General features: G+C 48.4%; 53 protein-coding genes and 1 riboswitch (1 of these 54 running past the window's edge). Of the genes, 36 read left to right on the top strand and 17 right to left on the bottom strand.

The genetic code is table 11. From position 1 onward, the window contains the following. The 16 genes from AC58P7_RS27675 to AC58P7_RS27600 all read left to right on the top strand — a co-directional run. Window positions 1–2,883 carry the 3' portion of an MMPL family transporter gene (locus AC58P7_RS27675; RefSeq protein ID WP_497348771.1) on the top strand. 228 nt of this gene lie to the left of the window's left edge, so the window shows 2,883 of its 3,111 coding nt (coding positions 229–3,111); its start codon lies beyond the left edge, outside the window; the stop codon is at window positions 2,881–2,883. A 414-nt stretch (window positions 2,884–3,297) separates the two neighbouring features. After that, window positions 3,298–3,528: a hypothetical protein gene (locus AC58P7_RS27670; protein ID WP_497348769.1), complete on the top strand. Its 231-nt coding sequence runs from the start codon at window positions 3,298–3,300 to the stop codon at window positions 3,526–3,528. A gap of 266 nt (window positions 3,529–3,794) precedes the next feature. Next, window positions 3,795–5,138: an extracellular solute-binding protein gene (locus AC58P7_RS27665; RefSeq protein ID WP_497348767.1), complete on the top strand. Its 1,344-nt coding sequence runs from the start codon at window positions 3,795–3,797 to the stop codon at window positions 5,136–5,138. A 123-nt stretch (window positions 5,139–5,261) separates the two neighbouring features. After that, complete coding sequence (locus AC58P7_RS27660) at window positions 5,262–6,152, top strand: carbohydrate ABC transporter permease (protein WP_497348765.1); 891 nt, start codon at window positions 5,262–5,264, stop codon at window positions 6,150–6,152. 17 nt (window positions 6,153–6,169) lie between these two features. Then, window positions 6,170–7,051, top strand: coding sequence for a carbohydrate ABC transporter permease (locus AC58P7_RS27655; protein ID WP_497348763.1), 882 nt, complete (start codon window positions 6,170–6,172; stop codon window positions 7,049–7,051). Between the two features lie 121 nt (window positions 7,052–7,172). Beyond that, on the top strand, window positions 7,173–8,972 hold the full coding sequence (locus AC58P7_RS27650) for a sensor histidine kinase (protein ID WP_497348761.1): 1,800 nt from the start codon (window positions 7,173–7,175) through the stop codon (window positions 8,970–8,972). Window positions 8,973–8,977: 5 nt separating this feature from the next. After that, window positions 8,978–10,174, top strand: coding sequence for a response regulator (locus tag AC58P7_RS27645; protein ID WP_497348759.1), 1,197 nt, complete (start codon window positions 8,978–8,980; stop codon window positions 10,172–10,174). Between the two features lie 157 nt (window positions 10,175–10,331). Next, window positions 10,332–10,874 (top strand): C40 family peptidase, encoded by a 543-nt coding sequence (locus tag AC58P7_RS27640; protein ID WP_497348757.1) that lies wholly within the window; start codon window positions 10,332–10,334, stop codon window positions 10,872–10,874. Between the two features lie 80 nt (window positions 10,875–10,954). Continuing rightward, window positions 10,955–11,353 (top strand): pyrophosphohydrolase domain-containing protein, encoded by a 399-nt coding sequence (locus AC58P7_RS27635; RefSeq protein ID WP_497348755.1) that lies wholly within the window; start codon window positions 10,955–10,957, stop codon window positions 11,351–11,353. 12 nt (window positions 11,354–11,365) lie between these two features. After that, complete coding sequence (locus AC58P7_RS27630; RefSeq protein WP_497348753.1) at window positions 11,366–11,584, top strand: helix-turn-helix domain-containing protein; 219 nt, start codon at window positions 11,366–11,368, stop codon at window positions 11,582–11,584. A gap of 169 nt (window positions 11,585–11,753) precedes the next feature. Next, the gene (locus tag AC58P7_RS27625) at window positions 11,754–11,954 is read left to right on the top strand and encodes a cold-shock protein (protein ID WP_028555213.1); all 201 of its coding nucleotides are present in this window, start codon (window positions 11,754–11,756) and stop codon (window positions 11,952–11,954) included. A 193-nt stretch (window positions 11,955–12,147) separates the two neighbouring features. Then, on the top strand, window positions 12,148–12,291 hold the full coding sequence (locus tag AC58P7_RS27620; protein WP_497348751.1) for a hypothetical protein: 144 nt from the start codon (window positions 12,148–12,150) through the stop codon (window positions 12,289–12,291). After that, window positions 12,278–12,628, top strand: a complete 351-nt coding sequence (locus AC58P7_RS27615) for a cyclic nucleotide-binding domain-containing protein (RefSeq protein WP_497348749.1) — start codon at window positions 12,278–12,280, stop codon at window positions 12,626–12,628. The genes AC58P7_RS27620 and AC58P7_RS27615 overlap by 14 nt, the downstream gene beginning before the upstream one ends. A gap of 56 nt (window positions 12,629–12,684) precedes the next feature. Next, the gene (locus AC58P7_RS27610; RefSeq protein ID WP_497348747.1) at window positions 12,685–12,963 is read left to right on the top strand and encodes a hypothetical protein; all 279 of its coding nucleotides are present in this window, start codon (window positions 12,685–12,687) and stop codon (window positions 12,961–12,963) included. 9 nt (window positions 12,964–12,972) lie between these two features. After that, the gene (locus AC58P7_RS27605) at window positions 12,973–13,326 is read left to right on the top strand and encodes an SLC13 family permease (protein ID WP_497348795.1); all 354 of its coding nucleotides are present in this window, start codon (window positions 12,973–12,975) and stop codon (window positions 13,324–13,326) included. After that, window positions 13,269–13,463, top strand: coding sequence for a hypothetical protein (locus tag AC58P7_RS27600; protein ID WP_497348746.1), 195 nt, complete (start codon window positions 13,269–13,271; stop codon window positions 13,461–13,463). Before AC58P7_RS27605 ends, AC58P7_RS27600 begins: the two co-directional genes overlap by 58 nt. 566 nt (window positions 13,464–14,029) lie before the next feature. Here AC58P7_RS27600 and AC58P7_RS27595 read toward each other — a convergent pair. Both AC58P7_RS27595 and AC58P7_RS27590 read right to left on the bottom strand, forming a co-directional pair. Further along, window positions 14,030–15,364, bottom strand: a complete 1,335-nt coding sequence (locus AC58P7_RS27595) for a 5'-deoxyadenosine deaminase (protein ID WP_497348744.1) — start codon at window positions 15,362–15,364, stop codon at window positions 14,030–14,032. A 71-nt stretch (window positions 15,365–15,435) separates the two neighbouring features. Further along, a riboswitch (purine riboswitch) is annotated at window positions 15,436–15,535 on the bottom strand. Window positions 15,536–15,664: 129 nt separating this feature from the next. Continuing rightward, on the bottom strand, window positions 15,665–17,827 hold the full coding sequence (locus tag AC58P7_RS27590; RefSeq protein ID WP_497348742.1) for a multicopper oxidase family protein: 2,163 nt from the start codon (window positions 17,825–17,827) through the stop codon (window positions 15,665–15,667). A gap of 306 nt (window positions 17,828–18,133) precedes the next feature. On the opposite strand from AC58P7_RS27590, the gene AC58P7_RS27585 reads away from it, so the two are divergent. The 4 genes from AC58P7_RS27585 (at window position 18,134) to AC58P7_RS27570 (ending at window position 22,774) form a co-directional block, all read left to right on the top strand. After that, window positions 18,134–18,334: a cold-shock protein gene (locus AC58P7_RS27585; RefSeq protein WP_090822383.1), complete on the top strand. Its 201-nt coding sequence runs from the start codon at window positions 18,134–18,136 to the stop codon at window positions 18,332–18,334. Window positions 18,335–18,424: 90 nt separating this feature from the next. Further along, complete coding sequence (locus AC58P7_RS27580) at window positions 18,425–18,652, top strand: cold-shock protein (protein WP_056622331.1); 228 nt, start codon at window positions 18,425–18,427, stop codon at window positions 18,650–18,652. Window positions 18,653–18,780: 128 nt separating this feature from the next. Then, entirely contained in the window at window positions 18,781–20,292 is a 1,512-nt protein-coding gene (locus AC58P7_RS27575; protein WP_497348740.1) for a M23 family metallopeptidase, read from the top strand. A 136-nt stretch (window positions 20,293–20,428) separates the two neighbouring features. After that, the gene (locus AC58P7_RS27570) at window positions 20,429–22,774 is read left to right on the top strand and encodes an ATP-dependent DNA helicase (protein ID WP_497348738.1); all 2,346 of its coding nucleotides are present in this window, start codon (window positions 20,429–20,431) and stop codon (window positions 22,772–22,774) included. 95 nt (window positions 22,775–22,869) lie between these two features. On the opposite strand, the gene AC58P7_RS27565 is transcribed toward AC58P7_RS27570, so the two are convergent. After that, complete coding sequence (locus AC58P7_RS27565) at window positions 22,870–24,033, bottom strand: iron-containing alcohol dehydrogenase (protein WP_497348736.1); 1,164 nt, start codon at window positions 24,031–24,033, stop codon at window positions 22,870–22,872. Between the two features lie 174 nt (window positions 24,034–24,207). Here AC58P7_RS27565 and AC58P7_RS27560 point away from each other — a divergent pair, with 174 nt between their 5' ends. From AC58P7_RS27560 to AC58P7_RS27550, 3 genes are all read left to right on the top strand, one after another. Beyond that, on the top strand, window positions 24,208–25,257 hold the full coding sequence (locus AC58P7_RS27560) for a GGDEF domain-containing protein (RefSeq protein ID WP_497348734.1): 1,050 nt from the start codon (window positions 24,208–24,210) through the stop codon (window positions 25,255–25,257). Between the two features lie 2 nt (window positions 25,258–25,259). Then, window positions 25,260–25,655, top strand: a complete 396-nt coding sequence (locus tag AC58P7_RS27555) for a VOC family protein (RefSeq protein WP_497348733.1) — start codon at window positions 25,260–25,262, stop codon at window positions 25,653–25,655. A gap of 344 nt (window positions 25,656–25,999) precedes the next feature. Beyond that, complete coding sequence (locus AC58P7_RS27550) at window positions 26,000–27,820, top strand: ABC transporter ATP-binding protein (RefSeq protein ID WP_497348731.1); 1,821 nt, start codon at window positions 26,000–26,002, stop codon at window positions 27,818–27,820. A 58-nt stretch (window positions 27,821–27,878) separates the two neighbouring features. Here the strand turns inward: AC58P7_RS27550 and AC58P7_RS27545 are convergent, their stop codons facing one another. After that, on the bottom strand, window positions 27,879–28,490 hold the full coding sequence (locus AC58P7_RS27545; RefSeq protein WP_497348729.1) for an FMN-binding negative transcriptional regulator: 612 nt from the start codon (window positions 28,488–28,490) through the stop codon (window positions 27,879–27,881). Between the two features lie 204 nt (window positions 28,491–28,694). Here AC58P7_RS27545 and AC58P7_RS27540 point away from each other — a divergent pair, with 204 nt between their 5' ends. Next, window positions 28,695–29,672, top strand: a complete 978-nt coding sequence (locus AC58P7_RS27540; RefSeq protein WP_497348727.1) for a Gfo/Idh/MocA family protein — start codon at window positions 28,695–28,697, stop codon at window positions 29,670–29,672. A 59-nt stretch (window positions 29,673–29,731) separates the two neighbouring features. On the opposite strand, the gene AC58P7_RS27535 is transcribed toward AC58P7_RS27540, so the two are convergent. Next, complete coding sequence (locus AC58P7_RS27535; protein WP_497348725.1) at window positions 29,732–31,219, bottom strand: MDR family MFS transporter; 1,488 nt, start codon at window positions 31,217–31,219, stop codon at window positions 29,732–29,734. Window positions 31,220–31,336: 117 nt separating this feature from the next. Between AC58P7_RS27535 and AC58P7_RS27530 the strand changes: the two genes are divergently transcribed. Further along, window positions 31,337–31,876 carry a PadR family transcriptional regulator gene (locus AC58P7_RS27530; RefSeq protein ID WP_497348723.1) on the top strand — a complete coding sequence of 180 codons (540 nt, stop codon included), beginning with the start codon at window positions 31,337–31,339 and terminating at the stop codon, window positions 31,874–31,876. A 10-nt stretch (window positions 31,877–31,886) separates the two neighbouring features. Here the strand turns inward: AC58P7_RS27530 and AC58P7_RS27525 are convergent, their stop codons facing one another. Further along, window positions 31,887–32,372 carry a hypothetical protein gene (locus tag AC58P7_RS27525; protein ID WP_497348721.1) on the bottom strand — a complete coding sequence of 162 codons (486 nt, stop codon included), beginning with the start codon at window positions 32,370–32,372 and terminating at the stop codon, window positions 31,887–31,889. Between the two features lie 171 nt (window positions 32,373–32,543). Here AC58P7_RS27525 and AC58P7_RS27520 point away from each other — a divergent pair, with 171 nt between their 5' ends. From AC58P7_RS27520 to AC58P7_RS27510, 3 genes are all read left to right on the top strand, one after another. Further along, window positions 32,544–34,136 (top strand): MDR family MFS transporter, encoded by a 1,593-nt coding sequence (locus tag AC58P7_RS27520; RefSeq protein ID WP_497348719.1) that lies wholly within the window; start codon window positions 32,544–32,546, stop codon window positions 34,134–34,136. Window positions 34,137–34,174: 38 nt separating this feature from the next. Continuing rightward, window positions 34,175–34,849, top strand: a complete 675-nt coding sequence (locus AC58P7_RS27515; RefSeq protein WP_497348717.1) for a response regulator transcription factor — start codon at window positions 34,175–34,177, stop codon at window positions 34,847–34,849. 62 nt (window positions 34,850–34,911) lie between these two features. Then, the gene (locus AC58P7_RS27510; protein ID WP_497348715.1) at window positions 34,912–35,979 is read left to right on the top strand and encodes a HAMP domain-containing sensor histidine kinase; all 1,068 of its coding nucleotides are present in this window, start codon (window positions 34,912–34,914) and stop codon (window positions 35,977–35,979) included. A 780-nt stretch (window positions 35,980–36,759) separates the two neighbouring features. On the opposite strand, the gene AC58P7_RS27505 is transcribed toward AC58P7_RS27510, so the two are convergent. The 3 genes from AC58P7_RS27505 to AC58P7_RS27495 all read right to left on the bottom strand — a co-directional run bounded on the left by AC58P7_RS27505 (window position 36,760) and on the right by AC58P7_RS27495 (window position 38,895). Then, on the bottom strand, window positions 36,760–37,131 hold the full coding sequence (locus AC58P7_RS27505) for a DUF2500 domain-containing protein (protein ID WP_497348713.1): 372 nt from the start codon (window positions 37,129–37,131) through the stop codon (window positions 36,760–36,762). A 57-nt stretch (window positions 37,132–37,188) separates the two neighbouring features. Further along, window positions 37,189–37,632: a GNAT family N-acetyltransferase gene (locus tag AC58P7_RS27500; RefSeq protein ID WP_497348711.1), complete on the bottom strand. Its 444-nt coding sequence runs from the start codon at window positions 37,630–37,632 to the stop codon at window positions 37,189–37,191. Between the two features lie 186 nt (window positions 37,633–37,818). Further along, window positions 37,819–38,895 (bottom strand): M42 family metallopeptidase, encoded by a 1,077-nt coding sequence (locus AC58P7_RS27495; protein WP_497348709.1) that lies wholly within the window; start codon window positions 38,893–38,895, stop codon window positions 37,819–37,821. Window positions 38,896–39,085: 190 nt separating this feature from the next. On the opposite strand from AC58P7_RS27495, the gene AC58P7_RS27490 reads away from it, so the two are divergent. Further along, window positions 39,086–39,811 (top strand): MBL fold metallo-hydrolase, encoded by a 726-nt coding sequence (locus AC58P7_RS27490; RefSeq protein ID WP_497348707.1) that lies wholly within the window; start codon window positions 39,086–39,088, stop codon window positions 39,809–39,811. Window positions 39,812–39,826: 15 nt separating this feature from the next. After that, window positions 39,827–40,393: a TetR/AcrR family transcriptional regulator gene (locus tag AC58P7_RS27485; RefSeq protein ID WP_497348705.1), complete on the top strand. Its 567-nt coding sequence runs from the start codon at window positions 39,827–39,829 to the stop codon at window positions 40,391–40,393. Between the two features lie 506 nt (window positions 40,394–40,899). Here AC58P7_RS27485 and AC58P7_RS27480 read toward each other — a convergent pair. Beyond that, window positions 40,900–41,580, bottom strand: coding sequence for a DNA-3-methyladenine glycosylase family protein (locus tag AC58P7_RS27480; RefSeq protein WP_497348703.1), 681 nt, complete (start codon window positions 41,578–41,580; stop codon window positions 40,900–40,902). Between the two features lie 99 nt (window positions 41,581–41,679). On the opposite strand from AC58P7_RS27480, the gene AC58P7_RS27475 reads away from it, so the two are divergent. The 5 genes from AC58P7_RS27475 to AC58P7_RS27455 all read left to right on the top strand — a co-directional run bounded on the left by AC58P7_RS27475 (window position 41,680) and on the right by AC58P7_RS27455 (window position 47,981). Next, entirely contained in the window at window positions 41,680–43,683 is a 2,004-nt protein-coding gene (locus AC58P7_RS27475; protein ID WP_497348701.1) for a GTP-binding protein, read from the top strand. A gap of 190 nt (window positions 43,684–43,873) precedes the next feature. Beyond that, window positions 43,874–44,455, top strand: a complete 582-nt coding sequence (locus tag AC58P7_RS27470) for a glycerol-3-phosphate responsive antiterminator (RefSeq protein WP_497348699.1) — start codon at window positions 43,874–43,876, stop codon at window positions 44,453–44,455. After that, window positions 44,452–45,960 carry a glycerol kinase GlpK gene (gene glpK, locus AC58P7_RS27465; RefSeq protein ID WP_497348697.1) on the top strand — a complete coding sequence of 503 codons (1,509 nt, stop codon included), beginning with the start codon at window positions 44,452–44,454 and terminating at the stop codon, window positions 45,958–45,960. Before AC58P7_RS27470 ends, glpK begins: the two co-directional genes overlap by 4 nt. 136 nt (window positions 45,961–46,096) lie before the next feature. Next, a complete protein-coding gene (locus AC58P7_RS27460) occupies window positions 46,097–47,818 on the top strand; it encodes a glycerol-3-phosphate dehydrogenase/oxidase (protein ID WP_497348695.1) in 1,722 nt (573 codons plus the stop codon). Then, window positions 47,790–47,981: a hypothetical protein gene (locus AC58P7_RS27455; RefSeq protein ID WP_497348693.1), complete on the top strand. Its 192-nt coding sequence runs from the start codon at window positions 47,790–47,792 to the stop codon at window positions 47,979–47,981. The genes AC58P7_RS27460 and AC58P7_RS27455 overlap by 29 nt, the downstream gene beginning before the upstream one ends. A gap of 88 nt (window positions 47,982–48,069) precedes the next feature. On the opposite strand, the gene dgoD is transcribed toward AC58P7_RS27455, so the two are convergent. From dgoD to AC58P7_RS27420, 7 genes are all read right to left on the bottom strand, one after another. Then, complete coding sequence (gene dgoD, locus AC58P7_RS27450; protein ID WP_497348691.1) at window positions 48,070–49,218, bottom strand: galactonate dehydratase; 1,149 nt, start codon at window positions 49,216–49,218, stop codon at window positions 48,070–48,072. 23 nt (window positions 49,219–49,241) lie between these two features. Then, window positions 49,242–49,889: a bifunctional 4-hydroxy-2-oxoglutarate aldolase/2-dehydro-3-deoxy-phosphogluconate aldolase gene (locus AC58P7_RS27445; protein WP_497348690.1), complete on the bottom strand. Its 648-nt coding sequence runs from the start codon at window positions 49,887–49,889 to the stop codon at window positions 49,242–49,244. Between the two features lie 24 nt (window positions 49,890–49,913). After that, the gene (locus tag AC58P7_RS27440; RefSeq protein ID WP_497348688.1) at window positions 49,914–51,530 is read right to left on the bottom strand and encodes a response regulator transcription factor; all 1,617 of its coding nucleotides are present in this window, start codon (window positions 51,528–51,530) and stop codon (window positions 49,914–49,916) included. Next, the gene (locus AC58P7_RS27435; protein WP_497348686.1) at window positions 51,527–53,284 is read right to left on the bottom strand and encodes a sensor histidine kinase; all 1,758 of its coding nucleotides are present in this window, start codon (window positions 53,282–53,284) and stop codon (window positions 51,527–51,529) included. Before AC58P7_RS27435 ends, AC58P7_RS27440 begins: the two co-directional genes overlap by 4 nt. Before the next feature lie 108 nt (window positions 53,285–53,392). Further along, complete coding sequence (locus AC58P7_RS27430) at window positions 53,393–54,208, bottom strand: carbohydrate ABC transporter permease (protein WP_497348684.1); 816 nt, start codon at window positions 54,206–54,208, stop codon at window positions 53,393–53,395. Then, entirely contained in the window at window positions 54,205–55,089 is an 885-nt protein-coding gene (locus tag AC58P7_RS27425; protein WP_497348682.1) for a carbohydrate ABC transporter permease, read from the bottom strand. Before AC58P7_RS27425 ends, AC58P7_RS27430 begins: the two co-directional genes overlap by 4 nt. 88 nt (window positions 55,090–55,177) lie before the next feature. After that, complete coding sequence (locus tag AC58P7_RS27420; protein WP_497348680.1) at window positions 55,178–56,524, bottom strand: ABC transporter substrate-binding protein; 1,347 nt, start codon at window positions 56,522–56,524, stop codon at window positions 55,178–55,180. Window positions 56,525–56,886: 362 nt separating this feature from the next. On the opposite strand from AC58P7_RS27420, the gene AC58P7_RS27415 reads away from it, so the two are divergent. Then, window positions 56,887–57,522 (top strand): FMN-dependent NADH-azoreductase, encoded by a 636-nt coding sequence (locus AC58P7_RS27415; RefSeq protein ID WP_497348678.1) that lies wholly within the window; start codon window positions 56,887–56,889, stop codon window positions 57,520–57,522. The last annotated feature ends 149 nt before the right edge of the window (window positions 57,523–57,671 follow it).

The following is a 57,671-nucleotide window of genomic DNA, read 5'->3' as shown; positions in this document are numbered from 1 at the left end:
GATGCGGATATGAAGGCAATTGAGGCAGGCATTTCGAATATGAAAAGCCACCAATCTGAGCTTGGCTTCGATCAACTGCTTGATCCGTTTTCCATACCGGACGCGAAGTCTTCGCTTGTGTCCGAGGATGGCACGACCTTAATGGCGAGCTTCTCCTTGGACAAAAGAGGTCGGCACGTCGATGACATTCAGCAGGAGTTTGACGCTGTTTTGAAGGACGTGAAGGTCGATTATTACCTCTCTGGGGAGGATTTCATCCAGAATGATTACATCAAGGCTTCCGAGTCAGGCGTTGAGAAAAGCGCCGCGTTAACGGTCATTTTCATCTTAGCTGTGCTGGTGATTATGTTCCGTTCCGTGATCATTCCTGTAGTTTCATTGCTGGCGGTAGGTATTTCATACCTTGTTTCGATGGGGATTGCCGCACAGCTTATTGATAAGTTCAACTTTCCGGTGACGAGTGTCACGCAGATGCTGTTGATTTTGATTCTTTTCGGCATCGGTACGGATTATAACATTCTCTTATTTAATCGATTCAAAGAGGAATTATCCCATGGCTTATCCGTGGATGAAGCGATCAGTGTGACGTACCGCACAGCGGGTAAGACGATTTTCTACAGTATTTTGACTGTGTTTATTGCATTTGCCGCTTTGACGTTCTCGGATTTCGGAATTTATAAATCAGGGAATGTTGTTGCGATTGGAACCGCAGTACTCTTGCTCCAAATCGTGACGGTGACGCCATTTTTCATGAAAATGCTGGGGAATAAGCTCTATTGGCCCTCTAAGGGTGCAACGGGGCATAAGGAAAGTAAGTTCTGGGCGGGCTTAACGAAGATTGCGGTAAAAAGACCTGTGATCACGACGGTGATTATTTTGATTGTGACAATTCCGCTTGCGCTTTCTAATCATCAGAAGCTGTCTTTTGACCAGTTGAAGGAGCTAGGAAATGATCATCAATCCACGAAAGGCTTCAGCCTTGTGGCGGATCATTTCAGCCGCGGTCAGGCGCTTCCAACCATGGTTGTCGTCCAGAATGACCAACCGCTCAACACGAACGATGGCTTGGCCGCGATTGATAAGGTAACGGAGAAGCTGAAAAGTGTGCCAGGCGTTGCCAAGATATCCAGCGTGACGCAGCCGCAAGCTAAACCGATTGATGATTTTTATATCTCAAGTCAGACCAAGACAGTTGCAGATGGCATTACCGCTTCTCAAAAGGGTGTAAACCAAATTCGTGACGGACTTACGCTGATGCAAAGTAAGCTTGCTGCACCAGATACGTCTAACGTTGGCCAACTCGTGGATGGCACAAGTCAGGTACAGGATGGCTACAGCAAGCTGACAACTGCGCTTAATCAGGTATCGAGCGGCATTGCGCAAGGTGCCGGCGGTGCGGGAGAACTAAGCGCGGGTATTGCTGCGCTGAAGGATGGCATGACGCAAGTCGAGAGCAATACCGCGAAGATTCATGAAGGGCTTACGCAGCTGGGGCAAGGCTATAGCGCGATGACCGATGGCTACAGCCAGATTGAGAATCAACTTACTGGCATTCAGCAAGGTCTAGCCGGTATGAATGGGCTGATTGGCGGACTTGGCAGCAAGTACAGCCAGCTTACGACTGATACGGATTACATCAAGTTGAAGCAAACGGGCGAGGGGCTTGCCTCCGGTCTGACGCAGATGAGCGGCGGGCTTGCGGAGCTTGGCAAGAACGCAGCCAAGCTGAATGGCGCTTTCGCGGACACGACGAAAGGGTTAGCACAAGTGAACGGCGCGCAGGCGCAGCTTGCCGCGGGATTGGCGCAGCTAGCGAGCGGAGCGGATGAGCTCGCGAAAGGGCTGAAGCAAGGCAGCGCGGGCAGCCGCGAGATCGCTGCGAACATGGCGAAGCTGAACGCTGCGCTAGGCAGCGTCAAGGACGGTCAGCAGAAGCTGAGCGAGGGCTTGTCGGGACTCAGCGGCGGCATGGGCCAGCTGAAGGACGGTCTTGGCCAGAGCGGCAACGGACTCGGTGACGTGTCCGAGGGGCTCGGCAAAACGAGCCAGTTCCTGACGCAGCTAAACGGTTCGAAGACGTTCTTTATCCCGAAAGAAGCGCTGTCGAGCGCTGATTTCGGAAAGTCCTTGGACAATTTCATGTCCAAGGATCGGACGATGACGAAGATGATCGTCATCTTGAAGGATGATCCGTATTCATCGGCCGCGATGGATACGATTGAAGGTATTAATGCGGAGCTCGCTGCTAGCGTAAAGGGCACCGTGCTCGAGAATGCGAAGGTGGGCGCGGCGGGACCGAGCTCAACGACGTATGACACGAACAAAGCGCAGGTGAAATCGTTCAACAGTACTGCGATTATCGTCATCATCGGCGTGTTCATCGTCTTGTTGTTCGTGATCCGCAGTTTCTGGCCAGCTGTCTACATCATTCTTTCTTTAGTGATATCCTACTACGTAGCGATGACGGCAACCAATGTCGTTACGGATAAAATCATCGGTGCCGACGGGATTTCCTCCTTCGTACCGTTCTTCTCCTTCATCATTATTATTGCGGTCGGCGTTGACTACAGCATTTTCCTGATGATGCGCTACAAAGAGCTTGGCGAGTTATCGCCAGCGAAGGCGATTGTGCAAGCCGCTAAGCACATCGGCGGCGTGGTCATTTCGGCCATGGTCATCCTCGGCGGAACCTTCGCCACGCTCGTGCCATCCGGCCTCGTCTTGCTGATCGAGCTTGCCGTGGCTGTCATCGTCGGCCTCATCGTGCTCTGCTTCATCTTGCTGCCGATGCTGCTGCCGGCCTTGTTGGCCATGCCAGAAGCACTACGGGCGAAGCGCGGTGTTGCGGCGCATAAAGTGTCGACGGAGAGTCGTACGGCGTAACGAGTGATCCGCCAATTGAAAAGAGAGAAATGGAAGTGCCTTCCCACTTGTGTGTGGGAGGGCACTTTTTTGCGTATAGCGCTGTAGTCACAGAGCCCTATCTCTGTCTCCGCTTCTCTGGATTCACAACCGCCACTAGACCCCGCCACCGAACTCGACGTCGAATATGACCCCAACCCCAACCCCAAGCCCCCCATGCTCAGAAATCCTGCTCGATCACTAGTGACGGCTTTCCATCACCTAACGGACATGGATGCCGTTATTTCGTACAGCAGGGGTCTTTTCTGGATTTAACGGACACAACAGCCGTTAATTGGGCATGATGACTCCAAATATGCCTGAATTTTGGTAAATAGCGGCGTCTGTGTCCGTTAGATTTTCGAAACCCCTGAATCCGAGCAAATAACGTCGCTAGTGTCCGTTAGCGAGGTTGGAAAGGGAGGGACACCCATCCCCTCAATCCCCCCGCCTCGCTATAGTGATGAAAAGGCTCGTACCCACCGAATCGCAACACTTCTTGTTCCGATCAAGCACGGCGAACCGAAATACGTGTCCTATTTCATGGATGATCAAGGCTTTGACGTTCATATCTACTTCACCGAAGACGGTATCACGAACCGCGTAGAAGTTCCAAAGGCTTACTAACATACCTGTTTAAACAGAGCGACCTCAACTCAGTACGAGCTGCCAAGAGGTCGCTTTTCCTATCTATTTTCCCCCTGCAAATCGCACCAAATTCCAGTTCGCCTATGAGGTTTTTTTATAATAAATTCCCCGTGCGGGAAAGTTACGTGAGAAATAAATCTATAGAAATCAAACATGATACCTAAAGTTATCGCATTGTAAGGGTTGCCAATTACACGGCATAATAAGGACATAAAAACATTCACTCAAAACGAGGGGGATTTACATTGGTGAAAAAGTATAAATCACTACAAGTCATTGCGGCAAGCTTGCTAGCCATTAGTTTAACAGCATGTGGTTCAGGTGGAAGCAGCACGAGCACGACTTCACCAGCGGCAGGAGCAACAACGACGCCAGCTACGGATAAGAAAGAAAACATCACAATCACGTTCCAAAACATATATCCGGATCCAACAGATCCGAAAAATGGTATGTTGAAGAAAATCGTAACCGACTACCAAACGAAAAACCCAAACATCAAAATCGAGCTTGATTCCCTGAACACGGATCAACAAAAGCTCAAATTGAAAACACAAGCAGCTTCCAAAGAAGTTCCTGACATCACTGTCGTGAACCCAGCTGCACAAATGCAACCTTTCGTTGAAGCAGGCCTATTTGCTCCATTGAATGACATGGTTGAGCAAAACGGACTTAAAGCAACGTTCCAAGAAGGTATCTTGAACTGGTACACGTTCAAAAATAACATTTACGCATTGCCAGATGGTAACAACATCGCAGTTGTTTACTACAACAAAGACTTGTTCAAACAAGCTGGCGTTGAAGTACCGAAAACATTCGAAGAAATGGTTACAGCTGTAAAAACACTAAAAGGCAAAGGCATTCAGCCAATGGCGATCGGTGAAAAAGATTCCTGGACGGGTTCCTTCTTGTTCATGAACGTCTTGCTTCGCACGAACGGCGGTCCTGGATTCTTGCAAGCTGTTGTTGATGGCAAGAAAACGTTCAATGACCCAGCATTCACAGACGCAGTTAGCTCTTTCGAAGATTTGATCCAAGCTGGCGCATTCCAAGAAGGCGCAACGTCCTTTGATTACAACGCAGGTGAAAACTTGTTCAAAACAGGTAAAGCAGCTATGTACTTCATGGGAAGCTGGGCAACTGGTGGTATCGAAACTTCCTCCGTTAACGGTAAAGTAGGCGTATTCCAATTCCCTACTGTAAAAGGTAAAGGTAACCCAGACGAGTTCATGTTAGCGCCAGGTAGTGCGTTCGCCGTATCTGCAAACAGCAAACACTTGAAAGAAACAAAAGATTTCTTGAACTACTTCATGTTGAACTTCCCTAAAGAAGCTTTTGCAGTTAAAGGCGCTGTAGGTATCGCACAAAAAGTTGACGGTGACTTCAAAGCTGCTGGATACTCCGATATGGCAATGGACGTTCTTGCACTGTTCAAAAAAGTTAAAGGCGGCGACCTGGCATTCGATAACACAATGAACCCAGGAACAGCTCAAGGCCACTTAACAAGCATTCAAAACCTCTTCGTACAAAAAGTAGATCCTGCTACTGTAGCGAAAGAGCACCAAACCGCTTACGACACGAACAAAAAATAAATTAAAGTTCTAAGCCCAATCGGGACTTACCTTGAGTGCCAACCCTGGTGCCCCAAGGTAAGTTCACATTGAAATATAAGAATTTATATGTTTCACATGATTCCCATGAAGGAGGCGAGCCAAGTGAATGTGTTAAGAGTCTCCAAGTGGACGATTGCCATGTTTGTACTGCCCTGTTTAATCATCTATGTCGGTCTTGTATTTGTACCTATTCTCGTGTCCATGTATAGTGGATTGCTGGAGTGGAACGGGATTGGCACTTCGAAATTCATTGGACTTGAAAATTTTCGTACGATGCTTTTCCATGATCCTGTATTTTGGCCATCTGTGAAACGCACGCTTATGTTTGCTGTATTTTCCATGATTGAAATCCCAATTGCTTTGGGTGTAGCTATTTTGCTTAATCGTTTTGTCAAAAAACCGAACTTCTTAGTTTCTAGTTACTTTTTGCCTGTTATTTTATCCGTTGTTATCGTAGGTCAATTGTGGAAAACGATCTATAACCCAGCGTCGATGGGCGGTATGCTCAATCAAGTATTAGATATGCTTCATTTACATAGCTGGACGAGATCGTGGCTAACCGATCCTAAAATTGCTATGTACTCTCTCTATTTTGTGGCCCTTTGGCAGTATTTGGGGTATCACACCTTGATCCAGTTTACCGGTATCCAGAACATCCCAGCTGATATTTATGAGGCTGCACGGATCGATGGAGCGGATGGGCTTAAAGCCGACTGGTATATTACATTCCCTATGAATATTCCGATTTTCAAAATATCGATCGTCCTTGCTTTTATTGGTTCCTTACAAGCGTTTGACATGATTATGGTCATGACAGGCGGCGGCCCGGCCCATGCAACAGATGTCATTTCTACCTTGATGTATAACAATTCATTCCTTTCCCTGAAATATGGGTATGGAAGTGCGATTGCAGCCTTCTTGGTTGTGGTATGTCTCGTAGCGACAGTCATTATTAACACGGTATTTAACCGCCTAGAGAGAAAATTTTCGTGAGGAAGGGGAGTGTCACCATGCAGAACGCCATGGAAGCAGTTTCGGCTAAACCTGCCATCATCCGGAGACGCAAAAGCTTCTCTATCCTTAAAGTTCTCGTCATTGCATTGTTGTCACTACTTGTAGTCACTCAGGTGTATCCACTGCTTTGGCTATTCATCTATTCGTTAAAAACTAATGAGGAAATTCTCTCAGGTCGGTTTTTCTCCTTGCCGCACGTGCTTCAATGGAAGAACTTCACCGATGCCATTAAAGCTGGTCATTACTTCCAATATTTAAAGAACAGCCTCTTTGTTACCTTAATAACGATGGTATGCGTGCTATTCTTAAGTTCATTGACGGCCTTTGCGATTACGCGGTTCAAATGGAAATACGGTCAATTGGTCATGGTGATCTTCCTCATTGGAATGATGGTTCCGATGCAGGCAACGTTATTGCCGCTCATGATCATTTTCAAAAATATGCACATCTTGAACACGCATCTTTCCATCATTCTGCCTTATATTGCGTTTCAGACGCCGGTTGCCGTCTTTATCCTTAGCGGCTTCATGAAATCCATCCCGGCAGAAATTGAAGAGTCAGCGGTTGTGGATGGTGCAGGGATCTTCAAGATTTTCAGCGGTATCATTATTCCAATCTCCGTTCCACCGATGATGACGGTGTGTATTCTAACCTTCATTAACATCTGGAATGAGTACATTCTCGCGGCGACGTTTATATCGTCCGAGCGACTTAAGACGCTTCCTTTCGGGGTGAACAGCTTCGTGAGTCAATATTCCGTTAACTATGGAGCCATCGGCGCTTTCCTCGTACTCGGTGCGTTGCCGGTTATTCTCGTGTATTTCTTATTAGCGGATAAAATTACAAAAGGTATGGTAGCGGGAGCGGTGAAGGGTTAACTTCACCCCTCTCTTTTTTCTGTTTGTGGGCAGCTATGGTAAAATAGCGAATACTATGTAACGAAAGGGGATGACAAATCGCGTGAGACGGGGCCTTAATTCCATTCATAATCGGCTATTCATGCTATTTATTACGTCTATGCTCGTGCTCGTACTGCTTGTCAGTGTCTTGTATTATCAGAAGACCACCCAAATTATACATAGTAAAATTAACGATCTGGCGCAAAAAAATATTTCACAAACCGTTGGTTTATTTGATTTGCTGTTACAAGGTTATGATAGTATAACGAAATCATTAAATAGTAACTATGAGATGCTCCGGTTAATTGAAGATCGCGACTTCAATACCGATATGACAGCTAACATTTTAAATGAACGTACGATTACGAATATTTTGGGAGCGATCTACTATTCGCGTGATGATATTATCGGGATTCATGTCATAACGAATGCAGGTAAAAACTACAATTATGAGCGCGGCTTCGATAGCGTCATTGATACCAATTATGCCTCTGCGGACTGGTATCAGAAGCTGCAGGATTCCTCCGGGGAAATGGTCTGGTTGGGGCTGGTGCAAGGGTCGATGATCAATCAGTTTCAACGAAATCCTCTCTTTGTTTTTGGAAGGAAACTCTTTGACCTTACTGACCATCGCGTGATTGGTGTCATGCTGATCGAAACCAATCCACAACCGATTCTCGCAGCCTTATCGAACGTAACGATTAGTCCCAATAGCCGCGTATACATTGTTGATCAAGAGAACCGAATGATTGCAACGACGGCAGAAGATAAGAAGAACTCTCCATCTTTCACTGGCTTACCTCGCCCGCGAACAAGTGAGGTTATTATTGATGATCGGACGGATCAGTTGATTGTGGCCGCGAAAGCGAAAATGTCGGATTGGACGGTTTTTGGCTTAACACCAAAAGGTGATATCAATGCCGAAGTTGTGAAAACGAGGGAGTACTTATACGTTGTTATTGTGGTTCTCATCATCCTGTCAACGGCCTTGGCGAGTCTGATTTCGCAGAATATTGCCTCTCCGCTGAAGCTGCTAATTCGTGAGATGAAGCAGGTGGAAATGGGGAATTTTAAAGGCTCAGTAACCGTCAAATCATTTGAGGAAATTAACTCCCTCGTATCCTCCTTTAATCGCATGGTGAATCGGATGGATGAGCTGATCGAACGGATTACGTTGGCCTCCATGAGTGAGAAAAATGCCGAATTGCAGGCGCTGCAGTCTCAGGTGAACCCTCATTTCCTTTATAACACCTTGGATATGATCTATTGGATGCTAGACGAACGCGAGAATGATCGATTAGGTAGAGTTATTCTGGCCTTGTCTCATATGTTTAGATACAGCAGTGACTGGCAGGAAGCATCGAAAACGACGCTGCAGCAAGAACTAGATCAGATGCGCCATTATATGACGATTATCGAGAACCGTTTGGAGGGCAGGGTACGTACGGAGATCCATATTGAACCGGAGTGGTTGGACGTTATTCTGCCGAAAATGACCTTGCAACCCATCATCGAGAATGCGGTTAAGTATGGGCTAGAGCCGCTGCGAGAGCTTGGCGTGCTTCGCGTGTTCACGCAGGTGCATGAGCAGGAGCTGCATATCGTTGTTTCCGATAATGGTGTGGGGATTGAGGAAAGCCTTCTTCGCCAGATGCAGGAAAGACTTGAAGGGGATGCACGTATGATAGGTGATCCTTATACCTATAAAGAGGCCAATAAGACGGACGATTTGCCTTTTATTGAAGGTAGCAAGATGACACGACGAGGCATCGGTCTGACCAATGTTCATCGACGAATTGCTTTAATGTTCGGAGAGACTTACGGACTTCGAATACAGAGTAAACAAGAGGTAGGAACTACGGTTATCATTGCGATGCCGCTTCCACGTAAGGGGGTATAACAATCATGGATATTCTTATCGTTGATGACGAAACGATTATTCTGCAAGGCATTCAACGTACGCTTCAGAACCGGTTCCCTGAATATACAATTTACTTGGCTTCAAATGCAGAGCAAGCGATTGCACTACTGCGCAGCCATACCATTCATATCGTACTAACGGACATTTTAATGCCAGGGATGACCGGTCTAGAGCTGATGAATATGTCGCGGAGTCGCCACCCGCACGTGAAGTGGGTCGTTATCTCTGCTTATTCGGAGTTTTCTTATGCGCAAGAGGCTGTTCGCCTTGGGGCGAAGGATTATTTGCTCAAACCGATCGGCAAAGAAGTGCTGAGCGAAATGATTCGGAAACTGAGCGAGGAAATCGCCCATGACACAGAGCTGATTGAGGAAGCGGAGCTGCTCAAGACGAATCGGAAATTTTTGCAGGAAGCTGTTTTCCAACGTTGGGTGCAGGGTATGGATACCGGACGTATTGATATGGGACCTTTCGTGGAGCAACATCCGTATTTTTACTTAATCATGGTCAAAATGGAGACCGACAAAGCGGTCTTTCTCGAAAATTTCATTATCGAAAACGTCTTGCTAGAGCTGATCGAACGATTCGGCAAGGGCTTCGTGACGGTTCACGACAGCAAGAGCCTGTTAGGGCTCGTCACGCCGCCCGAAGGAACAAGCATAGCCCATCTCGTTGAAGAACTTCGCAGCCATCTTATTAAATATTTGAAGGTACCCTTCCAAATCATGAGCACAGAACGGATTGAGCAATTCCAATCCGTACCTGCGGAGGTTCAGCGGATGCGGCAGGCCTCAACGACACAGGTCTATGAGCATCACGCCAGCGGCAGTGATCGTTCTGTTGAGGTTGCTCTCCAATATATGCGCACCCATTATCATGACGATCTTTCGCTGGAGAAAGTGGCGTCCATTGTGTATTTGAACCCTGTCTATTTCAGCCAGCTGTTCAAGCAAAAGACCGGTCAGGGATTCAAGGAGTTCGTCATTAACCTGCGCCTAGAGCAGGCGAAGCAGCTGCTGATGAATCCGAAAATGAAGCTGGCGGATGTGGCTGAACGCATTGGCTACCAAGATATGAGGCACTTTTCCCAGGTGTTCAAGAAGAAATATGGGGTTACACCATCGGAGTTCCGTCAGGAGCATACAGGCGATAAAGCGGATTCATTACTGTCAAGAGATTGATTCTCATGGAATTCTCATACAATTCTCAGAATAGTCGATAAATTAAGATCTGATGCGACTTTCCTCCTTCGTTGTTAAATATTAGGGCATTTGGCATGTGCTATGGTAGTAGCAGGTCAAACAAACTCATATTTAATTCCAAAGGAGGAAATCAATCATGATAGTTATGAAAAAGAACCGCCTTACACAATCCATCGCAGGTATTAGCCTTAGTCTTTCCTTGTTGGTTGCTGGAACGGCTTTGGTGCATCCGCAATCGACTTATGCAGCCTCTGCTACCACAATTGAAGCGAGCGCCGCTGCGACGTCCCTGAGCACTTCCCGCGTAAATAGCATTCTGCGAACAGCGAACTCGTATATCGGTAAGGTGAAGTATCGTTTCGGCACGCGAGACACGAACCGTCTCATCTTAGACTGCTCCGCATTTACGCAGCTTGTTTTTAGCAAGAACGGTATTACGATTCCGTGGGGCTCTAAAGCTCAAGCGAAACTAGGAACGCTGGTTTCCAAGAAGACAAGCCTAAGTAGAGGCGATCTAGTGATGTTCAGTACAACAACACCGGGACGTATTAACCATGTCGGCATTTATATCGGAAATGGGCAGTTTATTAGCAATACAACCAGCTCTGGCGTCGTTGTACGTGATATGAACTCAGGCTATTGGAAAGACCGTTTTATTATGGGGCGTCATTTTAAATAGAAGAGCTGATATTGACCACACCTCTCTCTAAATGGTATATAGTAGAAAACTAAAAACCATGTTAAGGGAGCTAAAATAAAATGACATTAAAGCTAGCGTTTGAAGCTGTGAAGAAGTTTCATGAAACGTTTGAGCATCCGGTGGGCGCATCACCACAGCGCCTATCTGCTCAGCGTAAAGCCGCGCGTCTGGCGTGGATGCAAGAAGAGTTGAACGAGTTTGAGGAAGCAGCGACCTTAGAGGATGAAGTCGATGCGATGATTGATGAATTGTATTTTGTACTAGGGACACTTGTTGAAATGGGTGTGGAACCTGGACCGATCTTCGATATCGTTCAACACGCGAACATGTCTAAGGTTTGGCCGGATGGCAAGGTTCACAAGAATGAAATGGGTAAAACCATCAAGCCGCCAGCCTGGGAAGACCCATTCGACAAAATTAGAACTGAAATTCATAGACAAAAAAATATGGAAAGTTGAGGTGAGGCGATCATGGCCTTCCATATCCGGCTCAAAGAGCTGCGGCAACAGCAAAATCTAACACTTCGTAAGCTCGGCGAGAAGGCGGGGATCTCTTACTCCATCTTGAATTCCATCGAAAACGGTCGAATCCTCCCGTCGAAAGATGTCGCATTAGCACTAGCTGTGGCACTTCGAATTGACGACAGAGAATCCTTCGTAGCTTTAGCAATAAATCCCTCTCAGCTATAATTGCAATACCTAATATTGTGTGGTACAGTATTAATAGTCTTAAAGGGAAAACCTGAATTGCGTATTGCAAAGGGTTATCATTTAAGTAAATGAAACCTTTTCCAATGTGTAATTTTTTTGTTCGAAACAAGAAAAAAGACATGTTAATAAAACTTTGGAGGTATTACCCATGGCAGTAGGAACAGTTAAATGGTTTAACGCAGAAAAAGGATTTGGATTTATCGAAGTTGAAGGTGGAAACGATGTATTCGTACATTTCTCCGCAATCACTGGCGAAGGTTTCAAATCTTTGGACGAAGGCCAACGCGTTGAGTTCAACGTAGTTCAAGGCAACCGCGGACCACAAGCTGAGAACGTTGTAAAACTGTAAGCTTCAGCTTGCAAATATAGCATTCTCCAGAAAGGCCCTTAACTTTTAGTTAAGGGTCTTTCTTTTTTTGCGTTAGAGGAAGAGTGTGAGTAAATTATATAGACAAAATTTGTCATATCAAGCGTACATTATTCTTGGAGTCGATAGTTTCGGTAGTGCTACATACATATCGCGCAAGGAGAGTAGAGGATTCGTGGCGATTAAAAATATGGAGATGTTTAAGGACTTCTCCAACATAGAGCTGGCTAAGCTTTTGGGGAAATTAGAGAAGTTGAAGCGGCGGGCAGGAGACACACTGTTCGAGCAGGGCGATCCTGGCGAAAATGTATGTGATTGAGAATGGCAGGATTGAACTGTTCTCTCAGACAGGGGAGGGCGTGCGTCAGTCGCTAGCGATCTTACAAGAAGGCGATGCATTGGGCGAAATGGCGCTATTAGCGAACGAGCCTAGATCGGCAACGGCTGTAGTGGCTGTAGATAGCGTTCTCTACTATATTGATCGAGAAACCTTTGATCGGTTGGTCCTAGAGCAGCCGCAGATCTCTTCCTATTTCATTCGATTGTTGTCGTGGAGGAGGCAGAATCGATTTATCCTTCGCTGGGCAGATTTATTCAGTGGGATCCAGAGGCAAAGATCGTTCAGATGCGCGCCGAAATTACACGCGTCATGCTAGACATCCTGCCACAGCGGTATGGCCAGAGCCAGCAGCAGCTGTGGGCGGATCAAGCTTTGGCTTTCTACCGAGCTGAAGAGAACAGGGCAGCGATGGTTGAGATCTATGCTGCACGAAAGGAATGGGAGCAGGCATTGGATGTGGCGAGCATAGCCGCAGGAGAAGCGAATGCAGCAGAAGCTGCTCTAGCCGAATCAGAGCGGCAGCAACAGGCGATCGGTCATGCGCTTCAGCGCTGCCCGGATGAGCTGCTTGTCGCGCGCTACGCGGTCCTGTGGGCCCATGTCCGCTACTGTGCGGAACGCGCTGCCCGAAGCGGGCTTGTCTATCGTTGAGGCGGCGTACTGGATCGCAAAACGATTTCAACCGGCATCGACTGGACGTTCCTTCTGTTTCTTGGCGTAACCTTCAGCTTCTCGGCTGCGGCTAATGAGCTTGGGCTTGTCGAAGCGCTGTCTTCGTTCCTTGGTCAGCACATGGGGATATTGGTGACGTCGCCGTTCTTCTTCCTGGCAGCAGTAATCGTGCTCTCGTTCATCGTCACATTGATCGTCAGGGATGATCCGGCGGTTATCCTGTTGGTCACGGCACTGTTGCCGCTTGCTGACCAAGCAGCGTGCACCCATGGATACTCGTATTCGTGGTACTATTATCTACGGATCCGTTCTTCTTCGCATATCAATCGCCGACATATCTGACGGCTTACTATAGCTCGGAAGGAAAAGCGTTCAGCCATCGACAACGCCAGAAGGTTGCATTTGCTTACGGATTAGCCGTCTTACTGCTTGCTCTTCTGTGTGTACCTTATTGGAAATGGTTGGGTCTGATCGGCTAGTGATGAAGAACACACTGTACGATAGCACAAAATGATCATGAACAGCAGCAACCTGGAGAAAATGCTGAGCGTGAGGCTTATATGATTCGTTTGCTATTAGAAGGCATGTGTCATGTGGATGCACAGCAAGAGCAATACGAGCGGTTAGGGCTTATTCCGTAGCTTCTTAATAAGAAAATAAGCGGCTGTCCCGGAGGTCGCCTACGAGGGAACGAGAATGCGCTATTTGCGGCTAAATGGGCGAAATGAACATCGGAAGGGAACTACAGTGCCTTATTTGGCCTAAAAACGCCATAAACGCCGAAAATCGAACAAATAGCGCACTCAGGTTCCCTTTGGAGACAATTCTGACCGATTTCTGCGAAATAGTGTATCTACGTTCCCTTTCGGTGCTTTGTCATGACCATGTAATCAAAATATTGGAAGGTGCTCCCCTGTAATAGGTGAACTAAAAGGCTATCCTGAAGTTGAACTGCACCTCAATGGTTAGACACAACTAACAATTGGAGGTGCAGTCTAACTTTATAGGACAGCCTTTTCTTGTTTGAGCTGCGCTTGGGTGGACACTAGCGCAGATTAGCCCTCTTCAGTAACCGCTGAATCGAGCGGTTCGCTTCCGGCAGGACGATGTCCTTATCAACCGTCCGCAGAATGCGGTTTTCCATGACGATCCGACCATTGATGATGGTCGTCTCCACATCAGCGCGCGTCGCCGAGTAGACGATGCGCGAGATCGGATCCACGTCGTAGGACGGATACGTGTGGAAGTTGTTGAGATCGAGGATCGCTAAGTCGGCCTTCTTGCCGACTTCGAGCGAACCGATCTCATCGGCCATCCCGACCGCGCGAGCGCCGCCGATGGTCGCCATGCGGAAGACCGTCTGCGCGTTCATTGCAGTCGGTCCGTGGATGGGCTTCTGGATGAGCGCAGCGAGCCGCATCTCGTTGAACATATCGAGATTGTTGTTGCACGGCGCGCCATCCGCTCCTAAGCTGACAGAGATGTCCAGCTTCAGCATCTCTGGGGTCTCTGCGATCCCTGAAGCCAGCTTCAGGTTGGAGCCCGGGCAGTGACTAACATGCACGCCACGCTCGTGAATGATGCGTTTCTCCTCATCATCGAGCCAGATGCAGTGCGCGAGGATCAGTCGTTCATTGGCTAATCCGAGATGATCGAGGTAGACGACGTTGCGCATGCCCGTTTCTGCTTGAACGATCTCGATTTCTCCGCGATTTTCGGACGCATGCGTGTGTACTTTCACTTTGTACTGTTCCGACAAATTTCGAACCTCACGCAGAAGCTCTTCCGTACAAGAGATGACGAAACGCGGGGAAAACGCGTATTGGATACGTCCGTCGTCATGGCCATTCCATTTTTCCAGCAAATCAACGCTTTGTTGAAGGGAGTCCGTCGTATTTTCCTGCAAGGCGAAAGGAACCTCGTCCCCTTTGTCCATCATCACCTTACCAGATAAGGCTCGAATGCCGCTCTCGGCAATGGCCTGAAAAGCAAAATCGGTGTGATGCACCGTCTCCATATCCACGATCGTTGTGGTTCCGCTTTGGATCAGTTCACCAATCCCGAGCATCGCCGAGTAGTAGATCGACTCCTCATCATGAGAGGCTTCAAGCGGCCAGATCCGCTTTTTCAACCAATCCATGAGTTCCAGATCGTCCCCTTTACCCCGGAACAGCGTTTGACATAGGTGAATATGCGTTTGAATAAAGCCAGGAATGACAGTGCGATTCTTAGCGTTAATGATTTTATCTGCATGTGTAGGGTCCAAATCGGGTCCGATCGCGGTAATGCGGTCATTTTCGATCCATATATCCCCAGTTATAATGTCTCCGCCTCGGTTCATGGTCACGATCTGTGCATCTTTAATTAATATCGTTGTCATCGTTCGAAAACCTCCTACTTCCCTAATATATGAACATGTAGGCATAAAAAAACTAGCCATGAAAAATATGCCTGTCAGCGCACATTTTTCGTAGCTAGAAATTTACGGTTTCTAAGTAGAGACCCTTAATCCAATTATTAAGGTTATACGAAAGAAGTCATATGCAATTATGTCGTGCCTGCTTTTCTTATAGAGTAAACCGCGGAAGTCTATTTTGTCAACTGTATGTAAGTTAACATGACATCCCCTCCCTCTTTTTTGAAAAAACGGTTTTCATTCATGGCGAATTCGTGAATACCCTCACTCAGGATGATTCAACGTACCACTACCCACTGAAAATGGCGTTGTCACACCTTCGTACATCAGATGCATCGACATTCCAGCAGCAGCATGCACGAGGTTGTGGCAATGATCCATCCATAAACCAGGATTATTAGCAACGAAAGCGACCTCATATGTTTCACCAGGCTGAACATCTAGCGTATCCGACCACCATGGACTGCCTGTGGAAGGCTTTCCGTTCCGTGAAAGAACAAGAACGTGATGACCATGCAAATGCATCGGGTGCTCCACATTACCGCGATTAATGAACGTCGTTTTGACCACATCCCCTTCCTTTACCATAAACATCGGCGCATCCGGGAACACTTTTCCATTCAATGTATAGAGGAAATCGAAATTTCGATTATAGAAGCCTAATTTATTATCTAAAATAAGTGTAAAATCTCGATCGAATCGGCTATTCGCATCAAAAGGCGTTGTCTTAGGGCTTCCATACACAAGGGGATCGAAAGCCACGGTTGGCGGCATATCAGGGATGTTCCCTTGGCCGTCAGAGGACAAAAGAATACCTCCCTTTTTATTACCTCCTACATTTAAATAAACAGGATGCTCCGGCATGATGAAAGTAAGATCATAACGGCCGCCAGTTGGCACGATAACACGTGTATTCGTTAGGATATCCGGCTTATTTAGGTCCGTTCCATCGATAGCAGCTACTTCAAAATGAGTACCCACTAATGTGTACGTTTGATCGACCCAGTCATCTGTGTTGATGAGTCGCATGCGAACAGGTGTCCCAGGCGCGACGGTTTGACGATCTAATTCATCATTTGCACCAATTGCGAATGCGTCTTTCCAACGATGAGTCAAAACGGTGATATCTTTCAACGGCGGTGCAGATGTTGTTGTAGTGCCAGCCGTACTTGAACTAGTAATTGTACTTATTTCAGTTGTGGTGCTAGCTTGGGAAGCATCCTTCGGTTCTACGATTAGTGCCCCGAAGAGTCCTTTGCTTACCGCTTCTTGTGAATCCTGATGCGAATGGTACCAGAAGCTGCCCACCTGCTCAGTCCGGAAACGGTACGTATAGGTTTCGCCCGGCATAACCGCATTTTGCGTGGCGCCAGCAACCCCATCCTCGGCATTCGGTACATCCAGACCGTGCCAATGGGCCGTAACGCCCTCATCAATATCTTGGTTCGTTAAAGTGACTTCAACGAGTTCCCCTTCTTTTATACGAAGCTCAGGCCCCGGAATCTGACCATTATAGCTCCAAGCATCCACGGTTTTGCCAGAGCTGAGTGAGACTGTTTTTTTCTGTGCTACGAGTGTAAAACGCCGATCCGGCGTCCCCTCTTTCGGACCCGTAAGATCGGCGACAGATACCATACCTGGCATAGTGGACATCGCGGTCATGTCATGACTGGCATGCTCACCAGCAGCACCGCCACCGTAATCATGTGTTCCGCTTGCCATATCAATCTCGGTGGGGAGTACACTTTTGTCCATTGCGAACGTAATTAAATAGAATCCAATACCTGCGATCACAACGAGAACACCTGTCATCGTGCCGATGCGCGTCCATAGACGTGGTGCTTGATAGCTCTCCACTTTACTTACTTGCTTGGAGCGAAGCTGATGTCTCCACCAAAGTCCCACTGCAAGAAATACAAGCACTGCAAGCGGAATAGATATCTCTAACCATTGGAAAGGAACAGGCGGAACGAATGTGAAATAAAGTGCAGCTACTGCGCTAAGGGCGGTTAATTGATAAGGGAAAATGAGGCCGGGACTAGCAGCTCTTTGGAACATCGGGGGCTCGATTGTGGTGCCACTCTCGGCTAATCTTTGATTCGTTAAGGAGCGAATCTTCAGTAATTTAGGAACGGCCACGAACCATACGGTCAAAAGAGGAATAATGACCAGCGGCGCCTGCAAGTACACGCGGTCCCTCCAAAAAATCGGATCCATGTTCATCTGCAGCCAGGCGATGGCAGCTACAATGGCAGCTGCGGGTATGGCGGGAAACCACGCCCAGAATAGCATCTTGCGCGTTTTGCGGTGAAGCTTCTCTAAGCTCCCGCTATACAATAATCGGGACGCTTTGACGCCGCCGATCCATGTAAATATGACGAATAACACACTTACGGCTAAAATCGTTTGAATACTTACGTTATACATGATCAAAACCCTCCTAAACTCAGTACTTCAAGTATAGATCCCCTACTCTGTATCAAACCGTCTGGAGACTAAGTCGTAACCTAGACTAAAGTTGGGGTGCTTTTATTTTTATTTTATACTTGCAAACTCTGGAAATAGTTTGCGTTTTCATAAGGGGTGTGTTATGATAAATTTAATCGACAAATAGAACCTGAATTCACATATTTTAAAGGGTTTTCATTTTTGTTAGTGAACCTTTTACAATGTGTGAATTTTTTCTCTTTGAAGAATAAAAAACATGTTAATAATTTTTGGAGGTATTTCACAATGGCTACTGGTACAGTAAAATGGTTTAACGCAGAAAAAGGTTTCGGTTTCATCGAAGTTGAAGGCGGCAACGATGTATTCGTTCACTTCTCCGCAATCCAAGGCGAAGGCTTCAAAACTTTGGACGAAGGCCAACACGTTGAGTTCAGCGTAGTTCAAGGCAACCGCGGTCCACAAGCTGAAAACGTTGTAAAACTGTAATATAATTAAAGAGACTGCCTTTACTTAAGTAATGGCAGTCTTTTTCAATTTTAAGCAAGCTGACGCTCAGTACTCTAAGGAGGTTTATCCATGTATTCCAGAAAAAAGTCGCTTGAAGAGATGCCTCTAGAAAATGTGACGGTATGGTCTTGTGAAAATGAAGGCTGTAAAGGCTGGATGCGAGATAATTTTGCATTCGATCACGTGCCGACTTGTCATTTATGTCAGTCCACAATGGTTCGAAGTGTCAAATTACTTCCATTAGTGAATAACACGAATAGTGATCAGAAGACGCTCAAAAAGGGCGTACAAATATAGCATAGTAAAACCCGGAGACATAGATGTCTCCGGGTTTTTTGTGTTACCATGAGAAGAGCGAAGGAAGAGACGAAGGCGTCTAACAAGAAGACAACCCATCGTCACCTCAAAGGGAGGTAGAAATGTCTGTGAGACCAAGAAAACGGCGCCACTGGCCACTATTGGCCGGCGCTTGCATCCTTGCGGCAAGTGCGGTGATTCTCAGTGGTAAATCACCATTTGAATCATCTACATCGTTGAACAATAAGGCGCCTGACATTTTAGCAGCAACACCCGTACCAACGCCTACACCCCGTGTAGCCGTGGAGTTTCGTATGCTCGATCTAGATCGAGGCTGGGTGAAATACGCGGACGGAAGTGTTCAAACCTCGGATGGCGGGGCGCATTGGCAGGAAGCTTCGGGTACAGATGAACTCCCGGTGGAGGTTGGCGGCGAAGCGGCGGGGCTCGAATCGATTGCTAAGCTGATCAGCTTGGAAGCGGGGACAGGCAGTACGGTGGGATCAGCAAGTGCCGCAGGCGTAGCAGGAACTACAACAAGTGCAAGTCCGGCGAGTTCAACTAGCACCGTAGCAGAAGGGGTGACTGGAGCTTCGGGAACAGTGGGAGCGGCTGTCCAAGGGAGCCTGACTTCCGTTACTTTGAACGGGACAACGTATGTTGTGAAGCAGTCACAGTTCGTGACGCAGAAGATTGGTTGGGTGCTTTTATCTCGTACGACGGATAGCAAAAACCCTCTGCTCCTCACCGTGGATGGTGGACAAACCTGGATAGATGGCATGACAGACGACGCTAAGGCAATCATTCTAGGGGAGAAAGCGCATCTGGCACAGCTAAAAGCCGAGGCTTCTTTATATATAGATGAAGCGGAGGCTAAAGCGGTCATGAGCTCTAGCTGGAAGCTTATACCGGATCAGGCATCGCCGGGCGATGTTGTGCTTGTGCGCCACAAGGAGCCGGGGAACATAACCTGGCAGAATAAGACGTATACGCTGCAGCCTTATGAAGCGGGATACTTCACGTACTTGCCAATCCCGATGAGTGTGAAGGCGGGCACGTATCCGATTGGCGATCAGACGCTGACCATTAAAGCGAAGAAGTTCGAGACGCAGTATTTGAAGGTCACCGAACAAATGGAAAGCATGAAACAGGATACAGCGCGGATCAATGCGGATCAGAAGAAGATTGATCTGGCGCGCAGCAAGTCGGAGCCGATGTTTTTATTCCGTGGACCGTTTGTGAAACCGATCGAGGGGATTTTGACCACGCCGTATGGGTACACCCGTTACGTGAACGGGAAATACGACAGCTCGCATATGGCCCTTGATCTGGCCGCCAAAGAAGGCACCCCGATCAAGGCCACGAACGATGGGGTTGTAGCGCTAGCGGAACCCCTGTACTTAACCGGCAATTCCATCTATATTGACCATGGGATGGGGCTGTTCTCGCAGTACGCGCATCTCTCCGAGCTGCGCGTGAAAGCTGGCGACCGCGTCAAGCAGGGCGACATTATCGGGCTCGTCGGCACGACTGGCTTCTCCACGGGGCCTCATCTGCATTTTACCTTTTGGGCGCATAACATTCAGGCTAATCCGGACTTATTTTTTAATACAACCCCTTTTCAGTGGGGGAAAGGATAGCGACTTTTGAGTCAGATATCAGCCTAGACTGGCCGTCCCTTTTTCGTGAGCTATAGGCTCGGGTGGAAGGGGCGCTTGTCGTGGGGCTACCACTAAACTATAATAAGGAACAAATGTTCTTAGATGGAGAAACATGATGCTGCCCATTGTTAATATGTCAGTTCGATCGCTTGTGGAATATGTGTTTAGCAGTGGTAGTATTGATTCGGAGTTTCGGTCGAGCAAGTCGCTGAGGGATGGCACGAAGGCGCATCAAAGGCTGCAAAAGGAATACGCAGATTCAGACCAACATGAGGTGTACGTCTCTGCGGAGATTGCGTATGAAGGGCTTTTATTTGTCATAGATGGACGCTGTGATGGGCTTCTTGCTGGAGCCGATGGCGATACGCTAACTGTGGATGAGATTAAATCGACTTCAGGCGATATTGCACAAATTGAAGAAAACTCACATCCTGTGCATTGGGCACAGGCGACCTGCTACGCCTATATGGTGGCCCATGATCGCGGGCTCAGCCACATGCGGATTCAGCTTACGTATACACAGGTGGAGACGGAGGAGACTCGGCATTTTATAAGGGAAGCTACTTATGAAGAGCTAGAGGGGTTTGTCTACGAGGTAATTCGGCGCTATCATCCTTACGCACAAGTGAAGCATGAGCATGAGCAGCGCAGAAATCAGAGCATCAAAGAGTTGCCGTTTCCTTTTCCACAGTATCGCGAAGGGCAGCGTAAATTGGTAGGCGCGGTGTACAAAACCATCCAAGACGGGCACAAGCTGTTCGCCAAAGCGCCGACGGGGATTGGGAAGACGATGTCGACACTTTTTCCCTCCGTAAAAGCGATGGGTGAGGGGCTGCTGCAGCGGTTTTTTTATTTGACGGCGAAGACGATCACACGTACCGCGGCGGAAGAAGCTTTTTACCTTTTGCAGGACAAAGGCTTGCGGCTGCAGGTAGTTACGCTAACGGCGAAGGAGAAAGTGTGCTTGAAGGACGAGGTCAGGTGCACGCCAGCGCATTGCGAGTTCGCGGATGGGTACTATGATCGGGTGAATGAGGCGGTGCTGGATCTGCTTAGGCAAGAAACGGTGATGACGCGTTCTGTCATTGAGACGTATGCACGGAAGCATCGGGTATGTCCGTTTGAGTTTTCACTGGATGTGGCTTATGCGGCGGATGCGGTGATTTGTGATTATAACTATATTTTTGACCCGCGTGTGAATTTGAAAAGGTTGTTCGAGGAACAGAAGCGCTATACCACGCTGCTTATTGATGAGGCGCATAATTTGGTGGATAGGGCGCGTGAGATGTATGCCAGTGAGCTGCACAAATCGGCCTTCCTAGCGCTCCAACGGGAATTCAAAGGTGTTCGAAATGAGGTTCACGACGCGGCGAAGGCGATTAATACTTATTTTATTGCGCTCCGTAAGCAAGTAGGGGATCGCGAGATGATGGTGGAGTCCGCGCTGCCGGATTCGTTATTGGTTCATGTGGAGGCTTTTATTGCAGTAGCTGAAAAAGAGTTGGCCAGATCGGCAGGTGGAGGAACCGCAACGAGTGCGGCACTCTTGGAGGCGTATTTCCATGCGCAAAATTTCGTGCGTATTTCCAAGCTGTACGACGAGCGTTATGTGACGCTGGCTGTGAATGATCGGAACGAGGTCAGCGTAAAGCTCGTTTGTTTGGACCCGTCGCATCTGCTGCGGCAGATGGGGAAGGGGTATCGGGCGCATGTATTTTTCTCGGCAACGCTGTCGCCTTTGAACTATTTCATGGACACGTTAGGCGCAGGAGAGGGCGATTATTCCGTGACGGTGCCGACGCCCTTTGCGAAAGAGCAGCTGGAGGTTTTCGTGCAGCCGCTCTCGACTCGTTATCAGGATCGGGAGCACAGTCGTACGCTGATTGCTCGTTCTATCTATGAGCTGGTCGCAGGGCGAGCGGGTAATTATTTGGTGTTTTTTCCTTCGTATGCGTATATGAGCAGCGTGTATGAGGCTTTTACTGATCTTGTCGGTGAGCAGGAAGGGGAAAGTGGACAACAGGGTAGTGAGCTGAACGTACTCGTTCAGCAGGCGAAAATGACGGAGGAGGAGCGGGAGCACTTTCTTGGGGCTTTTCAGGCGGGAGCGGATCAGACGCTCGTGGGCTTTGCCGTAATGGGCGGTATCTTCTCCGAGGGCATCGATCTCGTCGGCGACCGACTCACGGGCGTTGTCGTCGTCGGTGTGGGTTTGCCACAGTTGGGACCGGAACGCAACCTAATCAAGGATTATATGGAGCGTACTGGCAAAAACGGCTACGACTACGCCTATGTCTACCCCGGCATGAACAAAGTGCAGCAGGCTGGCGGGCGGCTGATTCGCTCCGAAACGGATCGCGGCGTGCTGCTGCTGATCGACGATCGGTACCTGCAGCCGCGCTATCAGCGTCTGCTGCCAGAGGAGTGGCGTGAGTATAAGGTGCTGCCTGTGCAGCAATAGAGCCTGCGGCAGATGGCCCCTTCTAGCGCCCAAACGCCTCGCGCGCATAAAAAAGCGTTGCACCCATGTGCAACGCCTCTTCACATTCGCTATCCTTATAGCGACATTTGATAAATCTTTACGACATCTGCGCGAGTCAGCTTCTGGAAGTTGCCGAAATCGCCGTAAATCATGGCTTTATCAGCCATGAGCTCGATGGTGGAGTCATCGATGTTGTAATCCGCCAACCGGCTCGGTGCGCCGATGCTGGTGAAGAACGCGCGCAGTGCCGCGATGCCTTCCTCGGCAACTTGCTTTTCGGATTTGCCTGCGGCATCGATACCGAAGACGCGCTGCGCGAATTGCTTGAACCGTCCCACGTTGGCATCGAGGTTATGGGTCATCCAGTTCGGGAAGAGAATGGCCAAACCGCCGCCGTGCGGGATATCATGGACAGCGGAGACCGCATGCTCCAGATTATGCGTTGCCCAATCCCCGCGGATGCCCATGCTTAACGTGCCGTTAAGCGCCATCGTACCGCTGTATAGAATGGTCGCACGGTGTTCAAGATTGTTCAGATCCTGCAGCAAAAGTGGTGCTGTTTCGATGACGGTACGCAGGAGCGTTTCACAGAACCCATCCTGCACAGGGGAGTTCGTGCCATGATGGAAATATTGCTCGAACACGTGAGACATGATATCGACCATACCGTAAACGGTTTGGTTTTCAGGCAAGGATGTCGTATGAGCCGGGTCGAGGATAGAGAACTTCGGATAGGCAAAAGGGCTTCCCCAGCCAAGTTTATCTTTGGTTTCCCAGTTCGTGATGACAGAACCAGCGTTCATTTCGGAGCCTGTCGCAGCAATCGTCAGAACCGTTGCTAAAGGGAGTGCACCTGTGGCTACTGCTTTCCGCGTTGCGATATCCCAGAAATCACCTTCGAACTTAGCACCAACCGCGATCGCTTTGGCGCAGTCAATCACACTGCCGCCACCAACAGCGAGGATGAGGTCAATGTTGTGATTACGGCACAATTCAACACCGCGGTGAACGGTCGTTAATCTCGGATTGGGCTCAACGCCGCTAAGTTCAACGATTGTTGCTTCAAGGTTCTGCAACAGGTGGACGACCTTGTCATAAATACCATTGGCTTTGATGCTGCCTCCGCCATAGACAAGTAAAATATTTTTCCCATACTTAGGTACTTCGGTCGATAGTTTTTCTAATTGACCCTGACCGAAATGTAGAGTTGTTGGATTATAAAATGTGAAATTATTCATGACCATGCCTCCTTGGACATAACTAAGGGATGTTCCCCCTCTTACTATTGTAAAGTAACCAGTGGACAAAAACAAAATCAGCGAGCGTGCTCGCTAATCATATAGCAGGATATGATATCTATTTATCGAATGAATAGGAAGAATGTCATCTTGTAGGGATGTGATTGCAGCTTGGTGAAGACTAGAAAGTCTGACCATATCTTAGAAATTGCATACAGCTGTGTGCGATGGTTCCTTGTCGTTGCTTCTTCTTATTTGTATCTAAACTATTACCATAAATCCTCGGAAGACTTGACTGTATTTTTCAGTCTATTTGCCATTGCTGTTACTTATATGGGTTTAACGGAAATCGCACTGCATCGTACTCCCATAGCTTCTGGTTTTTATCGCTTTATGACGCGGTTTGGCGTGATTATGGACTATTTTTCCTTCCTTGCAATTATTTCACTGACTGACGGAACTCACAGCCCGCTATTCCCGATTGCCTATTTGGTTATTTTGCACGCTTCGTTATATTGGAGCTTCCGTGGGGCCATGGTGGCAACGGGTATGATTATTCTGGGTTACTCCTTCGTGGTTGAGTTGGTGGATGGTGGGTTTCTTATAGCGGATCTCCCGCGGCACGTATTTAATTTTGTTTTCCTGCTCATGATAGGTGTCGTTGAGGGCATCATTGTGGCAAGGGAGCGAAAGCATTTTGTCGAGAAGGGAATTTTAGAAAACTTAGCGAAGCAAGACTACCTGACGGGGTTATATAATCATCGAAGCTTTCAAGAACAAATGAGGGAAGCGATTGCAGGGAAGCAACCGATTGCACTTATCATGGGAGATATTGACTACTTTAAGCAGATCAATGATCGCTATGGTCATCAAGCGGGGGATGCTGTATTGAGGGAGATCGGCAGTATGCTCGATACCATCATTCCAAGCACGCAAGGTCGAGCCTTCCGCTATGGCGGTGAAGAATTTGCGATCATCCTATACACAAACGATCAGCAGAAAGTGACAGAACTCTTCCTTTCATTTATGGATCGTTTGCGAGAGAAAGTTTTTGAACATGGCAAAGACGCGTTTCAAGTTACTATGAGCTTCGGGGCCGCGCTTCGTAAACAAGGACAAGGAAAGTCGGGGCTTGTAGCCGAGGCAGATGAACTCTTATATGAAGCGAAGACACATGGCAAAAATCAATTACTATGGCGTCGTATAGAAGGGATGGAGCACTAGCGATGGCAACATTATCACCATATATATATAGCAGTGACGCTCGAAAGCAGGCTGATTTTTACGTCAAGGTGTTTGGTGGAGAAATCATGAGCATCCAATCGTATGGCGATTTACCCGGTATGGAAGAGTCAAAGAAGCACTTGGTGATGCACTTGGAGCTGCAGGCGCTAGGCCTGCGATTTTTCATGGCAGATGCAGGTGCTGAGGCAAATGATCGGGGCACTGGCATGGATTTGGCCCTCACCTTCAAGGATGAGGTTGAAGCCCGTACGATTTTCGATGGATTAGCAGCTGGTGGCGATGTCGTCATGCCGTTTGAACGCATGTTCTGGGGCACGTTGCTCGGACGTGTGAGAGATCTTTACGGTGTGATGTGGCAGGTGGCCACAGAATCTTAGACACTTAGACGTTATGAATGAGCTCCTTTGTGAGAAGCCATGTGGCTTTTCGTGAGGGAGCTTTTTTGCGGATCAAGAAATACAAGCAACGCCTGAAACTCAGCGCTGTAAGATTGAAAAACAACTACAGACCAAGAATATTCACTTTTGCCCAGATCGGTTGGGGAGCCCGCCGCACATTTCCCTGTGATCCTGATGCATCAGAGCTGCTATTCCGTCTGCGGACCGATTCGACCTCGTTTATATTCTGTTTAAAATAGGGGAGTATGATCGTAGCAGTGGTAGAGCGATGAACCATCGTGAACAACAGATTCATATCTGATCGCGTAAAGGAGTAGAGATAGATGGCAATAACGAAGAGAGAACAACCGAAACAAAAGAATGACTGGCGGGGATTCATCCGCTTATTAATGGGGGCTAATCCACCTAAGCTCCTACTCAGCATTGCGTTAGCGTTAAGTGTAATTGGCACCCTTGTGGGCTTGGTCATTCCGCTTTTCACGAAAAATGTGGTCGATAATTTCTCCATTTCCTCGCTGAATTGGTTGCAAATTAGTGGGATGGCGACGGCATTCATCGCATCCGCAGTAGCTTCTGGTGTAGCTACGTATCTATTAAATTATTCGGGACAGCGCGTAGTGGCGGGTATCCGGGATCGCTTATGGAAGAAACTGCTCGTGCTGCCGGTTCGTTATTATGATAATCATCAGACAGGCGACACCATCTCCCGGATGACGAACGACACGGCGATTATCAAAGGACTGATCGCCGAGCATATGGCGGGTTTTATTACAGGAAGCATATCGATTATCGGGTCCATTGTTGTGCTCTTATATATGGATTGGAAAATGACACTTATCATGTTTAGCATATTCCCAATCGCATTTCTTATCCTTTTTCCTTTGGGTATGCAAATGTACAAAATCTCCAAAGGTATGCAAGCCGAGACGGCCAACTTCACTTCGGTGTTAAATCGGGTGCTTTCTGAAATTCGTTTGGTGAAAGCTGCCAATGCAGAGCCTTTGGAATATAAGGAAGGTAGCGCAGGGATTCAGACGCTGTTTAAATTCGGACTTAAAGAAGGCCGTATTCAAGCGCTAATGTCGCCGCTCATTATGTTTGTGATGTTGATGTTGTTCGTGGTTTTATTCGGTTATGGCGGGACGCGAGTGGCGTCAGGAGCGATATCAGCAGGTCAGTTGGTGGCCTTCATGCTGTATTTGTTCCAAATTGTGATGCCGATTACGCAAATCACGCAATTTTTCACGCAGGCTCAGAAAGCGATGGGGGCAACGGATACGATTCTCAAAGTGTTGGATCATGAGGAAGAGGATCCACACGCAGGTTTACCGGTGAAGGATGCTTCTCAATCCCTGCATTTCGAAAACGTATCGTTCGGTTATAAAGAGGGCGAATCGATTCTCAAGGATGTTAGCTTCACGATGGAATCTGGTAAGGTCACCGCGATTGTAGGGCCGAGCGGAAGCGGGAAGACGACGATGTTCTCGTTGCTTGAGCGGTTCTACTCGCAGCAGGAAGGTAACATTTCGCTAGGTAAAGAAAGCATCGATCAGTATTCACTCGTCTCCTGGCGGAGCCAGATCGGCTATGTATCACAAGAAAGTCCGCTCATTGCGGGGACGATTCGGGATAATATTTGCTATGGCTTGCAGCATGAAGTGACGGAAGAGGCACTGAAGCGAGCATCTGAGATGGCGTATGCCGATGCTTTCATCGAAGAGCTTCCGCAGAAGTATGACACAGAAGTCGGTGAGCGCGGGATCAAGCTGTCCGGTGGACAGCGTCAACGGATTGCGATTGCCAGGGCGCTGTTGCGGGATCCGAAGATTCTGATGCTGGACGAAGCGACATCAAGTCTGGACAGCAAGTCCGAGGTTGTGGTGCAGCAGGCGCTGCAGAACTTGATGCAAGGACGTACAACACTTGTCATTGCCCATCGGTTATCCACGGTCGTGGACGCGGATCAGATCGTGTTCCTCGACAAAGGTTTCGTCACAGGCCGCGGCACGCATCAGGAGCTCATCGAGTCGCACGAGATGTATCGGGAGTTTGCTACTCAGCAGCTGCAGATTCAGGAGCAGTTGATTGCCGAACATTCTCCGATAGAGTCCGAATCCGTTCCGACGGCGCAAGTCCATTCCTAATTGAAAAAGCTTCTATTCCCGCGAAATGACGGGGGCGGAGGCTTTTTTTCGGTGGGGATCAAGAATTGTTCAGATTCTCCCACATAAGTGCGGCAATCTGCTGTTCCGGATACCCTTTTTGCTCAAGTGCTGCAGCGATACGTTTCTGCCGCTCCATCGGCTGATTCTGGCTCAGCTTGGCTTTGCCTTCGATGCTGGAAATTGGCAGCTTAAAGGTTTGAATGCCTTTGCTTAACCCAGCAATATAATGCGGATCAATGCGATCAAGGTTATACGAGCTGTCTGGCTCCTCGTACTTGCGCGTTAGCTGTTGAAGGATGCTGAAGACTTCCTGATCTTCGTTCATGAATTCAATCTTGCCATAGACATGCACTGCCGTGTAATTCCATGTGGGCACAGCAGCAGGTGTACCGTACCAGGATGGTGAGATATAGCAGTGGGGACCTTGAAATATGACTAAAACCTCCTGCTGCTCGATATCCGTCCACTGGGGATTGGAGCGGGCGAAGTGCCCATATAAGCAATGCGCCTGCGGGTCAAGGGCCAAGGGAATGTGAGTTGCGAAGGGGCGTCCTTGATGGTGAGAAACCACGGTAGCGAAGCTATGTGCATCCATGAAGGCATACAACTTCGAAAGGTTTTCTATTTTGAAATGAGAAGGAATGTACACGGTTTCCACCTACTTTATGGATTGTTAGGAACAGTATAGCAACCTTTATGGTACATACAAAGTGCCAATTTTGTTGATTTTGATTGGACCAGTTGCTATAAACCCGGACCAGGAGATCGCGTTATGTCGCAATTGAAGCACAGGAGTAGACAACTCTAATGTCGAATAGCTAACTAACTACGCACTCACGAGGAGGCAACAAGGATGGAGAAGGTACGTTGGGGAATAATCGGTTGTGGCGATGTGACAGAGGTCAAAAGTGGCCCAGCCTTGCAAAAGGCAGAAGGCTCGGAGCTAGTCGCGGTTATGCGCCGCAATGGGGCGCTTGCAGAGGATTATGCACAGAGGCACGGGGTAGCCAAATGGTACGATGACGCGGCGGCGCTAGTGAACGATCCAGACGTGAATGCGGTCTATGTCGCAACACCGCCAGGTTTTCATCACGAATACACGCTGCTGGCAGCTAAAGCTGGTAAGCCGGTCTATGTGGAAAAGCCGATGGCTAGAAATCATGCAGAATGCCAGGAGATGATGGCTGCGTGTGAAGAAGCGGGTGTGCCGCTATTTGTCGCCTATTATCGCCGAGGTCTTCCGAAATTCGTGGAAATCAAGCGCCTGCTGGACAGCGGTATGATCGGTGAGGTTCGCTTCGTACAATCGACATACCTGCAAACGATGAGAGATTATCAAGAGGGACTTGAGCCATGGCGCATTAAGCCTGAGCTATCAGGTGGCGGTCTGTTTGTCGATCTGGCGAGTCATACCCTGGATATTCTCGACTATTTACTTGGACCGATCGGTGAGGTCAAAGGCTTCGCAAGCAACCAATCCGGTAAGCAAAAGGTAGAGGATATCGTGACCACGAGCTATGCGTTCGAATCCGGAGTGATGGGTACAGGGGTTTGGAGCTTCAATGCCTATACACACCTAGATTTGAATGAAATTGTCGGAAGCCGCGGCAAACTATCGTTCTCTACCTTTAGTGGAGATCTGCGCATTGAAACCGCAGATGGATTGGTAGAAGAATTGACGATTCCCAATCCGCCACATGTTCAGCAACCACTTATTCAGACAGTGGTGAACGATCTCAGAGGCATCGGGCAAAGCCCAAGCACTGGATTGAGCGCCGCGCGTACGAATCGCATGATGGACGAACTGCTGCGGGATTTCTACCGCGCCTAACACAAGAAAACCCCAGCCTGATGTGCAAAAACACATCGGACTGGGGTTTTTCATTAACTTTACACTTTCGGACTCGGTGTTGCCACGATCGGGGCAGGTGCCGATGCCGAAGGATTATCTGGCGCTAAGGAGCGCTTGCGAATGAATAAGCTAAGCGGCAGCGCGACTAGCACGATAAATGTCGCAAGCAAGTACACATCATTGACACTCATGGTAAAAGCATGCGTACCAATTTGAACTTTGTCTGTCATCCCGCCAGCGGCTAAATCCTTGCTGTGTGTGACGGTTTGCGACGATAAAACGGATGTAAACAGGGCGATAGCGAAGGAACCGAAAACGTTACGGACCCAGTTATTTATGGATGTTGCATGACCGGACAAGGTTCTTGGGATTTGTTCCATCCCTGCATTACTTGCAGGCATCGTAGCGAAGGCAATCCCGACGTTCCGAACGATCATCCAGAACACAATGTAGCTGCGAGAAACGTCAGTACTCAACCAGCTTAGTGTAAGTGTACCAACCGCGATCAACGTAATACCGATAAAAATCAGAATGCGAGGCCCGACACTGCTATATAGTTTGCCTACGATCGGCATACATAACGCCATCACTAGGGACGCAGGCAGCAAGATTAATCCTGTATCCAGCGGGGTTACGTGTTGAATATTTTGCAAGAAAATCGGTGTCAGGAAGGTACCTGAGTACAAGCTTATCGTAACAATACTGGAAATAATGAGCGATAAGGTGTAACGCGGGTTTTTCAACACACGGATGTTCAATAACGGTGAGTCAACCTTAAGCTCTCTCCAAATAAATAGCAAGAGGATAAGGATGCCCGTTGTGAATAGACCGATGACACGGCCAGATGTCCATCCCCAAGCATGGCCTTGCGAGAAACCAACAAGCAGGGAAAGACTGCTGACGACGACAGTCAGTAAGCCGATAAGATCAAATCTTTTTGGAACCGAAAGACGATAATAAGGGATTAATTTGAAAACGAGTATGATAGCGACAAGTCCGACAGGTACGTTCATGAGGAACAACCAGTGCCAGCTCCAATTTTGCAACAACCAACCACTTAATGTAGGTCCAATTGCAGGCGCCATCATCGCAGATAAGGACCAGAGAGAGATCGCAATCGGTTGCTTATCGCGCGGAATGACTTGATAGACAATGGTCATGGTTGCAGGCATAATGAGACCACTGAAAGCCCCTTGAATAATACGGAAAGCAATAAGGGAAGAAGCATCCCAGGCTAGCGCGCATAAGAGCGAAAATACGGTAAAACCGATTAGTGCAATTGCGTAAAGACGCTTATAACTGAATTTCTCCCCGAAATACCCGGTAATCGGAGCGATCGTACCGCTTGCGAGCATAAAGCCAGTAATCGTCCATTGGATTTTGCTCAAATCCGTGTTGAAATGCTCACTTAAAATAGGTATAGCAATATTAATCGTGCTCATACTTAGAATCGAAACGAACGACCCGAAGAAGATGGCGATCATGATCGGCCAGAAGCGAACTTGTTGTAACTCATCCTTACTCAAAATAATGCCTCCACTCTATCCATTGATCTTACCGATAGTATTCTCTATAATGTGAATGAAAATCATCATACTACCGATAAGTTTATATGTCAATAATGACATAAAGGAGGAGCGACGATGAATACCCTTTCATATGGATTACTAAGCCTTTTGACCAAAAATTCCCGTTCAGGTTATGAGCTTATGCAGCATATACAGCCATTTTGGCAAGCCAAGCATAGTCAAATCTATCCGCTCTTGGCCCAATTAGAGCAGGCAGGGCATGTCGCTTTCGTGCATGTTCCTCAATCGGATAAGCCGGATAAGAAAGTCTACTCCATCACAGAGCAGGGGAAGAATGCCTTGCGCGAATGGATCGCCATGCCAACGGATGATCCTGTCATGAGGGATGAGCTTACGCTGAAGGTTTACTGCATCGGTCTCGTGGATAAAGAACAGGCAAAGAAGGTCATTGCGGAGCGAGAGGTCTATTATAGAAAGAAAAAAGAGCGATTCTCACTCCTCTTGGAAAAAATCAAACAAGAGAGTGACAAACCGCTCGATGAATTAGAGATAGATGATCATGGATTTGGCATGTATGTTCTACTGTATAAAGCGTCGATGAAAGTAGATGCGGATTTGATTTGGTGTGAGTGGATGAAGGGGAAGCTATCGTGAAGCTAACTGCCTAACTGCCGATCTCCTGAATCACCGTTTGGATTTTCTGCAGGCGAATGTATTCAGACTTCTCTAATTGCGGACGGAAATAGGCGTACAGATAGGCGGCATCCTCGAATGTTAAGGCTGGGTAGCAGACGACCTCTTGCACAACGAGCGGATTATCCATAATAACCTGCCATTCACCGGCTCTTTCCGCATGAGGGATGTTGGTGAAAATGTGTTTTTTGGCAGCTATTGTCGATTCGAGCTCTGGCCAAATAGTCTCCCAGGACGGACTGAAATCTACGGGTTCTGGAAAAAGCCGCTTCGCTTTAGCGACGGACTGTTCGACGGTTTCCATGTCCGCGTCTCCGGCCACTTTGATGGCATTTGTGAGACTGTCGAGTAAACGTCGAAATCCAGCAAAACCTTCCGAGAGAACCTCGCGTTGAAACAGGGCTTCCGCTTCCGCGGTAGTCAGCTTGTTGAAATCCGCCAATGTGTTATTTGTCATACAGGCCACATCCCCCCAAAAAGAAACTGTTCCTTTCCCAAATTTATCATAAAGTTTTTACCAAATAAAGCACTTTCATTCGCAAAATAGCTCCTCTGGTTTAAATTCAGTTTATATTTCGCGCTTATGCTAAATCCAATCCATGAAAGCAGCAAAGGAGTGATTGTAATCATGAGCGGTGAGCAAAAGAAAGTAACATGGGTCATAGTGGGACTCATGCTTGGTATGCTGTTGGGGGCTTTAGATCAAACGATCATCTCGACAGCAATGCCGACAGTTATTCGTGATCTAGGTGGTATCGCGATGTACAGCTGGGTGTTCTCCATCTATATGCTGACGTCGACGACGAGCATGCCTATCTTCGGGAAGCTGGCAGATCTGTACGGAAGGAAGCGCATTTACCTCATCGGTATCGGAATCTTCATCGTGGGCTCAGCGTTATGCGGCTTGGCAACGAATATGACAGAGCTCATTATTTTCCGCGGCATACAAGGAATTGGTGCGGGTGCGCTCATGCCGATTGCGATCACAATTATCGGTGATATTATGCCTGTCGAGAAACGTGGGAAAATGCAAGGGATGTTCGGCGGTGTGATGGCCTTGTCCAGCATAATCGGCCCTGCCATCGGCGGCTTCATTGTGGAACATTTGAATTGGAGCTGGATCTTCTATGTGAATCTGCCATTCGGTCTTGCGGCGATGGTTCTGATTGCAGTTAGCCTGAAGGAAAGCCGTACACAAGTGAAACGTGCCATTGACTGGCTTGGTGCATTAACGCTAAGTGGCGCGATCGTATCAGGCTTGCTCGGTCTTGTACTGGGTGGAGATCCGCAAGCGGCAGGCGCAACACACTATGCGTGGGGCTCCGGACAGATTATCGGTCTTTTCTCAGCGAGTGCGATCTTGCTGGCACTCTTCCTATGGGTCGAAACGAAAACATCAGAGCCAATGATTCCGCTGCATTTGTTCAAAAATAAAGTGATTTCCGTTACAAGTATCATTGCGGTCCTCATGAGTGTGGGGATGTTCGGAGCGATCACGTACATTCCGCTTTTTGTGCAAGGCGTAATTGGTGTTAGCCCCTCCATCGGTGGTTATATTTTAACGCCGTTAATGCTATCGGTTGTAGCTACGGCGATTATTGGTGGACGGATGTCGAGTAAGGTGTCCTACCGTACTTTAATTATCACGGGGATGTTTCTCATTGGACTCGGTTTTACGTTCATGTCGACCATGGATGTTGGAACAAGTAAACCAGTGATAGTCCTCGATATGATCGTAGCTGGCTTAGGCATGGGGCTTATTATGCCAACGTTAAATATTGCCGTGCAAGGGGAAGTTGGGCCAACGAGCCGCGGTGTCGCGACATCGCTGGTGCAATTCTTCCGCTCCATTGGCGCAACCATTGGGGTTAGTATCATGGGGGTTCTGATGACGAATCGCATGACAGAAGGACTTGGCGGCATGGGGGAGAAATTCAAGCAAATCCCTGCCCAGCAGCTCAAGCAATTTGCGAATCCACAGCTATTATTGGATCCTGGTGCTAGAGGGAAGCTGCCTGCGGATATTTTAACCGAGCTGCAGCATGTATTTGCTCATGCGCTTAGCGGCGTCTTTATCACAGGAAGCATTATCGTATTCACAGGCGTGATCGCGGCGATCTTCCTTGGGAAGGCGAGGATGCTGCCGAATGCGATGAGAAAGCCGGATAAGGATGCTGGAACGGCCCAAGATCCTTCGATGCAAGCATCGGAATTCGTTTGAAATAGCGTAAGAAATTCAAGAAGCGAGGCTGAAAATAAATGGCACCCATTATGATCGTAGATGATGATCCTTATATCCGTGAGTTGGTTCGCGTTTTTATGCTGAACGAGGGCTTCGAAGTCGTCGAGGCTGCGGACGGCGTCGAAGCCCTCAAGAAGCTGCAAACCGTCCAAGTCAATATGGTCATCCTCGATGTGATGATGCCGAATATGGACGGCTGGGAGCTGTGTAAGGAGCTCCGAGAGCATTATGACCTGCCGATCCTTATGCTGACAGCCAAAGGAGAGACGGCGCAGAAGGTCAAAGGCTTTGAACTCGGTGCCGATGACTACCTCACGAAGCCCTTCGAGCCGTTAGAGTTGGCGATGCGAGTGAGAGCGCTGCTCAAGCGCTACAAAATCGCCTCCTCGCAAACCATTCAAGCCGGTGATCTCAGCATGAATCGCAAAACATATGAAGTCACCGTGGGGGCCGAGAGCATTACGCTGCCGCTCAAGGAGTTCGAGCTGCTCTATAAGCTCGCGAGCTACCCAGGCAAAACCTTCTCGCGCGATCAATTGATCGAGCAGATCTGGGGTTTTGACTACGAAGGAAACGAACGTACCGTCGATGTGCATATTAATCGGTTGCGCGAGCGTTTTCCTGAGGAGGGGCACGCTTTTCGCATCGCTACCATACGAGGCTTGGGCTATCGCTTGGAGGTGCTGAAGTGACAAATAGGCGGAAAGCGGAGAGAAGAGAGAGAAGAGAAAGGCAGAAAAGGCGGAGAATGGGCTTGAATAAGCGCAACCTTCGCCAGAAATTAGGCGGCGTTTTGTTTGCCTTAGCGGTATTTGCACTTATTATCGTGTATTGGCTAGCCGCCTTCTATGGCACGGACCATCTCTACACGCATCTTGGGAAACGCCCTGCGGAAGTCATTGTGCAACTGATCAACTGCATCGGCGGCATGTTCCTCTGGGGGATCACAATGGCCATCCTTGGCCAATTTTTGCGTAAACATCAGTTAATTTTCTTTCAAAGTTTGAATCAAGCGATACGCAGCATGTCGAGAGGGGATTTCAATGTGTCGGTGGATAATAATCCGCGAAATGGCCCTTTCGTTGAGTTAGCGGAATCCATCAATCAAATGGCGACCGATCTCGGGCAACTGGAGAAAATGAGGCAGGAGTTTATTTCGAACGTCTCCCATGAGATCCAGTCGCCGTTAACGTCCATTAGCGGGTTTTCCCGCGCGTTGCAGAATGATAAGCTATCACCCGAGGAGCGGAAGCATTATTTGACCATCATTGAGACCGAAAGTGTCCGTTTATCCAAGCTCAGCGAAAATCTGCTGAAGCTGACCTCGTTGGAGTCTCAGCATCACCCTTTTGAACCGAAGAGCTACCGACTGGATAAACAGCTGCGTAATCATATTCTGGCTTGTGAGCCGCAATGGGTCGATAAGGATATTGAAATGGACATTGAGCTGGATGCCGTAACAATTGCTGCGGATGAGGATTTGCTCAGTCAAGTATGGACCAATTTGATCCACAATGCAGTGAAATTTGTACCTGTTGGTGGGATGATTCGTGTTCGTGTGGTAAGTAACGGGGAAGAGGCGGTTGTACGTATTTCCAATAATGGTGCAAACATTCCGGAAGAGGATCAAACGCATATTTTTGAACGCTTTTACAAAGCTGATAAATCAAGAAATCGTACGGCTGGCGGCAATGGGCTTGGCTTGTCGATTGCGAAGAAGATCGTGGAGATACATCAAGGAACGATCGCTGTGGAAAGCGTAATGGATGAGCTGACTACCTTCATCGTCCGACTGCCGATTTTGCAGAAGCCATATATATAACATGGAGTGAACGCAAATAGAGGCCCCCGCTTATCTATGATAACCGGAGGTCTCTATGAGTCATTTTGCCTATTCAATTGTTCTTCCACACACTCCATTCCCCGAAAAATCGTAAACCTGTTTATGAAAGTGATAAGTAATTCTCAAAGTCAAAGTGTCCTTTCCTCTAATTTAATGATCCATACGACATGTCCCTCACTTGTTCCCTTTCCTAGGATGATGACCTGCGTATGATCTAATTCCCTGATTTCCCGCATGCTTGCTGAACGAGTGGGACGTTCCTGCACATGGCTCCTGTCGTTTAGAGCTCAAGTGAGTAGCATGCTTCGCTAACGTGGTCCAATGGACTATCCCCTCTCATGGATGATTTTCAGGCTCTTCGTTGTTACGGCACCGTCTGGTGCGGGTTGTCCTCCCTGTCTGCCTTGAATTCATCATAGCCCATTATTATAATATTGTAAATATTCAGATTATTCAAATATCGGCAAGATTATGCTGGTTTTTTTGTATTTTCTTTTAAATGCTTGCGATTACGCTGTTTTGGGAAATTGTGCATTGGCGAAATTCGTAATGTTTATACTACAGCCATTTCATAGAAAATGTGCTTGAGCAGGCTTGGTTTGATGATTTTATTTCCATTTAGATTTTCGCCTACGCGGAAGAAGATACGATTTATTTTGAGATTAAAGATACCGAGAGGAAATCAGTCGAGAGTTGGGAGTTGGCTTTAAAAAGGAGTCTCTGAGAGTCCACGAGGTAGAAATACGACTGTACAGGGACCTACATCGCTTGTTTGCGTTCGAATTCTTTGAAGCGAGTTCCTTGGAACGTTAAATTTCCCGTTTCACCTTCTACCATGTAGCCAAACTGCTGACGCCCTATCCATAGCTCCAGTCTACTCCGATCTTCGAACTCGAAAGTAACGTAGTAAGAAGTGTTTGAACTTAGGTTACCGGAGCTTCCGGAGAATTGTATGCGTTTGGCAACAACCTTACATGATCGATCTTGAATGGGTGCGTTGTTGTTGGAGGTCCAGTCCGAAAGGGATTTAATAATAAGGGTAAGAAAGATGCCAATAACGAGAACTAGGATAATGATGAAAGAAATAAGAACCAGAGTACTTAAAGCTCCTTTATTAAAGCCAGTCAGCACATGAAAGCACTCCTTCGAATGATTGATACAATCCTGTCTGTATAAACTTTCTCATGGCTAGAGGAATCGTTTGACAAAACGATAGCCGGTTTCATGAAAGCCGATAGGTGGTTGGGGGGAGCGGGTTTTGTCGGCTGTATCTACGTCTGTCAGCCACATCATCCCTGAGCAGTTATGATCGCTAGTAAGCTGCTCGGCATAGCTTTTCAATTGTTCCAATGGTGCTTGGTTCGTATCCGGATCCTTCTTTATCGATATTACCGAAACTTCACTAAAGGCTAAACTCTGTGCTTCGTTATCTCTGCGGATTCGAAAGCTTAACGTGCCAAGGATTCGATTCCTTGCTTCGTAGACATAAAGTAATTCATCGGGATTATCGCGTATGTTATGCAACCTGTTTTCAATATGTAAAGGTGAAATGACCTTCCCGGTAAGATGAGAAACGAGCGAGCTAATCGCAGATGTATCCTGGGGTGTTGCTTCACGAATGATTGTGGTCATAGGTATCCTTCTTTCTAAAAACGAGTTATACTGTTAATTGTACCATATATTGGAACATTAGTTCTATATTTATGAAAAAAATGTCAAAATTTTATATAACAGGCTATGACAGGTGTATAAGGCCGATGAATAGCAAAAAAGCGCAGCAAGATTGACTCTTGCTGCGCTTTTTTGAGTTAGAAATGCTTATGCTTGCGCATGAATGGTGTTCAATGTCGTACGATCGCTGGCTTGCACCAGCTTGATCAGCAATTCCTTCGCTGCGGCATAGTCGTCCACGTGAAGAATCGACGTGGAGGTGTGAATGTAGCGCGCGCATACCCCGATGACAGCGGATGGAATGCCGCTGCCTTGCAAGTGCACCTGCCCGGCATCCGTTCCGCCTTGCGAGATGAAGTACTGATACGGGATTTTGTGCGTCTCCGCCGTATCCAGAATGAACTCGACCATCCCACGGTGGGTAATCATCGTGGGATCGAAGATCCGCAGCAGCGCCCCGCGCCCGAGCTGTCCGAACGCCTGGCGGTCGCCGGTCATATCGGCCGCGGCACTCGCATCCAGCGCGTAGAACAAGTCCGGCTGAATCAGATTCGCAGCCGTCCTTGCGCCGCGCGCGCCAATCTCTTCCTGTACGGTGGCACCGGCGTACAGGACGTTCGGGAGCTTCGGTCCGCCGTGAAGCTCCTTCAACAGCTCAATCGCGAGGCCGACGCCGTAGCGATTGTCCCAAGCCTTGGCCATAATCCGCTTAGGATTGGCCAGGGGTGTGAACGGGCAGATCGGCACGATCTGCTGCCCGAGCTTGATGCCGATGGCGATGGCATCGGCTCGATCTTCCGCGCCGATGTCAATGTACATCGACTTGATGTCTGCGGGCTTGCTGCGCGCAGCCTCGTCCAGCAAGTGCACGGGCACCGAGCCGATCACACCGATGATCGGTCCGTTCGCCGTCATGATCTGCACGCGCTGCGCGGGCAGCACCTGACTGAACCAGCCGCCGAGCGGCTGGAATTTCACCGTGCCGTGCTCGGTGATACCGCTCACGAGGAAGCCGACCTCGTCGAAGTGGCCAGCAACCATGATGCGCGGACCAGTTTCATCGCCGCGCACAACCCCAAAAAGGCTGCCGAGTCCGTCCTGCACGAACTCATCGGTATATTTAGCTAATTCGCCGCGTACAAATGCACGGATCTCTCGTTCAAAACCAGGAGCTGCCTGCATTTCGGTTAACGTCTTAAAAAGCGCTAATGTTTCCGTATTCATAAGATAACCTCGCTCACTTTGTTTAGGCTGTATGGCAAATATGAGAACTATCTTACCACAGTACAATAAAGAACACTCGGACAATTGCTTAGATGTTAGGTTGAGGAAAATAGTGGGGAAATGCCTATTTACAAAACTAATGATATTAGTTAATATACTAATATAGATAGCAAATAGGAGGCGTTGAAAAATGAAAATAACGCGCAACGGACATTTGTATCAGCTAGCTTTTATGCCGAGATTTTTCCCAGTGAATTGTTACTTGGTGGAGGAAGAGTCTGAATTAACCTTGATTGATGCGGCTTTGCCATTCAGTGTGAAAGGCATTCTTCAGGCGGCGGAGCAGATTGGAAAACCCATTACACGCATCGTTCTGACTCACGCTCATGGTGATCATATTGGCGCATTGGATGGCTTGAAAAAAGTACTGCCGCAAGCTCAGGTCTACATCTCCAGAAGAGATGCGAAGCTGCTGGCAGGAAATGTGGAGTTAGAAGCTGATGAGCCTCAAACACCGATTAAGGGCGGCATCCCAAAAGGGATTCAGACGAAGCCTGATGTGCTGCTGGCGGATGGGGATCGGATTGGTTCGTTGCAAGCCTTCGCTGCTCCTGGTCATACACCAGGTTCAATGGCTTTCCTTGATGTACGGAGTCGTGCATTGATCGCTGGGGATGCTTTTCAAGTACGAGGCGGAGTAGCGGTGTCGGGTGTGGTGAAATTCTGGTTTCCGTTCCCGGCGATGGCAACGTGGAGTAAAGAAGCTTCACTGGAGAGTACGCGCAGATTGCGACAGCTAGAACCAAGTTTGCTTGCAGTCGGACACGGACGGTTGATTGAGCAGCCAATTGCCATCATCGATGCGGCGATCGAAGAAGCCACTGCGAAATTTAATGGAGCATCTGCGACAATTTAGAAAAGAGGACACACGATGGCTATTCGACAGGGGTTAGACGCGGAAACAGTACTACAAGCAGCAATAGAAATTGCTGATCAACAAGGGGTTGAGCAGCTTTCACTTGCTGCGCTGGCCGCCAAATTAAACATCAAAACACCTTCCCTCTACAATCACATCAAAGGTTTGCCTGATCTGAGAAAGCAGCTTTCTCGGCGAGGACTCGTCCTCGTCAAGGAAGCGATGATCGAAGCCGTTATTGGCAAAGCCGGGGATGACGCACTGTTGGCTGCGGGAATAGCTTACGTGGCTTTTGCCCGGAAGAAGCCAGGCTTGTACGAGGCGATCTCGGCGCTACCCGACTATGAGGACCCTGAACTGAAGGAGGCCGGCGCTCAGGTGGTGAGCTTCCTACTCCGCATTCTTGAGCCTTACGGGCTCAGTGAAGAAGATGCGCTGCACGTGGTGCGCGGATTTCGTAGCATTGTGCATGGCTTCGCCTCGCTTGAGCATCGGAATGGCTTCCGGATGGAGCTGGATCGCGATGAGAGCTTACGTCGGTTGTTGCAGACGTATTTGCGGGGATTGATAGGAGTAGTATAGGAAGGAATAGAAGAACCAGAAAGAACCAGAAGAACCAGAAGAACCAGAATAACCAGAAGAACCAGTGTTAGAAGAAGTAACTAGTTTGACTAGGGCAGTTATGGTAGCGGGTATAAGATGGTTGTGAGTACGGAAGTTGAGCAGTCATAAGTAACTAAAATCGTCAGAAGTAAGCGAACGGCAGATAATGGAGAGCGTGAGTAGCCTATGCGGGCAGGTTGCGCTTTTTTTTTGGTGAAAATTGAACACTTTCACAGGAAAGGCATTCCCGAAGTTGTATTTTCTGCATCATAATTGAGCAAATTTTCTAATCTTGCTCTTTATGTTGTATTACGTCCAACTTAAAGAGCCATTTTCGTGCTTTGAGCGGCTTTTCGAGCAAAAATGTTGTAGTTTTTGCAATTTGGAGAGTGAAAAGGGTGGAAATGCCCATATAATGTTGTACAAAGTACAACAAGGGCGAGTAAGGTTGAAGGTAAGTCATCCAACGAACAAGCGCATAACTGTTACCCCTGCTGCGGTTTCTCGCATGCTTCTACCGGCAGCCCCGAATCAACGAGGCCCGTGTCGATGGCGCGCCACAAATAGAGCGAGCCAATGCTGCGATAGGGTGCCCAGCCTTCAGCGGCGACGCCTAAGTAGTTCTTGTCCGTTCGCTCAGGAAGAGCATGCAGCCAGCGGGCTGCGCGCTGCAGACCAGCATCGCCAAGCGATAGAATATCCGGGCGGCCAAGGGTAAAGATGAGAAACATTTCAGCGGTCCACACGCCGATGCCTTTGACACTAGTTAGCTGCTTCAGAAGTTCTGTGGTATCTACATCTTGCAGCTGATCAAGCATTACTTCACCGCCCAGCACCTTGGTGCTGAGGTCGCGGATGTAGCGGATTTTGGGATAGGAGACGCCGCATTGACGGATTGCTTCTTCATCTGTGGCTAAAACATGTTCTGGCGTGATGGTGGGGATGATTGTTTTAACTCTCGTTTTAATAGTTAATGCGGCTTTGGCAGAGAGTTGTTGAGAAATAATCGACATGACGAGAGACTCATAGGGTCGAAAACTAGGTGTGAGTGTGAGTTCACCGATCAGCTCGATCAGACGAGCCAACTTAGGGTCAGCTTGAGATAGGCTAATGATGGCAGGATGCTGGCTATCAAGTCTAATGGTTGTTGGTAAGGGTGGATGCATAGGAGTTCCTCCTCACATAAATCTGGTGAACTTATCCAAATCAGCTCTCTTTTAGTATAATAGATGCAAGAATGAAAGCCAAAGGGGCACGGAGCTTGAATGTCAGATGAGAAACGCATAATGTCGAGAAGGAACGTGGGGATTTTTGCGCACGTCGATGCAGGGAAAACGACAACTACAGAACATTTGCTGTACTTAAGCGGGCGTATTCGCGCGCTAGGCAGCGTGGATAGTGGGACTGCGCAGACGGATTCCCTAGAGGTGGAGCGTGAGCGGGGGATTTCGGTCCGAAGTGCAACGACGAGCCTGGTCTGGCAAAATACATGGATCCATCTCGTGGATACGCCGGGTCACGTCGATTTTTTGTCCGAGGTGGAGCGCTCCCTGCGGGTGATGGATGGGGCGATCCTTATCATTTCTGCGGTGGAAGGCGTGCAGTCGCAGACGGAAATGATTTGGCATGCGCTGCAATCGCTTCGCATACCGACCTTGCTCTATATGAATAAATTAGACCGCATCGGGGCGGACCCCGAACGCGTCCTGCAGGAGATTCATAAGCAGCTCACGGGGATGGCGGTGCCGGTTTATGCGCCGCTTGGGATTGAGGACACGTTCCGCGGAGCGCGGAACGTGCTGGGGGCGGCGGATCGGGACGCCGCCGCGGCTTTGCGCGGATTCGATCTCTCATCCGCGATAGAAAAGCTCTCGGAGCTCGACGAGCCGATGCTCACGAGCTACATCGAAGGTGCGCCCATCGCGGCGCACGAGGTAAAAGAGACCCTGCAGCGGTACGCTCGGCAGGGTGAGGCTTTTCCTTTGCTGGTCGGAGCCTCCAGCAAAGGGCTTGGAATCCGAGAGCTGCTGGCCGCGATCCTCGATTACTTGCCTGAGCCGCGCGGCGATGCAGAGCAGCCGCTGTCGGCTGTGGTGTTCAAGGTCGAGCGCGACAAGACCATGGGGCGAATGGCATACGTCCGCCTCTATGAGGGGACGATCCATAACCGGGACACCGTCGTCAATGCCACGCAGGGCGTGGAGGAGAAGGTGACCCAGATTCGCCGGATCGACGGCCGCAAAGCCGAAGATCTTGGTGTGGTCGCGGCGGGCGACATCGCGGCCGTCTGCGGCATGACGCAGGTGCGGATCGGCGATGTGCTGGGCCGGCCAGACAGCGTGCCGCCTGCGCCGCGCATGGCGGTGCCGCTGTTGACCGTGCAAGTGCACGCTGAGAACGACGCGCAGTACCCGGCACTCGTCGCCGCGTTACAGGAGCTCACAGACGAAGATCCCCTGCTCGATCTGCAGTGGCTGCAGGACGAACGCGAGCTGCACGTCAAGGTCATGGGCGCGATCCAGCTCGAGATTCTAACGAGTCTCTTGAGTTCGCGTTTCGGACTAAGCGTAAGGTTCGATCAACCTTCCGTGATCTACAAAGAAACGCCTTCCCAAGCTGGGGAAGGCTTCATCGCTTATACGATGCCCAAGCCGTGCTGGGCCATCTTGCGTTTTCGTATCGAGCCTGGTGCACCGGGCAGCGGGCTCGTGTATGAGTCCCAGGTACGCGGCGAGCAGCTGCTCGTGCAGTACCAGAATGAGGTGGCGCGCCGCGTGCCGGAGGCGCTGCAGCAGGGGCTGCTCGGTTGGGAAGTCACCGATGTAAAGGTGACGCTCGTGGAGGGCGAGCACCATGTGTGGCACACCCATCCGCTTGATTTTGCTGTCGCGACGCCGATGGGCATCATGCAAGGGCTCGCGCAGACGGGAACGACGCTGCTGGAGCCTATGCTGCAGGTGCGTATCACCGTGCCTGAAGAGTTCGGCGGTAAGGTGCTGAGTGACCTTGTGCAGATGAGAGCGAGCTTTGATCCACCTAGCATGGCAGGTGGACGGTTCGTCTTGGAAGGCCGACTTCCTGTGGCGACGTCACTGGAATATCCCGTGAAGCTAAGCGCCATGTCGGGTGGGCGCGGCGTGATTACGTCCTCTTTTGCAGGCTATCAGCCAAGTCCGCCTGATGTCCATGCCGAGCGCAAACGGCGCGGGGTGAATCCGCTGGATCAGTCGAAGTATATTTTAGCTGTGCGGAAGGCGTTATCGAACTAAGCTTCCTCGGCAACCAACTCCCATTGACAGGGCCGCCTATCTTTCAGTAAAATACAGGTAAGTTAATAACATGTGACGGAGAACAGGAGACTCACTTGGATTGCCCTTTGAATATAGAAGGCAAATCTTGGTGAGTCTTTTTGTCGTAATTGTCATGTTTAGATAGGTTCAGAAAATAGAGGTGAAGCGCATGTCATTGCAAGATCAGTGTATTTTACCGGCCATTCGCAAGATGAAAGATTTAGAAAAACTCATGAAGTCTTCCTACACCTATATCGTGCTGCTCGACAGTCATATTGGACAGCTCAAAAGCATCGTTGATCTCGGCAGATCACATGGAAAGAAGCTGCTGCTGCACGCCGATTTGATCGAAGGGCTGAAAAACGACGAATTCGCTGCAGAATTTCTGTGCCAAAGCATTCGTCCTGCGGGGATTATTTCGACGCGTGGCAATGTCATTACCAAGACAAGGCAGAATGGTTTGATCGCGATTCAACGGCTATTTCTACTGGATAGCTCGGCGCTGGACAAAAGCTATACGCTGCTTGAGCGCTCTCAGCCAGATTACATAGAGGTCATGCCTGGTGTCATTCCACACATCATTAAAGAGGTGAAGGAGCGTTCGGGTATTCCGATTTTTGCAGGTGGCCTGATTCGTTCGGTGGATGATGTGGAGCAGGCACTTGCAGCCGGCGCGACGGCGGTGACGACCTCGAACCATGAACTGTGGCAGCATTATGATGGTGTGAAAAGGAGGCATAATCAATCATGACAACAACGGGATCCAAGCCCTCATATATCCTTTCCCTCGATCAGGGGACAACAAGTTCTAGAGCGATTTTATTTGATCAAAAAGGGAGCATCATCCATACGGCTCAGCAGGAATTTAAGCAGTATTTTCCGAAGCCGGGCTGGGTGGAGCATGATGCGAACGAAATTTGGCTGTCGATTCAAAGTGTGATCGCAACGCTTCTGTCTGAGACCGGCGTGCAGCCTGCGGAAATTGCAGGTATTGGTATCACGAATCAGCGAGAGACGGCGGTTGTGTGGGATCGACATACGGGTATGCCGGTGTACCATGCGATCGTGTGGCAGTCGCGCCAGACGGCGGACATTTGCGAAGAGCTTAAGGCTCAAGGTCTTAACGATCTGTTCCGTGAGCGGACGGGACTGCTGATTGATGCTTATTTTTCGGCGACTAAAATTAAATGGATTCTCGACCACGTCGATGGCGCTAGAGCGAAAGCGGAGCAGGGGGACTTGCTTTTTGGCACGATGGATACGTGGATCATCTGGAAGCTGACGGGTGGCAAGGCACATGTCACGGATTACTCGAACGCTTCGCGGACGCTCATTTACAACATTCACGAGCTGAAGTGGGACGAGGAGCTGATGGGGCATTTGGACATTCCCGCGGCGATGCTTCCGGAGGTTCGTTCATCGTCTGAGGTTTATGGGTATACGCAGGAAAGCTTATTCTTCGGTGCGGCGATTCCGATTGCTGGGGCGGCTGGTGATCAGCAAGCGGCTTTGTTCGGTCAAGCTTGTTTCGAAAAAGGCATGGCCAAAAACACCTACGGCACCGGCTGCTTCATGCTGATGAACACAGGGAATCACGCGATTCCGTCGCGCAGCGGCCTTTTGACTACGATAGCTTGGGGGCTGAATGGGAAAGTTGAGTATGCGCTGGAGGGCAGTATTTTTGTGGCGGGCTCGGCGATCCAGTGGTTGCGAGATGGGCTGCGCATGATCAAATCCGCGAAGGATTCGGAGGAATATGCCAAACGCGTTGTATCGACTGACGGTGTGTACGTTGTTCCAGCCTTTGTAGGGCTAGGAACGCCGTATTGGGACAGCGATGTGCGAGGAGCGGTTTTTGGGCTGACACGCGGGACGTCGAAGGAGCATTTCATCCGGGCAACGCTGGAATCTCTCGCGTATCAGACGAAAGACGTGCTGCAGGCGATGGAGGACGATTCGGGCATTGAGCTTACGAAGCTGCGGGTTGACGGCGGTGTCGTGAAAAACGACTTCCTGATGCAGTTTCAAAGCGACATGCTAGGCGTGACGGTGGAGCGTCCAGTGATCAATGAAACGACGGCGCTTGGGGCAGCTTATCTAGCGGGTCTTGCGGTGGGCTTTTGGCAGGATCAGGCGGAAATTGCGGCACAGTGGCAGGTAGATCGGGCTTTTGATCAGGAAATGGCTGCCGATTTGCAAGAAAACTTATACAGTGGATGGAAAAAGGCGGTAAATGCCGCGATCGCTTTTAAATAAAGGCATACAGTGTTATACTACACCTAACAAGTTCATATTCGGTTGGAGACTAGGAGAAACCACAGCGGACCTTAACGTGCAAACGTGATAGGGTTGTTGTGGTTTTTTCATTTTCATAAAAAAGGGAGAGATTGGCATGACAACAGTTGAGAAACAGGCGGGACAACATAAAGAGTTCAACGGGTTAAAAAGGAAAGAGACGCTGGAAGCTATGGCACAGCAGCAGTTCGATGTGATTGTGATCGGCGGCGGGATTACGGGTGCAGGTATTGCGCTGGATGCGCAAAGTCGCGGGCTTCGCACGGCGTTGATTGAGATGCAGGATTTTGCTTCGGGGACGTCGAGCCGTTCGACGAAATTGGTGCATGGTGGACTGCGGTATTTGAAGCAACTGGACGTAAAAGTCGTGGCGGAAGTCGGCAAAGAGCGGGCGATTGTATATGAAAATGGGCCGCATGTGACGACGCCGGAGTGGATGCTGCTGCCATTTTATAAAGGTGGGACGTTCGGTAAGCTGTCCACCTCGCTCGGCCTAAGAGTTTATGATTTCTTGGCGGGGGTTAAACGCTCGGAACGACGCAAGATGTTCAGCCCTGACGTGACTTTGAAGCATGAGCCTTTGTTGAAAAAGAAAGATCTCAAAGGCGGCGGTTACTATGTGGAGTATCGCACGGATGATGCGCGGTTAACGATTGAGGTTATGAAAAAAGCAGTGGAACTCGGCGCGATGGCGGTGAATTACGCGAAGGTTGAGGAACTGATTGTGAAGGATGGGACGTTGGTTGGGGTGAAGGTTGTGGATCAGCTGGTTGGAGCTGGGGATGTAAAAGATCAACAAGCTTCCTACACGCTTTATGCGAGTAAAATCGTGAATGCGGCGGGACCGTGGGTAGACACGCTTCGTGAAATGGATCGCTCAAAGCACGGGAAAACCCTACACTTAACCAAAGGGGTGCATTTGGTTTTTGATCAGAGTCGGTTCCCGCTAGGGCAGGCGATCTATTTCGATACGCCGGACGGGCGGATGGTGTTTGCGATCCCGCGCGATGGCAAAACCTATGTCGGCACGACCGACACGAACTACAAAGGGGATATAGCCAATCCCCGTATTACTGTGACTGATCGCGCCTATGTGCTGCGCGCGGCGAACGAGATGTTTCCGTCCCTCGGGTTGACGGAGGCCGACGTCGAATCGAGCTGGACCGGGCTGCGCCCGCTGATCCATCAAGAGGGCAAGGACCCTTCCGAGATTTCGCGGCGCGACGAAATCTTCGTGTCGGAATCCGGCCTCATTTCGATGGCCGGGGGCAAGCTGACCGGCTACCGCAAAATGGCGGAGTCGGTCGTGAACCAGATCGCCGCCATGCTGGTGGCGGAAGGCAAGGTCTCGGCGGCGCTTCCGCCGAGCCGCACCCGCACGCTGCCGATATCCGGCGGCGATGTGGGCGGCTCCGCGCAGCTGGCGCCGTTCTTACGGAGCAAGGTCAGCCAAGGCCTGCGGCTGGGGCTGACCGAGCCTGAAGCGATGTTGCTCGCGCAGCGATACGGGTCCAACGTGGACACCGTATTCGCGCTGCTGGAGCAGCACCGGGACGAGGCGAAGCGGCGGGGCATGCCTGCCGCGGTGCTCGCTGCGCTCGTGTACGCGATCGAGCGCGAGATGGTCGTGAAGCCGGCGGATTTCTTCATCCGCCGCACGGGCGCCCTCTTCTTCGACATCGCGTGGGCCAGACAGTGGAAGGCGCCTGCGACGGCCTTCCTCACGGAGCGCTTCGGCTGGAGCGAAGCGCAGACAGCGGCCTACGCCGCCGAGCTGGAGCAACTGCTCCATGAGGCGGTTCATCCGCTGGAGGCTTAAAGTAACTATCTGCGCAAAGTCTTTGCAGGCTGTAGAGATTAAGCTGAGGGATGCGGGTATCCGTATTGTGTTCCGTATTACGAATGAGACGGTTCCAGAGCTTCAGTTATATAAATTCATTCAATCCAAACTGAAATGGAAAACAAAAAGAGACAACAAATAATACCGCACCCTCTCAATGGGATGCGGTATTATTTATTTAATCATTCTTCGGTGGACGTGCTGCTAGACAAGTATGAATAAGTCCCTTTCTACCATTCCGCTACGGTACCATCCGCTTGACGCCAAATCGGATTTTTCCAATTATGTCCGATGGCAGCCATTTCACGGACCTTCTCTTCATTGATCTCGATCCCCAGACCCGGAGCCGTTAGGTTCTTCACGAAGCCTTCCTCATATTGGAACACAGAAGGATCTTTCAAATAATCAAGCAGATCGCTGCCTTGATTATAGTGAATGCCCAGGCTTTGCTCCTGAATGAACGCGTTAGGTGAGCAGATATCCAGTTGTAGACAGGATGCAAGTGCGATGGGTCCTAGCGGACAATGCGGTGCAATGGCAATATCATACGCTTCGGCCATTGCGGCAATTTTTCGAGTTTCTAAGATACCACCTGCATGCGAAAGATCAGGTTGAATGATGTCTACGATGCCTTGCGCCAACAGTTCTTTAAAGCCCCAACGTGTATACATGCGCTCTCCCGTGGCGATAGGACACGAAGTATAGCGAGCGATTTCTTTCAGCGCCTCATTGTTTTCGGGCAGAACGGGCTCTTCAATGAACATTGGGCGATAAGGCTCAAGCTCCTTCACGATGATTTTAGCCATCGATTTATGAACACGCCCATGGAAGTCGATGCCGATTCCGACGTCTTTGCCAACGGCTTCGCGGACTGCCGCAATGCGGGCAATGGCTTCATCTACTTTACGGATCGAATCAATGTAGTGCATCTCTTCCGTGGCATTCATTTTCACCGCGGTGAAGCCTGCCTCGACTTGCAGCCTGGCAGCTTGCCCTACGTCACTTGGGCGGTCTCCGCCAATCCAAGAATAGACACGTGTGCGGTCGCGGCAGGCACCACCTAATAAATCGTAAACAGGGGCGTTATAGAACTTGCCCTTAATGTCCCAGAGTGCTTGTTCGATACCGGAGATCGCACTCGAAAGGATCGGCCCTCCACGGTAAAATCCACCGCGGTACAGCACCTGAAACATATCTTCGATCCGCATCGGATCCTTCCCGATGATATGGTCGCTCATTTCCATCACAGCTGCTGCTACCGTATCCGCCCTGCCCTCTACGACAGGTTCTCCCCATCCTGTGATGCCCTCATCCGTTTCGATTTTCAAAAACAACCATCTTGGCGGCACTTTAAACAGTTCTAATTTCGTAATTTTCACGGTATACTTCCTCTCCCTGTACCCTAGAATGTTTGATAATTGACTGCATGTACGGCCGCCATGAGCTGCTCGGCGTAGTTGGTAATCGCACTGTAATTACCTTGGTGAATTTCGTTAAGCGCTACCAAACTTCCTCCTATACCTACCGAAGAGGCACCGGCTTGCAGATAAGAAGGAGCATTTTCTTTGGTTATCCCTCCGACTGCGAGGATGTTGAGTTCATTTAGGGGACCTCTGAGCTCTTTCAAATAAGAAGGCCCTAAGCTGGAGCAAGGAAATAGCTTAACGATTGGCGCACCGTAATTCATGGCCTGCACGATTTCCGTTGGCGTCAGTGCACCAGGCATTGGAGTTACCTGATGCGCTAATGCGGTCTCGATCATTCCTTGATCCACATTCGGGGAAATAAGGAACTCTGCTCCCGCCCGTATGGCTTCTACCGCTTTACCCGCAGTAAGGACGGTCCCTGCTCCAATAATCATACGGCCATCATACTTTTCACGCATCTGATGAATGATTTGGAGCGCATTCGGCGTATTCAAAGTTACTTCAGCAAGCTTAATGCCACCTGCAGCAAGGGCTTCGAATAGAGGGGGTGCCTGCTTGAGTTCAATTCCCCGAATGATGGCAATCACTTTGGACTCTTTTAAAGTGCTTAAGACGTTAGACATGGGGCTGCTCATTCTCCCTTCTGGTTATGAATATTGATCGCGATATTCCTGAGGGGTCATCCCATAATGCTTTTTGAAGGCATGATTAAATGAGTGTGGACGCTGATATCCGAGCTGTGTAGCAATTTCATAAATTTTATCGTGACCGTTCTTCAACAGGTAGGAAGCCTTATCCATGCGTGCCCTGTTGACGTAGTCGCTTAGGTTATCACCGGTTTCCAGTTTGTAGATCTTGGACACATAAACAGGGTGCAGATATACATGATCCGCAATCGATTGCAAAGAGACATCGCTGGCCAGATGCTGATCAATAAAAGACCGGATATCATTAATCAAGGTGACCCGGCTGTCCTTTCTCTCTTGATCCATATCCTCCCTCATCCGATGTAAGGAGCGAATGGACCATTCACGTAATTGGTTAACGCTGCGGAAGGGAATGCCTTCGGTCATTTTCTCGTAGTCCCCGCCAATGAGCTGGTGCAAAGGTCGGCCATTTTTATGAGCAATATAAGCAAAAGCAGATGCAACCGAGAAGTAAACCTCCAGCAGATGCTCTTGGGACTCTGAGAATTTGGCTTCCATTTCGTCGAAAATCAGTGAAAGCTTTTCTTCGGTATCTTCCCAACGGGCTGCCTCCAATAGATGATTGAGTGTCGGAGGTTCATACAGTTTCTGCATAGCGGAAAGCTCCGTTTGGACGGATTCTTCGCCTAGCACCATTAATAGTTCATGCTCACTGCCAATTCGCTTACGAAAGGCACTGAGCGAGGCGTTATACAAGGTTGTGATATCAGCAGGGAACTCCCCCCAACTGCTGAGCAGAATGGAGATTTTGCCCCTCAAATAATTGTTCACAGCGGATTGGAGGACAGCTGCTGTTCGTTCAAGCCAAGCGGGATCTTCCTTCTCGGTAGTTACCGGCTTCCGTTTCATGATGAAAACTAAATAATCATGTGCATCTTTCGTAGGCCAGCTATCGAATTTCTCGGCAAACAATTCCTCAACCATATTACTGATGGCATATTCCATTAAGGACAGACGCGTCAAATCATAGTCAAGAAAATCAGATTCAAGTCGAATCATCATACATACACAAGCCTGTTCATGAAAATCAGGGAGTTCAAGCATATGCATTTTCTCTCGGAGTGATTGTTCAGAGAGTTTACGTCCCTGTAGGAGATCATTCAGTAAGTTCCCTCGCAGGAGAGGCAGGTTTTCTTTGAAAGTGTAAGTGAGTCGCTGTGTGGAGAAGACTTCTTGCCATTCCTTTTGAAGTTTATCCAAGACCCGTCTAACCGTATCTAGCAAGTCCTTCTCTGTAACGGGCTTTAGTAAATAATCCTCCGTACCCTGAAGGATGGCTTCTTTGGCATAGTTGAAATCAGAGTAACCCGATAAGAGGATACACTTGGTTTTCTGCCATCTGTTGTTGATTTCAGCAATCAGCTCTAAGCCGGTTATCCCCGGCATTTGAATGTCTGTAATGACGATATCAATCGAAAATTGTTCAAGCAGTTCCAACGCTTCTTTCCCCGAATAAGCCTTGAAAATTTGTTCAATGCCCAGAGACGCCCAGTCTATTGTGGCGTGCAGTCGATCTACGACATGTGCTTCATCATCAACAATGAGAAGTTGAATCATTGTCTTTTCTCCTGGACAGCTGGAAGGGTATCCTGCTGCTTATCTCGCTTCCAACTCAACACTGCCTTCATGCCCCCATTTTCACCTAATTGAAAAGTAAGACCCGATCCTTCTCCAAATTGATAAAATAGCCGATGATGGATATTCCATGTGCCGCAGCCAATGTCATCGGACATCGGCTGCTCCAGTTGTTTGGATAGCTTAGCTAATTTCTCTTGGTCAAGGCCACGGCCGTTATCCTCGACAATCAATCGGTTCCAGACCACATCTTGCTCGCCCTTGATGGTAATACGGTCGCTTTCCACGCTGCGTTCAATGCCATGAATAATGGCGTTCTCCACCAAAGGTTGAAGAATAAGTCTGGGCACCCATTCGTTCAACATGTCATCCGGTACAGCGATGTTATACGTCAGTCGATGAATACGAAGCTGTTGGATATTTAAATAGTGGATGACCAAATTCAGTTCATCCTGCAGCCTAACGGCTTGTTTCTCAACTCTTGTTGTATAACGGTAGAACTCGGCCAAATTTTGTGACATAGCCACTACGGACTCTTTATCCTCCATCTCGGCCGAATTGATAATGAAGAATAAGGAATTGTATAGAAAATGCGGATGGATTTGTGACTGCAGCTGTTTCAACGTGGCCTCACGCGACCGTATTTTCTCCGCATAAACATCTTCAACCAGCACTTGAATTTGCGTCGCCATTTCATTAAATCGCTGAATGAGGAAATCGAATTCATTTTTAGCTTTGTAGTCAATCCTCGCCGATAAATCGCCTCGTTTGACCTTCTGCACACTTTGTATCATCTTCCCAATGGGTATTTGAACATTTCGATACAATATAAAAGCGGCTAGTACACTCATCATAAGCAAGAGCCCGATCGATACGTAAAACAGTTTACGAGTCATGGTAATGGGAGATAGTATTTTTTGAACAGGCACGTAGTCTACCAAATACCAATCCAATTGCGTTGATTTCACATAACTGACCAAATACTGCTGATTATCAATCTTAATCTGCTTCTGACCGGAGAGCGGCAAAGCATATCCAGTTAGTTGCTCTCTAATAGAAGCCGTGATAGACGGATTTGAGGAGCTATTGAGAATGGAAGCCTGGTGCGCGTCTACCAAAAAAGGATCGCTTCGTTTATCTTTCTTATAAACATCCAGCAGCTGAACCATATTCTGCACACTAAATCTGACTTGATAGAGCACATTTGTTTGATCCACAATCTGCGCACGAATGGGCTCACTAATCTCTCTTATGAATGATCCGACACCTTTGTCACCTTCACGTTCTTCATACGTCCAAGTTCTCTGAATCGGTCTATGCCAAGGCCATGCATCTGTCCCATTCACGAAGATACTCGAGGACAGCACTTGCTTCCCTTTGGGAATTGCAATTGTAAGTTCATTCACCCAACCGCTGGAGACACTTTGCAGGCTGAGCTTTTGGATGATGCGCGATTGTTCCTTCAACATGTCATAATCCGGCGAATTATTCTTATCGATGTACTCTCTCACATAGGGGTCACTTCCCAGGATCACGGGGGACATCGCTAATCGCTCCACATCACCATCCAACTGGTGCATAAAAAAAGATAGCTGGTTCAAATTGGACGATTGAATCTGATCCTGAACGACGTTGTTCGTAATTCGATTCGTGTAGCTGTAGAGCAGGACAATGGGAATCAGAAGTAAAACTAACAGAATTAAGACTTTGCTGAAAATATTCAATCTATAGGGCATACGGAATCACCTTCCACCTATCTGCTAAGCTAACCAACTTCACGTTTACTATACGAGAGATGCCGCCTAAATGAAAGGCAACAGCTCCCGTACGCGCAACACGGGTTGTTAACCTTTAACAGCACCGGCGGAAAGTCCGCTTACGACGTAACGCTGAGAAACTAATGCGATGATGAGAACCGGAAGTGTAATAATGCAAGCGGCAGCCATCAATGCACCCCAGTTGATTTCGGAGTAGGACATAAAGTTAAATACAGCAATTGGAAGCGTTTTTGTTTTGTCACCGGCCAAAATCACCGAGAACATAAAGTTGTTCCACGAGAAGATAAAAGAGAGAAGCGATGCCGTTATAACGCCCGGTCCTGATATGGGCAAAATAATTCGCAAGAAAACTTGGTGGTGCGTACAGCCATCGATGAGACCAGACTCTTCGATTTCTGTAGGAAGAGCTTCGAAAAAAGAGATCATAATCCAGATAATAAAAGGCAGTCCAACAAGCATATGGCTTAAAATAAGTGCTGTATACGTGTCCACCAAATGGATTTTGGAGAACAAGATAAACCAAGGAATCAAGAAAGTAATTCCCGGGATAATTCTCGCGACTAAGATGAGAAGCCCCAGCTTCTGAAGGTGATGACGAGCAATCGCGTATGCTGCAGGGAGTCCTAGAATAAGTGACAACAGCGTTGATCCAAAAGCAACGAGTAAGCTATTCCAGATGAATTTAATGAAATCATATTCTTTAAACACGCTGACATAGTTATGAAACGTCGGTTTGAAGATAAACATTTGGCCCGTGGACAAGATCTGTGATTGCGTCTTAAACGATGCGAGGAGCATCCAAACGAATGGAAATGCAAACACAATGACGACCAGGAAGGTAAGCAGCGTCTGTGCAATTCTTGGACCTTTCTTTTTCTTCATGACGTGGCTCCCTCCATTCGTTTACGCATCCAAATCATAAATAACGTCAGTCCCATCACTAGTGCGAAGAAAATAACAAGCAGTGACGAAGCCATCCCAAGCTTAAAGTATTGGAATCCGAGCACATATCCGTATAGATTTAAAGTCTCAGAAGCGAAGTTCGGTCCGCCTTGCGTAGTTGCATAGATGATATCGAACGTTTTTAAGACATCAATCAATCGCAGCATAGCTGCCACAATAATGGTCGGTCTTAGAAGTGGAAGTGTAATCGAAACGAACTTTCTCCACGTACTTGCGCCGTCAACATCTGCAGCTTCATAAGGATCAGTTGGGAGTGTAGCTAACCCCGCCATAATAATGAGTGCAATCATAGGCGTCCATTCCCAAACATCAACGATAACGAGCGAAGGGATGACCTGATTAGGTGAAGCTAGCCAGAGGAGTGGCTGCAAACCAAACGTTTTAAGCATCATGTTGGCTACCCCAATCGTAGGCTCGTAGATCAGCATCCAGACCAAGCCCATGGCTACCGGTGTTGCTACCATTGGCAGCAGGAAGACTGTTTTCACGAGATTTTTCCCGCGGAATTCTCTGGAAAGCAATAAGGCGGTGGCGATGCCAAGAATCACTTCAAGGGTAAGTGCCGCAAATGTGAAATAAAACGTAGAACCTGCTGCATGCCAGAAGCGTTCATCTTTGAATAGGGCTATATAATTCGACAAACCTACCCAGAGCGGTGGTGTTGTTGCGGACATGCTCCATTCATAGAAGCTGATCCGAACGGTATAGATGATCGGAAACAGCATCATAAGCATGACGAAGATGACCGCGGGGAGTGTATAAATCCATTTTAAGTTGCGGTTAAACCAACTATATTGCATGCTGCATTCACCCTTCCTGATGTCGTTATTTCCGTATGAAAGATGAAAAGGGTCATCAGATGACCCTTTTCACCCATCGAACACGTATTTATCTTGTTTTATCTTTATCCATAATCGTTTGCAGTGCTTGGTTGGCTTTGTCTGCCACTGGTTGAAGATTCGTTTCACCTGTCATGACCTTCTGAACAATTTCACCAACTGCATCACGAGCTTCGCCTACACTAATCACGGTTGGACGGTCATGGTCAACGCCTGTTTTGGCACTTTCCTTGATGATTGGAATGAGCTCAGCTGGGAAGCCCGTTGTGCCTTCCGGTTTATCCCAAACCGAAGCGCGGGCACCAGGGTTACCTTTTTGCTGTGTTTTCAACACAACATCTTTGCTGGTTGCCCATTGAATGAACGCCCAAGTCGCGTCTTTATTGGCGGATTTGGTGTTCATCGCAAGCCCCCAAGATGTAATACTATACGGCTTGGAACCTGCTTTACCCCCAGGGAATACAGCAAACCCAACTTGATCAGAGATTTTGGATTTCGCTGGATCCGTTGCGTTCTGGTAAAGTGAGTTCGCATCGGTTAAGAAAGCGACTTTGCCTTGAGCGAAGATACCGAATGCTTGCGGCCATGACATATTGAGCACGCCTGGAGGTGCGTAGTCTTTCAACAGTGTGCCGTAAGTCGTGAAGGCTTTGAGCGCTTCCGGCGTGTTGATGCTAGCTTTCTCTCCTGTTGTAAAGTCGGCACCTTCCGAGTATAGGAAAGAAGAAACTTGCGTAACGAGTGGGGAGCGTTGGCCTCTGGCTACGAACCCGTACATCTCATTTTTCGGATCGTGCAGCTTTTTAACTGCCGCGGTAAGCTCCTCTAACGTTTTAGGGACAGCAATGCCAGCCTTTTGCAGCAAATCTTTCCGGTAGTACAAGATTTCTTGTTCCGTAATAATCGGGATACCTGCTAATTTGGCATCAACAGTTGTTGAACCGATAGAAGACTTGGAGAAATCATTAAAGTCGTAGTCTTTCGCTTTTTGAGCGTATTCGTCAAGAGGTTGAAGCCAACCATTTTTGTAGAAAAGCTTGCCTTCTTGAAGAGGGCGATACATGAAGACATCAGGTGTTGCAGATCCGGATGTGAATTGCACGGTCAGCTTCTGTGTGAGCTGATCCTCGAAAAAGCTTTCAACATTCACTTTGATGCCAGTTTCTTTCTCGAAGTCGGGAAGCAAGGGCTTAATAGCTTCGGCCCAAGGATGGTTGGCGGTTACTAAGGAAATCGTTTTTCCTGCGAATGGCTTCGCATTTGCTGTTGCAGCAGCGCTTGGCGCTGTTGTTGCTTGTTCTGTCTTATTGGATGTACTGCCGCATCCTGCAACCACCGTTGCAGCCATGACGACTGTCGTACTGACACCAATCCATTGTTTGAATGATTTTTTCATGTAATATGTGACCTCCCAAGTACTTTGAAGTGGTTGTGTTTACATCTCTAAGAGTACCTGATTCCTCTATTCGGTTGATATAACTAAGATTCAATATGGATAACTACGACTGAAGGAACTAAGGAGTTATCGGTTGACCCTAGTGTTAGTGTTACCGTTTATTGTAAATAACAATTCGATGCGGAGACAGTGAAACGGATAGAGACCCGCAGCAGCTTCATAATAAGGGTAGCCTTGTTTCTATTCGGAATCTTATCAAAGATATGTGAATTTTTTGTAAGTAAATATTTATTTGAAATTAACTTAAAAATAGTTATAATAAAAGTGTAATCATTTTAAATACAGAAGGGAAGTTTTGGAAAATGGCAACTGTACTGTACATTACAGCACATCCTAATGATCCTCAAACATCATTCAGTCTTGCAGTAGGAAAAGAATTTATTGAAGCTTACCGTGAAGCGAATCCGGCAGATGAAGTTATTCATCTGGATCTGTTCAAAGAGAATGTTCCACAACTTGATGCTGAAGTGTTCAGTGGTTGGGGCAAACTTCAATCAGGATCTGCGTTTGAGCAACTGTCTGACGCTGAAAAAGCAAAAATTGCACGCCTAGGTGCGATTGTCGATCAATTCGTGGCTGCGGATAAATATGTATTTGTATCTCCAATGTGGAATTTCTCGTTCCCGCCAGTGTTGAAAGCGTACATTGACGCCGTTTCCGTTGCGGGTAAAACTTTCAAATATACTGAAAATGGCCCTGTTGGCTTACTGACAAGCAAAAAAGCAGCGCATGTTCAAGCTAGCGGCAGCGTTTATTCCGAAGGCCCGGCTGCTGCGTTTGAAAGTGGTCACAGTTACCTGAAGAAAGTTATGCAATTCTATGGAGTTCCTTCTTTTGAAGGTATCTTCGTTGAAGGTATGGCTGCAGCACCTGATAAAGCTCAAACGATTAAAGAAGAAGCGATTGTAAAAGCAAAAGAACTTGCAAAACGCTTCTAATAAACTGTTTTAAGAAAAAAAGACCGTTTAAAGCCATTTTGGTATTATCCCCTTTAAGTAGACACTCAAAAAAAACCTTATGGTATCATAAGGAAATGAGAACAACTTGGAGGGGATTTTTCTATGGCTAAAAAAGGACAAACATTTAA

It is taken from the genome of Paenibacillus sp. J22FR5, from assembly GCF_059691975.1.
The sequence above is the reverse complement of the archived record's forward strand: the minus strand, read 5'-3'. Positions and strand labels throughout refer to the sequence as shown.

Coding starts and splice junctions, on each gene's coding strand:
- AC58P7_RS27655 (WP_497348763.1), top strand. CDS start 6,170: ATGCAGAACGCCATGGAAGCAGTTTCGGCTAAACCTGCCATCATCCGG.
- AC58P7_RS27650 (WP_497348761.1), top strand. CDS start 7,173: ATGCTATTTATTACGTCTATGCTCGTGCTCGTACTGCTTGTCAGTGTC.
- AC58P7_RS27645 (WP_497348759.1), top strand. CDS start 8,978: ATGGATATTCTTATCGTTGATGACGAAACGATTATTCTGCAAGGCATT.
- AC58P7_RS27640 (WP_497348757.1), top strand. CDS start 10,332: ATGATAGTTATGAAAAAGAACCGCCTTACACAATCCATCGCAGGTATT.
- AC58P7_RS27635 (WP_497348755.1), top strand. CDS start 10,955: ATGACATTAAAGCTAGCGTTTGAAGCTGTGAAGAAGTTTCATGAAACG.
- AC58P7_RS27630 (WP_497348753.1), top strand. CDS start 11,366: ATGGCCTTCCATATCCGGCTCAAAGAGCTGCGGCAACAGCAAAATCTA.
- AC58P7_RS27625 (WP_028555213.1), top strand. CDS start 11,754: ATGGCAGTAGGAACAGTTAAATGGTTTAACGCAGAAAAAGGATTTGGA.
- AC58P7_RS27615 (WP_497348749.1), top strand. CDS start 12,278: ATGTATGTGATTGAGAATGGCAGGATTGAACTGTTCTCTCAGACAGGG.
- AC58P7_RS27595 (WP_497348744.1), bottom strand. CDS start 15,364: ATGACAACGATATTAATTAAAGATGCACAGATCGTGACCATGAACCGA.
- AC58P7_RS27590 (WP_497348742.1), bottom strand. CDS start 17,827: ATGTATAACGTAAGTATTCAAACGATTTTAGCCGTAAGTGTGTTATTC.
- AC58P7_RS27585 (WP_090822383.1), top strand. CDS start 18,134: ATGGCTACTGGTACAGTAAAATGGTTTAACGCAGAAAAAGGTTTCGGT.
- AC58P7_RS27580 (WP_056622331.1), top strand. CDS start 18,425: ATGTATTCCAGAAAAAAGTCGCTTGAAGAGATGCCTCTAGAAAATGTG.
- AC58P7_RS27570 (WP_497348738.1), top strand. CDS start 20,429: ATGCTGCCCATTGTTAATATGTCAGTTCGATCGCTTGTGGAATATGTG.
- AC58P7_RS27565 (WP_497348736.1), bottom strand. CDS start 24,033: ATGAATAATTTCACATTTTATAATCCAACAACTCTACATTTCGGTCAG.
- AC58P7_RS27555 (WP_497348733.1), top strand. CDS start 25,260: ATGGCAACATTATCACCATATATATATAGCAGTGACGCTCGAAAGCAG.
- AC58P7_RS27550 (WP_497348731.1), top strand. CDS start 26,000: ATGGCAATAACGAAGAGAGAACAACCGAAACAAAAGAATGACTGGCGG.
- AC58P7_RS27540 (WP_497348727.1), top strand. CDS start 28,695: ATGGAGAAGGTACGTTGGGGAATAATCGGTTGTGGCGATGTGACAGAG.
- AC58P7_RS27530 (WP_497348723.1), top strand. CDS start 31,337: ATGAATACCCTTTCATATGGATTACTAAGCCTTTTGACCAAAAATTCC.
- AC58P7_RS27525 (WP_497348721.1), bottom strand. CDS start 32,372: ATGACAAATAACACATTGGCGGATTTCAACAAGCTGACTACCGCGGAA.
- AC58P7_RS27520 (WP_497348719.1), top strand. CDS start 32,544: ATGAGCGGTGAGCAAAAGAAAGTAACATGGGTCATAGTGGGACTCATG.
- AC58P7_RS27515 (WP_497348717.1), top strand. CDS start 34,175: ATGGCACCCATTATGATCGTAGATGATGATCCTTATATCCGTGAGTTG.
- AC58P7_RS27500 (WP_497348711.1), bottom strand. CDS start 37,632: ATGACCACAATCATTCGTGAAGCAACACCCCAGGATACATCTGCGATT.
- AC58P7_RS27495 (WP_497348709.1), bottom strand. CDS start 38,895: ATGAATACGGAAACATTAGCGCTTTTTAAGACGTTAACCGAAATGCAG.
- AC58P7_RS27490 (WP_497348707.1), top strand. CDS start 39,086: ATGAAAATAACGCGCAACGGACATTTGTATCAGCTAGCTTTTATGCCG.
- AC58P7_RS27485 (WP_497348705.1), top strand. CDS start 39,827: ATGGCTATTCGACAGGGGTTAGACGCGGAAACAGTACTACAAGCAGCA.
- AC58P7_RS27480 (WP_497348703.1), bottom strand. CDS start 41,580: ATGCATCCACCCTTACCAACAACCATTAGACTTGATAGCCAGCATCCT.
- AC58P7_RS27475 (WP_497348701.1), top strand. CDS start 41,680: ATGTCAGATGAGAAACGCATAATGTCGAGAAGGAACGTGGGGATTTTT.
- AC58P7_RS27470 (WP_497348699.1), top strand. CDS start 43,874: ATGTCATTGCAAGATCAGTGTATTTTACCGGCCATTCGCAAGATGAAA.
- glpK (WP_497348697.1), top strand. CDS start 44,452: ATGACAACAACGGGATCCAAGCCCTCATATATCCTTTCCCTCGATCAG.
- AC58P7_RS27460 (WP_497348695.1), top strand. CDS start 46,097: ATGACAACAGTTGAGAAACAGGCGGGACAACATAAAGAGTTCAACGGG.
- AC58P7_RS27455 (WP_497348693.1), top strand. CDS start 47,790: ATGAGGCGGTTCATCCGCTGGAGGCTTAAAGTAACTATCTGCGCAAAG.
- AC58P7_RS27445 (WP_497348690.1), bottom strand. CDS start 49,889: ATGTCTAACGTCTTAAGCACTTTAAAAGAGTCCAAAGTGATTGCCATC.
- AC58P7_RS27440 (WP_497348688.1), bottom strand. CDS start 51,530: ATGATTCAACTTCTCATTGTTGATGATGAAGCACATGTCGTAGATCGA.
- AC58P7_RS27435 (WP_497348686.1), bottom strand. CDS start 53,284: ATGCCCTATAGATTGAATATTTTCAGCAAAGTCTTAATTCTGTTAGTT.
- AC58P7_RS27430 (WP_497348684.1), bottom strand. CDS start 54,208: ATGAAGAAAAAGAAAGGTCCAAGAATTGCACAGACGCTGCTTACCTTC.
- AC58P7_RS27425 (WP_497348682.1), bottom strand. CDS start 55,089: ATGCAATATAGTTGGTTTAACCGCAACTTAAAATGGATTTATACACTC.
- AC58P7_RS27420 (WP_497348680.1), bottom strand. CDS start 56,524: ATGAAAAAATCATTCAAACAATGGATTGGTGTCAGTACGACAGTCGTC.
- AC58P7_RS27415 (WP_497348678.1), top strand. CDS start 56,887: ATGGCAACTGTACTGTACATTACAGCACATCCTAATGATCCTCAAACA.